This is a genomic window from Stenotrophomonas maltophilia group sp. LNF247, from assembly GCF_054083135.1.
Window position 1 is genome coordinate 168384 of record NZ_JBSRQL010000005.1, and the last position, 57001, is coordinate 225384.

The following is a 57001-nucleotide window of genomic DNA, read 5'->3' on the forward strand; positions in this document are numbered from 1 at the left end:
CGTGGCTACGACCGCTCGCCGGAGGCCACCGCGTCGCCGCACCTGTGGCGTGGCGCGCTGCCGACCGACCTGGCCGTGGGCAGCCACAAGGTCGAGGTACGCTCCACCCAGCCCGATGGCGCGGTGTTCACCGCCACCACCCGCTACAGCCTGCAGACGGCCCAGCCCTGACACGCCGCAAGGCCTCTCCAGCGAAAGGACCCCGCATGGATATCCGCTTCATGGCCGGCACCACGCCGGTGACCCTGAGCCGCCACTGGTTCACCGGCGCGATGCTGCTGCAGAGCGCCACCGAGAAGGTCTGGGTGCAGCATCCGCTGCATCCGGGCACGCACTTCTCCTTCTCGCTGGTACAGTCGTGGCTGCGCCACATCGCCGGCCACGAAGTGCTGGTCGAGCGCACCCGGCCGCTGCTGTTTGCCGGCTTCCGCCCGCAGCGGCTGCGCGTGCTGGTGGATGGCGTGCAGGTGGCCGAACAGGAAGGCATGTAGGCCAACCTGAACCGCCGGCGCGCTAGGCAAAGCCGCCCCGATGCCTGAGAATCGGGGCGATTCAATCGATCCAAGCAGGCCAGCGTGACCATCGCAGCAGCGTCCCCGGTTTCCTCCGACTCCGCCCGCGGCGGTCCTCCGCGCAGTCTGGTGGTCGCCGATGTCGGTGGCACCTTCGCCCGCCTTGCGCTGGCTGAAACCCAACCCGGCCAGGCGCCGCTGCTGGGCAGCCATCGCACCTACGCCTGCGCCGAGCACCCCAGCCTAGCGGCGATCCTTGCTGATTTCACCGCTGGCCTCGGCCAGCCGGTGCAGACCGCGGTGGTCGCCATCGCCGGCCTGCTCGATGGCGATGTGCTGATCAATTCCAATCTGCCGTGGACGGTCTCGCTGTCGGCCACCCGCGCGCAGTCCGGGCTGCATGAGCTGCAGTTGATCAATGATTTCGAAGCGGTGGCGCTGGCCATCCCGTACCTGCAGCCTGCCACTCTGGTGCCACTGAACGGCGATGCTGACCCGGCGCAGGCGTTCCCGGCGCTGGTGCTGGGCGCCGGTACCGGCCTGGGCGCGGCACTGCGTTTCGCCGATGGCGAGCGCCCGGTGCTGGCCAGCGAGATCGGCCATGCCGCGCTCGGCGCCGGCAACGCGCTGGAACTGCAGGTGCTGGGCAAACTGCTGCAGCGCTGGGCGCACGTGGACAACGAGCGCGTGCTGTCCGGCAGTGGCCTGATGAACCTGTACCCGTGCCTGTGCGAGCTGCGCGGCGTCACCCCGGTGTGGACCAGTACCGAAGCACTGATCGGTGCCGCCCGCAGCGGTGAAGACGCGCTGGCGGTGGAGACGCTGCAGGTGTTCTGCGCCTGGCTGGGCAGCCTGGCCGGCGACGCAGCGATCGCCGTCGGTGCGCGCTCGGTGTACCTCGCCGGAGGTATTTCCGCGCATGTGCAGGATTTCCTGGCCGATGGCCGCTTCCGTGAGCGCTTCCTCAACAAGGGCGTGCTGACCGAGGTGCTGCGCCAGGTGCCGGTATGGCGCGTGGAGCACGGCCAGTTGGGCGTGCTCGGCGCAGCGGTCTGGCACGCCGCACGGCAGCCCACGCACGACTGATCGGCATGACCGGCATCGTGCCGGCCGTGCATTGCAGACTGGGAGGGGAAGATGGTGGATCGCAGGCAGTTCCTGCAGGCCGGTGCACTGGCTGCAGGCATGGCGGCTTTGCCGGGCGTGCAGGCGCGCACGCAGGGTGGGGCCAGGGTGGTTTCGACCTGGGACTTCGGCGTACCGGCCAACCAGGCCGCGTGGAAGGTGCTGGCGCAGGGCGGCAGCGCGCTGGATGCGGTGGAAGCAGGCGCACGCTGGGCCGAGAGCGAGCTGTGCAACCCCACCGTCGGCCATTGTGGCAACCCCGATCGCGACGGCGTGCTGAGCCTGGACGCGAGCATCATGGATGGCGATGGCCGTTGTGGCGCAGTGGCCGCGCTGGTCGACATCCTGCATCCGGTGTCGGTGGCCCGCAAAGTGATGGAGAACAGCCCGCACGTGCTGCTGGTGGGCGAGGGCGCGCAGCAGTTCGCGATGCAGCAGGGTTTCGAGCGCAAGCACCTGCTGACGCCGCAGGCCGAAGCGGCCTGGCGCGAGTGGCTGAAGACGGAGAAGTATCAGCCGCAGATCAACGCCGAGCGCCGTGGTATTCCCGGCAACAGCGACAACCACGACACCATCGGCATGCTGGCGCTGGATGCCAAGGGCCACCTTGCCGGTGCCTGCACCACCAGCGGCATGGCCTGGAAGCTGCACGGCCGGGTCGGCGACAGCCCGATTATCGGTGCCGGCCTGTATGTCGACAACGACGTGGGCGCGGCCACTGCTTCGGGCGTGGGTGAAGAGATGATCCGCAACGCCGCTTCGTTCCTGGTGGTCGAACTGATGCGCCAGGGGCGCTCGCCGGCACAGGCCTGCCGCGAAGCGATCGACCGTGTGGTGCGCAAGCGGCCGGAGGCGAGCAAGACCCTGCAGGTGTGCTTCCTGGCCATGAACAAGCAGGGCGAGGTGGGCGCCTGCGCGTTGCATCGCGGCTTCGTCTACGCGGTGTGCGATGCGCAGCGCCAGGATGACCTGCGCGACTCGCCGTCGATCTACACGAGCAGCCAGGCGTGAGCACGCGGCTGACCCTGGAGGTCGCCAGCAATTCGCTGGCTTCGGCACTGGCCGCGCAGGCCGGCGGCGCCGACCGCATCGAGCTGTTCGACAACCTGGCCGAGGGTGGCACCACGCCGTCGTTTGCCAGCATCGCGATTGCCCGCGAACGCCTGTCGATTCCGCTGTTCGTACTGGTGCGCCCACGCCCGGGCGACTTCCACTACGACGCGCTGGAAACCGAACTGATGCTGCGTGACATCGCGCAGTGCCGCGCGCTGGGCTGCGATGGCGTGGTGATTGGTGCATTGGACGTGCAGGGCGGCGTTGACGTGGCGCTGTGCCGTGAACTGATGCAGGCGGCCGGGCCGTTGCAGGTGACCTTCCACCGCGCCTTTGATGCTGCCCGCGACCTGCCGGCGGCGCTGGAGCAGGTGATCGGGCTGGGCTGCCAGCGCGTGCTGACCTCCGGCGGCCAGGTCAGCGCCGAGGCCGGTGTCGATGTGCTGGCGGCGCTGGTCACCCAGGCGGCCGGGCGTATCACGGTGATGGCAGGTGCCGGATTGGCCCCGGGCAACATCGCAACCGTCGCGCGGCAGACGAGCTGTACCGAACTGCACGCGTCCGCAAAAGGCCTGCGCCGCTCGGCCATGCAGTTCCAGAACCCGGCCCTGCGCGGCTTGGACCCGGACTGGAGCCAGACCGCCACCGCGACCGTGGCCGCGCTGCGGCAGGCGCTGGACGGCGCAAGGTAGCCCGCCTCTTCTGTAGAGCCGAGCCCACGCTCGGCTGCTTTTCTCGGCGAACAACAGCAGCCGAGCGCGGGCTCGGATCTACAACGACCCGCTGTCGGCCGTACACGGCATCACGGACAAAACCGTTCCGCGCGCGGTTGTCGTGATCGTGTCACTACTTCGTGCGCCGTTCTTTCAGTGATGTGTCGCAACTATTTGATTGTTATGGATGTCGGTGGCCGCTAGCGGCATTCCGCCGGCTGTTGCTGCGCCGCCGCATGCCGGGCGTGGTTCAGCTGTGCTTTAGTTTGGATCGATCCACAGGGGAGGTGCCCTATCGGTCGTGAACCGACCCAAGCGCCTGGATCCGTCGTAGTGCCGCGCCACCGTCCGCCCGTGCGTCCACATCTTCGAAGAGCAACCACCATGGCTCAGATCGTCCACAAGCGTCGCCACCTGCTGTCCCAGGCCCTGATCCTGGCCCTGCTTCCCCTGGCTGCCAATGCGCAGCAAGCCTCAAGCTCGTCTACCAAGGATCTCGACGCGGTCACCGTCACCGGCTCGCGCATCAAGCGCGCCAGTGTCGAAGGCCCGGCCCCGGTCAACGTGATCACCGCGCAGCAGATCCAGAAAGAGGGCTTCGTCAGCGTGTATGACGCGCTGAAGACGCTCACCGAAGCGACCGGCACCGTTGAAGCCGCCTCGCAATGGGGCTCGCACACGCCCAACGCCAGTGGCCTGAACCTGCGCGGGATGGGCCCGAACCGTTCTCTGCTGCTGGTCAACGGCCGCCGTGTGGCCGACTACCCGCTGCCCTACGGCGGCGAAACCAATTTCTCCAACTACGGCAACATTCCGGCCGCAGCAGTGGAGCGCATCGAAGTGCTGACCGGTGGCGCCTCGGCCATCTACGGTTCGGATGCGATCGCCGGCGTGGTCAACGTCATCCTCAAGACCAACTACGACGGCGACGAAGTGCGCGTGCGTGGCGGTACCTCCACAGAAGGTGGACGAGATACCTGGGACCTGTCCTGGGCCGGCGGCAAGACCGGCGACAACTGGAGCGTGACCTACGCGCTGCAGTACACCAAGCGCGATCCGCTGTTCGGACGCGACCGACCGCAGATGGACGACGCCGACGACGCACCGTATCCCTCCTGGAACATGGAGCAGCGCAGGGTCGGCTTCCGCCCCACCTCGGGCCTGGCATTGATCGACCCGACCAACGGCCAGCGCCTGGCACCGCCTGCAGGCACCTGCGAGAAGTTCGACGGCGAGTACTACACTGCCGATCGGCTGGTCTACAACTACGCTACCAACACCATCACCAACACCGGCCGCCTGTGCGGCATGAGCGCCGACTACGCCAACTGGCTGCTCACCGGCGGCGCCGAGAATGTTTCCGGCAACCTCTACGCCACCTTCGATTTCAGCAGCGACCTGCAGGCCTGGACCAACCTGGCGGTGTACCACTCCGAAGCGATCTGGGGCACCAATCCGCCCAGCGTCTCGCTGATCGACGACGACAACGGCTATTACTGGGATGCCAACCGCAACCGCCCGATCCTGGGCGTGCGCCAGTTCACTCCGAACGAAGTCGGTGGCCTGGATACCCTGCGCAACACCAACCGCGAGCTGTCCTGGGACTGGAGCGCAGGCCTGCGTGGCCGCCTTGCCGATCGCTTCGACTGGAGCGCCTCGGTGGGCCGTTCCTACTACCGCGTGGAAGAACGGCAGAACGTGGTGGACGAGCAGAAGTCGTACGACTACTTCCTCGGCCCGCGCCTGGGCACAACCCCCGATGGCGAGGCGATCTACGCGTTGAACGAATCGCGCTGGTGGAATCCGCTCACGCCGGACCAATACTGGCAGATGGGCACGGTGGCCAGGAACCGCGCGTCATCGTGGGTCAACCAGGCCTCGGCGGATATCACCGGCGAGCTGTTCCAGGGCTGGGCAGGCCCGATCTCGTTCGCAGCGGTAGCTGAAGTCGCGCAGCAGGGCTACCACCTCAGCCCGGACCCACGCGCCGGCATCGATTTCGACCTGCAGAACGTCGACCGCGGTGGTGGCGAGCGCACCCGGTATTCAGCGGGCGTCGAGTTCAAGATTCCGCTGCTGGAGAGCGTGACGGCCACCGCGGCCGCACGCTACGACCGCTATGGCAACTACAAGGCCGATGACAGCAGTGAAGCGTTGGATATCGGCAGCCAGAAGGAAACCACCTGGAACGTCGGCCTGGAATGGCGCCCGGTCGAATCGCTGCTGGTGCGTGGCTCGTATGCCACCAGCTTCCACGCGCCGGACATGCACTACCTGCTGGGCCAGCCGAGCAGTTCCGAAGTGCAGACCTATGATCGCCTGCGCTGCATCCAGAGCGGTGCCTACCTGGTCAACAACTGTGGCGTGGGCAACACCGATGTCTGGTACACCTTCGACGTGAACCGCCGTGGCACGCCGCTGCTGCGCTCGGAAACCGGTGATTCGTGGACGGTCGGCTTCGTCTGGGACGTGATGCCCAACCTGTCGGTCAGCGCCGACTACTGGGCGATCAAGCTGGAAGACATGATCGTCGACGTCGGCGCCGATGAGGTGCTGGCCAGCGAGGCGGGCTGCCTGACCGGCAAGAACATCGATGGCACGCCATGGGCCAATCCGGCCGGTGGCGACTACTGCGCCGGCATCCTGGCGCGCGTGAACCGTGACAGCAACGGGCGCCTGGTGTCGATCGAGCGCGGCCCGTTCAACCTGGCCAGCCGCGAAGTGCGTGGCGTCGACCTGACCGCGCGCTACCGTCTGGAGACCGCGCAGTGGGGCAGCTTCCAGCTGGGTGTGAATTACACCAACCAGATCTCCACCAAGGAACAGCGCTACGCCAACGACCCGAACCCGGAACGCCGCGACCGCGACCTGCGCAGCAAGCTGCGCGCGAGCCTGGCCTGGCAGCGCGGCAACTGGAATGCCAATGTCTATGCCGACCGCGTGGGCTCGGTGCCGGGCGTGCGCTACCACTGGGGCACCGACCGCCTGGACAACCCCGGCGGCTGCCTGCCGTTCGCCGATGGCTACGTGCCCAGCGACAGCCCGTCGCTGAACTGCTTGGAGCCGGCAACGCGTCCGGATGGCTCGCCGAACCCGAACCCCAATGCCGGGCAGCAGACGGCGCGCTACTACGGTCGAGTGGGGCCGTTCATCACCTGGAACTTCAACGTGGGCTACCAGGTGACCGAACACGCGAAGGTAAACGTGTACGTCAACAACGCCTTCAACTCCGCCAGCTGGAACCACAAGGATCCGTACAAGCTGGACTATGACTTCGCCCCGACCCGGTTGCTGAGCGCGGTCGGCCGTGAGCTCGCATTGGAGTATGTGTTCACGTTCTGAAGAGACCGACCTCGCCGGTAGATCCACGCCATGCGTGGATGCGGAAACGGAACGCCGGGGGCGGCGCCCCCTTCAGGCATGCGGACAGGCTGGATTTGACCTTCCCACGATGGCAAGGTTTAGCCTGTCCGCATCCAGAAGGAACCCCGGGAATCCGATCATGAGCACGCCCCGCGCCGCTGCCGCCTCCGCAAGTCCTGCCACCATCAGCCTGCCCATCGAGGGCATGACCTGCGCCAGCTGTGTCGGCCGGGTCGAGGCGGCGCTGTCCAGGGTCGAAGGTGTGGGCAGTGTTTCGGTCAATCTGGCCACCGAGCGCGCGGATATCCGCCCGTCCGGCCCGGTCGATCGGGCCGCGCTGATCCAGGCGGTGGAGCGGGTGGGCTACGACGTACCTGCCGCCACCGTTGAACTGGCCGTGGAAGGCATGACGTGCGCCTCCTGCGTGGGCCGCGTGGAGCGCGCGCTGCTGGCGGCGCCAGGCGTGAGCCAGGCCAGCGTCAACCTGGCCACCGAGCGCGCCACGGTGCGTGGCGTGGCGGATGCTGCGACGCTGGTCGCCGCCATCGACAAGGCCGGCTATGACGCACGCGTAATCGAGGCGGGTGTGCAGTCCGATGACGAGGCCGTAGAAAAGAAGGATGCCGAGCGTGCCGAACTGAAGCGCGACCTGATCGTGGCCACTGCGCTGGCATTGCCGGTGTTCGTGCTGGAGATGGGCTCGCACCTGATTCCCGGCATCCACGAATGGGTGATGGCCACGATTGGCATGCAGGCCAGCTGGTACCTGCAGTTCGCACTGACGCTCCTGGTGCTGGCCATCCCCGGTCGCCGTTTCTACCAGAAGGGCTTCCCGGCGCTGCTGCGCCTTGCACCGGACATGAATTCGCTTGTGGCGGTGGGCACCGCTGCGGCGTTCGGCTATTCGGTGGTCGCGACCTTTGCACCGCGGCTGCTGCCGCCGGGCACGGTGAACGTCTACTACGAAGCGGCGGCGGTAATTGTCGCACTGATCCTGCTCGGCCGCTTCCTCGAAGCGCGCGCCAAGGGCCGCACCTCGGAGGCGATCAAGCGTCTGGTCAACCTGCAGGCCAAGGTCGCCCACGTGATCCGTGACGGCCGCACCGTCGATATCCCGGTCAATGAAGTGCAGAGCGGCGACGTGGTGGAAGTGCGGCCAGGCGAGCGTGTGCCGGTCGATGGCGAGGTGGTTGAAGGCCGCAGCTACATCGACGAATCGATGATCAGCGGCGAGCCGATTCCGGTTGAGAAGCAGCCGGGCAGCAGCGTGGTGGGCGGTACGGTCAACCAGAAGGGCGCACTGACGGTACGTGCGACGGCGGTGGGCGCGCAGACCCTGCTGGCGCAGATCATCCGCATGGTCGAACAGGCGCAGGGCTCGAAGCTGCCGATCCAGGCGGTGGTTGACAAGGTCACGTTGTGGTTCGTGCCGGCGGTGATGCTGGCCGCGCTGGCGACCTTCGCAGTCTGGCTGATCTTCGGCCCGTCGCCGGCGCTGAGCTTCGCGCTGGTCAATGCGGTGGCGGTGCTGATCATTGCCTGCCCATGCGCGATGGGCCTGGCCACGCCGACCTCGATCATGGTGGGGACCGGTCGTGGCGCCGAAATGGGCGTGCTGTTCCGCAAGGGCGAAGCGCTGCAGCTGCTGAAGGATGCGCAGGTGGTGGCGGTGGACAAGACCGGCACGCTGACCGAGGGTCGCCCGCGCCTGACCGACTTCGAGATCACGGACGGCTTCGATCGCAGCACAGTGTTGGCGGCAGTGGCTGCAGTGGAATCGCGCTCTGAACATCCGATCGCCCGCGCCATCGTCGATGCAGCCACTGAACAGGGCATTGCACTGCCGTCGATGGTCGATTTCGAATCGGTCACCGGCATGGGCGTGCGTGCCAGCGTTGATGGTGCGCGGGTGGAGGTCGGTGCCGATCGCTTCATGCGCGATCTGGGCGTGGACATCACTTTGTTTGCGGCGCTGGCGGCAGAGCTGGGCACCCAGGGCAAGTCGCCGCTGTATGCCGCCATTGACGGTCGCCTGGCCGCAATCATCGCGGTATCCGATCCGATCAAGCCGAGCACGCCGGCCGCAATCGCGGCACTGCATCAGCTTGGCCTGAAGGTGGCGATGATCACCGGTGACAACGCTGGTACCGCGCACGCGATCGCGCGCCAGCTCGGCATCGACGAAGTGGTGGCCGAGGTGCTGCCGGAAGGCAAGGTCGAGGCGGTGCGCCGCTTGAAGACCACACATGGCCATGTCGCCTTCGTCGGCGACGGCATCAACGATGCGCCGGCACTGGCCGAGGCCGATGTCGGCCTGGCGATCGGAACCGGTACCGATATCGCGGTGGAATCGGCCGACGTGGTGCTGATGTCGGGTAACCTGCAGGGTGTGCCGAATGCCATTGCGTTGTCGAAGGCGACGCTGGGCAACATCCGGCAGAACCTGTTCTGGGCCTTCGCCTACAACACCGCGTTGATTCCGGTGGCCGCCGGCGTGCTGTATCCGGTCTGGGGCGTGCTGCTGTCACCGGTGTTCGCGGCCGGTGCGATGGCCCTGTCCAGCGTGTTCGTGCTGGGCAATGCGCTGCGCCTGCGCCGCTTCCAGCCACCGATGGCGGATGCCGCCGCCGTCACTCATTGAAGGGAATACCCATGAACATCGGTGAAGCCGCCAAAGCCTCCAGCGTGTCGGCGAAAATGATCCGCTACTACGAACAGATCGGCCTGATTCCCGCCGCTGATAGAACCGAGTCGGGCTACCGGGCGTATTCGCAGGCGGACATCCACCGCCTGCGTTTCATCCGCCGCGCACGCGATCTGGGCTTCCAGGTGGCCGAGATCACCGATCTGCTCGGCCTCTGGAACGATACCTCGCGGCACAGCGCCGACGTCAAGCACCTGGCCGAGCAGCACATCGCCGATCTGGAGCAACGCATCGAGCACATGCGGCAGATGGCCGACACGCTGAAGTCGCTGATCAGCTGCTGCGCGGGCGATGAGCGCCCGGAGTGCCCGATCCTGGAGCGGTTGGGTGAGGACGATGGGACGCTGGTACCGGTCGATACCGCGAAGACTGGTGCGGTGCGGCGGCGTACGCACAAGCATTGACTCGATATCGCATGCATGAAAAAGCCCGCCGGGTGCTGTAGTACCCGGCGGGCTTTTCAGTATGGGACAGGACAGGGGATCAGGCAGTACGCGGCGGGAAGCCGGCATCGGTCAGTGCCGCCACGATCTGCGCTTCGCTGGCCGAGGTCTGCACCTGCACTCGGCGGCTGGCCGGATCTGCCTGCACGCTGGCCTGCGGATCGACCAGTTCGATCGCCTTGGTCACGCTGCGCGCGCAACCGCCGCAGGTCATGCCTTCAACATGGAATTCCATCCGTAGCTCCTTGGGTGCTCTTGGGGTCGAGTCAGTGTGCACCTTCCAACGATGGCAGGGTCAAGTGCCGGGCTGAACGACAGGCAAGGCGGCAAAAAAAACGGCAGCCGCCTGTACCAGCGCGGCTGCCGTGGAGGAACGTCCCCGCCAGGGCGGGGCGTGGGTTGCACCGGGGCGCGCCCGGGCAACCCGGTGTTGCCTTAGAACTTCCAGGTAGCGCCGAAGTACAGCTGGCGGCCTGCATAGGTATTGGAGATCAGGCGTGCCTTGGTGTCGCTTCCCAGGTGCACGCGCTGCTCGGACTTGGTGGCGTTGATCACCGAGGCGGTCAGGGTCCAGTCCGGGGTCAGGTTGTAGGCAACATTCAGATCCAGCTGGTCATACGGTTCGGTGTAGACGGTGAGGCCATTGTTGAGCCCGCCGACCACTTGGCCGCGACGGTTGAACGAAGCGCGCGCGAGGAACTTCTCGTTCTCGTAGAAGACCGTCACGTTGGCCTGGTTCTTGGCGCTGCCGACCAGCGGCGAGGAGCCGATTTCCTGCCCGTCCAGAACAATGGAAGCCAGGTTGGTGTCGTTGTAGGTGTAGTTGGCCTGCACGCCGAAGCCGAAATCGAAGGTGTACTGGCCATACAGCTCGACGCCCTGCGACACACCATCGCGGCCATTGGCCTGGGTCTCGTAGCGCTGCACGTTCACCGCTTCACCGTTGATGACCATCGGCGTGTCGCGCACCACCGGCAGGGTGAAGTTGTCCACGTTCTTGCGGAACAGGCTGACGCCGGCGACCGCGCCCGGCTGGAAGTACCACTCCAGGCCCAGGTCGAACTGGGTGGCCTTGAACGGCTCCAGCTGCTTGTTGCTGCCCTGGCCGACCCAGCCTGCGGTCGATGCGCCACCGGCAACGCGGCGATCATTGACGTACTCCTCGCTGTAGTAGCTCAGTGCGCCCGGTGCTGCGATGTCGGTGTAGCCAGGGCGGGCGATCACCTTCGATGCGGCACCACGCAGCACCAGCGTGTCGGTGATGTCCCATGCGATGTTGAAACTCGGCAGCACGTCGGTGTAGGTGCGGTCCACGCCGATCAGGCTGTAGGTCTTGCTCTGCGCCAGGTCATGCGGCAGGCGCACGAAGCCGCTCTCGCAGCTGTAGGTCGGGTAGGCCGCAGCGGCGGGGTCGGTGCACGCCATCGGCGCGCCGGACGCGTTGTCCAGGAAGTAGTCGTTGAACTTCTCGATCGAGTCGGAAGACTGCGCGAACTGCTTGGTGCGCACCACGCGCACGCCGACATTGCCGCGCACGCGCTCGGTGCGGAAGTTGGCCTGGAAGTAGCCGGAGTAGATCTTCTCGTTGACGTTGTAGACGAAGTCTTCCTCGGTACGGTTGTGCGAACCACCGTAGGTCTTGTTCAGATAGTCGATGTACGCCGGGTAGTTGATGCCCGGGAACACGTTGGCATTGAAGCCACCGGCAATGTTGCTGATCGGATTGGACAGGAAGAAGCCGGGCTGCGCATCGCCGGCAGTCGGATCGCAGCCACTCTGGTAGCGGCTGTTGTCATAGTCGGCCGGGTCACGGCCGGGGCACACCCAGTAGGTGTTGCCGGTGTTGCGGTGCACCTTGCCGTCGCGGTATTTGGCACCGAACTGGATTGAATCCAGCCAACCGGACTCGAACAGCTTGGTCACGTCGGCCTGGAAGTAGTTCTGCTTGACCTCGGTGCGCTTCCACGACGAATCGGTCGAGCCGGTGTCGACTTCGGCGATGCCGTTCATCAACTGCTGCTGCAGGTCGGGCGAGAAGGTGGCGGACGGCGTGCCGGTCAGGTCCCATGCGCTGTACTGGTTACCGGACAGGTAGTCGTTGCCGACCTTGCGGCGCGGCTTGGCCGACATGCGGAAGTTCATCGACGGACCACCTTCGGACCAGGTGCGGCCACCGGTGAACGAGGCCTTCCACAGCGGGCTGATGTCCCAGTCGATGGTCAGGTCGGCGGTCTGCGACAGCGCCTTTTCCTTGCTGTAGCCACCGGTCAGCTGCGGTGTCGGAATCGTGCAGTCGTCCGGGCCCCAGCCGCCGGGCTTGAGGCCGGCGGCCTTGGCCTGGTCTTCGCTGCAGTAGTAGGTCTTTCCAGCCAGCTTTTCGAATTGGGCACCCGTGACGGTGTTGCCGCTGGCATCGATGTCCAGGCCATTGAGAAGGCGGCCTCCGGCCCAGTTGCCGTCCTGGTTGTAGCGCGCCATGCTCCATTCCGGAATCTTCAGCATGTTCTGGGTGTAGTCACCCTGCAGCTCGAAGCGGAAGTAGTTGGCGGTCATCGTGACGTTGTCGACCGGCTTGAACTGGAAGGTCAGCTGGCCGCCCTTGCGCTCGCGCTTTTCTTCCTTCACCGCGAAGTTGACCGAGGTCGGCATGAAGAAGTCGCTGTAGTTGCCGCCGGTCTGGTTGTTGAAGCCGGACTTGCCCCACCAGTAGTGGATGCCATCCTGCTGCTGCACGTTGCCATAGGCGTCGCGTGCCCTGCCGGCGCCGTACCACTGGTAGTCCTCGGTGCTGGCTTCCATGGTACGGGTCGTGCGCTTCTGCTGCGTCACGCCGACCAGCACGCCGAAACGCTCATCCTTGCTGTGCCACGAATACAGGGCCGAGGCCTGCGGGTCGATATCGTGGTGGGTATCGGAGGAGGTGCCCTCGAGCGTGACGAAGCCCGAGTTGGACTCCATGTCCAGCGGACGGCGGGTGTGCAGGATGACCGTGCCGCCGATGCCGCCTTCGTCGATGCGTGCTTCCGGCGACTTGAACAGCTCGGCGCTGGACAGCATGTTCGACGGCAGCAGGGTGTAGTTGAACGAACGGGTGGCTTCGTCGTTGGTTTCCGACGTGGCCACGTAGTTGCCGTTCAACTGGGTCAGGGTCAGGTCCGGCGCAAGGCCGCGCACGCTGACACTCTTGCCTTCACCACCGCTGCGGGTGATGACCACGCCGGGCACGCGCTGCAGTGCGTCGGCCACGTTCTTGTCGGGGAACTTGCCGACGTCCTCGGCGGTGATCACTTCGACCACGGCGTTGGCATCGCGCTTCTGCTCAAGGCTCTTTTCGATGGCATAGCGGTAGCCGGTGACCTGGACGCTGTCCAGAGTGGTGGCATCCGGCGCGCCGGTAGACGTGGCCTGTTGCGCGGCGGCGCCAGCCGGAATGACGGCGGCGGCCAATGCCAGCGCGATGGCCAACGACAGTGCGTCCTGGCCATGCGTACGTATTGAATGCTTCATTCCCATCTCTCCCTCTCTCCTGGATTGATCCGGTGACGTGGCACGGACAACTTGAATCGATCTAATTTGAAGTGACTTTGCGGCTGTCGCCATGTGGGTGGCAGAGCACCGCGCGTGTGGCCTGGTACGTCCTGTTGCTGCTCCCCCAACTCCCGGCCATCGCAATGTCGTTCTTGGATCGATCTAAGCGATGGGCGGGCGATTTTTAGCACGGGTCGCCCGTGGGCGCATGCTGCTGCGCAATATGGTACTGGCGTGGCGAAGGGATGACGGTTTGCTGAAATCAGTGAAATCGTTTTCGTGCGCAGGGGAAGGGTGGGTCGGCAGGGCTGCGCCCTGCACCTGCGGTAGTGCCGGCCGCTGGCCGGCAACAGCCAAAGCCAACGCCAAAGCCAAAGCCAAAGCCAAAGCCAAAGCCAAAGCCAAAGCCAAAGCCAAAGCCAAAGCGGCTCTGGGTTGTCTGTGGCTTGGCGGGGCGGTGTGGGCTGGCAGGACACGCCGTAAACCCCGCTCCGCGGTCCGGCCCAGCCGCTGGCGGCTGGGCGTTCGGGCGCTTGCGAAGCAGTGCTTCGCAAGCAAAGCGCCCTCACCCCTGGGGGCTCGATGGCGCCATCCATGGCGCCAACGGTCCTGCCAGCCCACACCGCCCCACCTTTGACAGTTTCCCGGTGACGGTTGGATTGATCTTGGTGCGGCATGGGGTCATGGGGTCAGATCCGTTTTCCGTTGGAAAACGGATCTGACCCCGATTGATTTCGATATCCGACAGAGATTCATCCACGCATGGCGTGGATCTACAGATCGCGGACATCTGTCGAAGGCGGGGTGGGTCCGGTTGCGGGGGCGTGAGCCGCATGGATGCGGCGACCGAGCTTACATGGACGTACTTGCAGCGTCCCCCGCAACCGGACCCAGCCCGACTCCCCACAGGAAACCAGCTTCTGCTGTTGCTGTTGCTGTTGCTCCAGCTCGTAGCAGGTGCAGGGCGCAGCCTACCGAACACCCCCTCTCATGCTGCGCCGCAGAATGCATTCGGCTGAAGCCGCATGCTCTACTTGAATCGATCTAAATCCACGGTCTGGTGGGTCGGGCGTCATTCCAGGGGGAGCTCTCTGCCAGTCACGGCGGGACTCAGCGGAACGGTGCCGAACGACCCCGGCCGTCTGCCTCCGCGTCATCGACTACAGGAACCCGACATGCGCCCAGTGCCGTCCGCTCCCGCCGTCCCATCGACCTCGCGCCCGCTGGCGCGCCTGGCCTGCCTGTTGGCACTTTCGGCCATGCCGATGCTGTTGCAGGCCGCGCCGGCAGCGCTGGAGCGGGAGGTCAATACATTCATCGGCAGCAAGGACGACGGCAATACGTTCCCGGGCGCGTCGGCGCCGTTCGGCCTGATCCAGGTCAGCCCGATCGGCAGCCACTATTCGGGTTGGCGCTATGACGACGAGAAGATCCGTGGCTTTGGCCACTCCTTCATCTCCGGTGCCGGCTGCTGGGAACAGGGCGGCCAGGTGTCGGTGCTGCCGGTGACCGGCTCGATCGGCCCGGGCGGCGATTTCGATACCGGAAACCCCAAGAAATTCGACCACAAGACGTATGCCTCGAACTACACCCATGACGGCGAGATCGGCCAGGCTGGCTACTACAAGGTGCGCCTGACCAGCTACGGCGGCATCGATGCCGAGGCGACCGCGCGTACCCGTGCCGCGGCCGAGCGCTACACCTTCAGCCAGCGCAGCGGCGATGGCCACGTCCTCGTCAATGTCGGCCAGGCCAACGAACGCCATTCAGTGATCGGCAGCGTGGTCGATGTGGTCGGCGACCGTGTAGTCGAGGGCAAGCTGGTGACCAAGAGCTTCTGTGGCGGTCATCAGTACACCACCTGGTTCCGCATCGAGTTCGACCGTCCGTTCAAGGCGCATGGCACCTGGGGCGAGGGCGGTGGCCTGCCGGGTGCGCGGCACAGCATGGAAGGCGAGCAGAAGCCGAACGGTGCCTGGCTGACCTTCGACCTGGCCAAGGGCCAGTCGGTGACGGCGGTCAGCGCAATCTCGCACGTGGATGCCGAAGGCGCGCGTATCAATCTGCGCGCAGATGGCATGCAGGGTGGAGCGCTGCTCGGTTTCGACCGCATGCGTGCGTTGTCCCAGCAGTCGTGGCGTGAGCAGCTGGGCCGGGTGCGTGTGCAGGGCGGCAACGCCGACGACCGCGCGGTGTTCTACAGCGCGGTCTACCACGCGCTGCTCCAGCCGATGACCGGCAACGACGCCGACGGCCGCTACCGTGGCTATGACGATGGCATCCACCGTGCCGACGGCTGGACCTACTACGAGTACTTCTCGCTGTGGGATACCTACCGCGCGCAGAACCAGTGGCTGGCACTGACCCGCCCGGACGTGGCGCGTGACATCGGCCGTACCCTGCTGGCGATCGACGAGCAGGGCGGTTGGCTGCCGCGCTGGGGCTATGCCAATTTCGAGACCAACATCATGACCGGCGATCCGGTTACGCCGTTCATGGTCGATCTGTGGCGCTTCGGCGCGCTCAAGGGCCGTGAGTCGCAGGCCTGGGATGCGCTGCGCCGCAACGCGTTCGGCACGCCGCCGCTGGACTCGCGCATGGCTGGCCGCTCCGGCAACCCTACCTATCTGGACAAGGGCTACGTGGTCTACGACCGCGCGTTCCCGTCCAAGGGCATGGACGTCGATCCGCATCACGGCGGTTCGGCGACGCTGGAATACGCGCTGGCCGACTGTGCGCTTTCGCAGATGGCCGATGGCCTCGGCCATGCGCAGGACGCGGCGACGCTGCGTGAGCGCGGCCGCAACTGGCGGAAGGTGTGGGACCCGCAGGTGCGTGACGCCGAGACCGGCTTCACCGGTTTCCCCCGCCCGCGCACCGAGGATGGCCAGTGGTACACCCCGGCCGATGGCCACTACAGCCCGCGCTCGCATCACGGTTTCCATGAAGGCACGGCGTGGCAGTACCAGTGGCTGGCGCAGCAGGACGTGCCGGGCCTGGTCGAAGCCATGGACGGCCGCGAACAGGCCGGCCGCCGCCTCGATGCGTTCTTCGCGATGGACGCGCTGCAGGCCGACCCGCTCAATGCCGCCCGCAAGGCGTGGGTGGTCGGGCCGTACAGCTACTACAACCAGTTCCGCTACAACCCGAACAACGAGCCGGACCTGCACGCGCCGTGGCTGTACACACTGATCGGCCAGCCGTGGAAGACCGCCGCCGTGGTGCGTGCGGCGCAGCAGCTGTTCACCAATGCCCCCAACGGCGTGACCGGCAACGATGACCTCGGCACGATGTCGGCCTGGTACCTGTTCAGCGCCATCGGCGTGTACCCGGCGGTGCCGGGCAGTGGCCAGTTCCTGCTGCACACCCCGCGCTTCAGCAAGGTGGAAGTGGACATGGGCAATGGCCGCACGCTGCGCATCGACGCGCCGGGTGCCGATGGCCGCCGTCTGCAGTATGTGCAGGGCGTGCAGGTCGATGGCCAGCCGCATGCGCCGGTTTGGCTGGACTGGAACCAGCTGCAGCAGGGCCCGCGCCTGCAGTTCGCGCTCGACGCGAAGGCGCCGGAGCAGGGCTGGGGCACTGCGGTGAAGGACCTGCCGGTATCCTGGTGCGCGGCACCGGGTAGCCAGCTGCGCTGAGACGGACTGTGCCGTTCGCGGTGCCCAGCGAACGGCACGGCACGACAGGTCCCTGATCCATTAGGCTTGAGCATCCAGCGGAGTCCGGGAAGACGATGAACGACAACGGCAGCAGTCCCAGCAAACGCGCCGGCAAGGCGGTGACGGTGACCGACATCGCGCGTGCCATCGGCGTGTCACGGGCAACGGTGTCGCTGGTGCTGCGCGGCAGCCCACTGGTCAACGTCGATACCCGCGCCAAGGTCGAGGCCGAACTGCGCCGCCAGCGTTACGTCTATAACCGCGCGGCGGCCAACCTGCGCCGGCGCACGTCATCAAGCATCGCGCTGGTGATCAACGATCTGTCCAACCCGTTCTTCGCCGAATTCGCATCCGGTGTGGATGAGGCGCTGGGCGGGCGTGGTTATGTGACCCTGCTGGGCAGCACCGGCGAATCGCCGGAGCGCCAGCAGGCGGTGCTGTCCACGCTGATGGAGCACACCCCGGCCGGCCTGATCCTGTCGCCGGCCGAGGGCAGTGATACCACGCTGCTGCGGCAGGCGCTGGGTGCCAATGCCAACGTGCTGCTGTTCAACCGCGAGCTTGAAGGGGCTGACTGGGATTTCCTCACCCTCGACAACCAGCACGGCGCCTATCTCGCCACGCGCCACCTGATCGAGCGCGGCCATCGCCAGATCGCTTTCTTCGGCGGCCACGCCGCATCCAGTTCGTGCCACCAGCGCCGTGCCGGTTTCCAGCAGGCGCTGGCCGAGGCCGGTCTGTCGCTGCCGCCGGGCTGGATGATCGAATCTGCACCGAACCGCCTGGAAGCCGCCGCGCGCACCGATGAGTTGTTTGCCGACGGCCATCGCCCGAGTGCGGCGGTCTGCTACAACGACACCGTCGCGTTGGGCCTGATGCTGGGCCTGAATTCGCGTGGCATCCGTCCGGGCGGCGATTTTGCCGTTACCGGTTTCGATGATATTTCCGAGGCTGCGGTGGCGGTGCCGCCACTGACCACGTTGACCGCCGACCCGCGCGAGCGTGGCCGGCAAGCTGCGGCGCTGCTTCTGCAACGACTGGACGAACCGGATGCGCCGCCGCGGCGCACGGTCGCGCCGGTGCAGCTGCGCATCCGCGAAAGCAGTGCCGCGCGACCGAACTGATTCCTTTCATACATCCCTTCCACGCAACAACGACCTTCCGCGCATCGAGGCGCGTACCGCATGCCGATCTCCGCAACGCCCCGTCCATCGGGTTCTTCGGGCAACGCACCCGCCGTCACCAACGGCAAGGCGCTGGCCGTGGTCACCACGATCTTCTTCATGTGGGGCTTCCTGACCTGCCTCAATGACATCCTGATCCCGCACCTGAAGGCGGTGTTCGAGCTGAACTACGCCAAGGCGATGCTGGTGCAGTTCACCTTCTTCGGCACCTATTTCCTGATGTCGCTGCCGGCCGGACGCCTGGTGGCGGCGCTGGGCTACAAGAAGGGCATCGTGGCCGGCCTGCTGATCGCCGGTATCGGCGCACTGGGTTTCTGGCCCGCGGCCGAGCTGCGCGTCTACGGCGCCTTCCTCGGTGCACTGTTCGTGCTGGCGACCGGCATCACGGTGCTGCAGGTCGCCGCCAACCCGTACGTCGCACTGCTGGGACCGGAGCAGACCAGCTCAAGCCGCCTGACCCTGGCGCAGGCGTTGAACTCGCTGGGCACGGCCATCGCCCCGATCTTTGGCGGCATGTTGATCCTGTCCAACACGGTGAAGAGTGCCGATGACATCGCGGCGCTGCCGGCCGCCGAGCAGCTGGCCTACCGTGCCGCCGAGGCGCAGGCCGTGCAGGGTCCATACGTGGGCCTGGCGGTGGCGCTGGTACTGCTGGCGCTGTTCGTGTTCCTGTTCCGCCTGCCGGCGTTGAGCGACGCCACCGAGCAGGCTGATCAGGGTCACCACCACAGCTACCTGGATGCACTGCGCAAGCGCCACCTGCTGCTGGGCGTGCTGGGCATCTTCTTCTACGTCGGTGCCGAAGTGTCGATCGGCAGCTTCCTGGTCAATTACCTGTCGATGCCCAACATCGGCGGCTTCAGCGAACAGGAGGCCACCCATTACGTGTCGGCCTACTGGACGATGGCGATGGTTGGCCGCTTCGCCGGCTCGGCGCTGCTGGCGCGCTTCTCGCCCAGCCGCCTGCTGGCGATCTTCGCGCTGGTCAACGTGGCCCTGCTGGTTACGACCATGCTGACCTCCGGCAGCATCGCGCTGTACTCGGTGGTGGCGATCGGCCTGTTCAACTCGATCATGTTCCCGACCATCTTCGCGCTGAGCATCGAGCGCCTGGGGCCGCTGACCAACAAGGGCTCCAGCCTGCTGATCATGGCCATCGTCGGCGGTGCCGTGGTGCCGTACCTGCAGGGCGTGCTGGCCGACCACATCGGTGTGCAGGCCAGCTTCATCCTGCCGCTGTTGTGCTACGGCTACATCATTTTCTACGGACTGGTCGGCGCGCGTACGCCGGCCTCCGCAACGCAGGGAGGCTGAGTCCGGAATGGGTGCCATCGTTTGCTTCGGCGAAATTTTGATCGATCTACTAGCGCAGCCTCCGGCCTCGGCCGACACGCCGCGCGCTTTCCTGCAGTACGCCGGTGGTGCACCGGCCAACGTTGCCGTTGCGGCCGCACGGTTGGGTGCGAAGACGCAGTTCGTCGGCACGCTGGGCCGCGACATGTTCGGCGACTTCCTGGCCGACAGCCTGGTCGAGCACGGCGTGGGCACGGATTACATCGTGCGTACCGATGCGGCCAAGACCGCACTGGCCTTCGTCGCACTGGATGCCAGCGGCGAGCGCAGCTTCAGCTTCTATCGCCCGCCGGCAGCCGACCTGCTGTTCCGTGACAGCGACTTCCAGGCGGCGTGCTTCGACAGCGCACAGTGCTTCCATGTCTGTTCCAACAGCCTGACCGAAGCGGCCATCGCCGAGGCGACCTTCGCCGGCATGGATCGCGCGCGTGCGGCTGGTGCGGTGGTCAGCCTCGACCTCAATCTGCGTCCGGCGCTGTGGCCGGCGAACGAGGACCCGACACCGCGCCTGTGGCAGGCGCTGGAACGCGCCGACCTGGTCAAGCTGTCGCGCGAGGAACTGGACTACCTGGCCGCGCCGCTGGGTGCCGATGGCGAGGCAGCGGTACTGCGGCGCCTGCTCGCTGCGCGCGCGCGCTGGGTGATCGTCACCGACGGTGCGGCCACGCTGCACTGGTACACGCGCGACAACCACGGCACGGTCACCAGCTTCCGCGTGGCTACCGTCGACACCACGGCGGCTGGCGATGCTTTCGTCGGTGGCGTGCTGGTCGGCTTGCTGGAGCGCGGCGGCGCCGGTGCCGGTTTTGCCGCCTTCTGCCAGGACCCGGAGGCGATCACCGCCACGCTGCGCTTCGGTGCCGCGGTCGGCGCTCTGGCTGTTACCCGCAAGGGCGCGTTCGCCGCGATGCCCTCGCTCGATGAAGTGCAGCAGCTGCTGCAGGCCCAGGACATTACCGCATGAGCACCTCGCCCGATTTCCGTTCACCCGCGTTCCTGCGTGCGCACATCGCCGACACGATGGCGTTCTACCACCCGCGCTGCATCGATCCGAACGGCGGCTTCTTCCACTACTTCCGTGATGACGGCAGCATCTACGATGCCAGCCACCGCCACCTGGTGAGCAGCACCCGTTTCGTCTTCAACTACGCGATGGCATACCGCGAGTTCGGCAACGCCGAATACCGCGACGCAGTCGAGCATGGCGTGCGCTATCTGCGCGAGGTGCATCGCAATCCGGCCACCGGTGGCTACGCCTGGACCCTGCGCGATGGCAAGGTCGAGGACGACATGAACCACTGCTATGGCGTGGCGTTCGTGCTGTTGGCCTACAGCTGCGCACTGAAGGCCGGTCTCGAACAGGCCCGCGCATGGATGGACGAGACCTGGCAGCTGCTGGAAGCGCGTTTCTGGGAGCCGCAGCACGGCCTCTACAAGGACGAAGCCGATGGGCAGTGGAATTTCACCGGCTACCGTGGCCAGAACGCCAACATGCACATGTGCGAGGCGATGCTGGCCGCCTTCGAGGCCAGCGGCGAACAGCGCTATGTGGAGCGCGCGCTGCAGCTGGCCGACAACATGACCCGCCGCCAGGCCGCCAAGGCCGGTGGCCTGGTGTGGGAGCACTACGATTCCAACTGGGAGATCGACTGGGATTACAACCTGGATGACCCCAAGCACCTGTTCCGCCCGTGGGGCTTCCAGCCGGGCCACCAGACCGAATGGGCCAAGCTGCTGTTGATCCTGGACCGCCATGTGCAGGCCGATTGGCTGGTGCCGACCGCGCAGCACCTGTTCGACGTGGCCGTGGCGCGCAGCTGGGACGAGGCGCGGGGTGGCCTGTACTACGGTTTCGCGCCGGAATCGCGCCGGCAGCCGGGCATGGATGGCGCCCCGATCGGTGGCGACAGTTTCGTCTGCGACGACGACAAGTATTTCTGGGTGCAGGCGGAGACGCTGGCGACCGCCGCGCTGATGGCCAAGCGTACCGGCGATGACCGCTATTGGCAGTGGTACCAGCGTATCTGGGCGTATTCGTGGGAACACTTCGTCGATCAACGGTACGGCGCCTGGTTCCGCATCCTCGATGCCGACAACCGCAAGTACAGCGACGAGAAGAGCCCGGCCGGCAAGGTGGATTACCACACCATGGGTGCATGCTACGAAGTGTTGAACGTCGTGCGTTGAGGTCTGCCGCGCTGCGCGCTCGCCGGACGTGGTCCGGCGCTACAGTGGCGTGTTGAATTGGTAGCGCCGGGCCATGCCCGGCGGAAAAACAGGAGCATCCCGTGCATCGCCTTCCCCTCGTTGTCCGTCTGCTCCTGCTGCTGGTTGCAGCCTCCTCCTTCCCGGTAGCTGCAGCGCCGCTGCAGGCACAGTGGGAGTTCCGCATGCTGCCCGGCGACGCGCAGGGTGCAGCCCATCCGGGCCTGCAGCAATGGCGGGCGGCGACGGTGCCGGGCAGCGTGCACACCGACCTGCTGGCTCACGAATTGATCCGTGATCCGTATGTCGGTGCGCCCGAGGCCGAACTGCAGTGGATCGGCCTGGCGGCTTGGGAGTACCGCGCGCGCTTCGACATGGACGCGGCGATGCTGGCCAAGCCCAATGCCGAACTGCGCTTCGACGGGCTGGACACTTATGCCGAAGTCAGCCTCAACGGAAAGCCGCTGCTGCGCGCGGACAACGCACACCGCACGTGGCGCGCCCGGGTCGAAGGCCGCCTCCGTGCGAGCAACAATGAACTGCAGATCGTGTTCCGTTCGCCGATCCGCACCCTGCTGCCGGGCGTGCAGGCAATGCCGCACAAGATCGCTGGCAACTACCCGTCGCCGTATGGCGATGAGCCGAAGGACGCGATGGTCGGCAACTTCGCGCGCAAGCCGGCCTACCACTTCGGCTGGGACTGGGGTCCGCGCTATGTCACCGCCGGCGTCTGGCGCGGAATCGATCTGCAGGCTTGGGACGCGCACCGCCTGACCGATCTTGCGGTGCGCACGGATGCATTGAGCGCGGAGCAGGCGAAGCTGGCCGTGCTGCTGCGAGTGGAGCAGGGTGCGGCGGCGGGCTCGGCCGTGGTGAATGTGGATGTGCAGGATCCGCAGGGCCGCAACGTGGCCCAGGTGCAGCGCACGGTGCTGCTGAAGCCCGGCCAGAACAGCATCGAGGTTCCGGTTGAACTGGCCGATCCGCGGCGCTGGTGGCCAGTCGGCCACGGCGCGCAGGACCGCTACACGGTGCGGGCCCGCCTGGACCAAGGTGGCGCGCCGGAGCTGGTGCGCGAGCAGCGCATCGGCCTGCGCACGGTTGAACTGCGCCGCGAGGAAGACGGCAAGGGCGGGCAGGGCTTCGCTTTCGTCATCAACGGCGTGGAGATCTTCGCCAAGGGCGCCAACGTCATTCCGTTCGATGCCTTCCCCGCACGGGTCGACGCCGCGCGCCTGCGCCAGGTGCTGACCGCCGCACGCGACGCCAACATGAACATGCTGCGCAACTGGGGTGGCGGCTACTACGAGGACGATGCGTTCTTCGACATCGCCGACGAACTGGGCCTGCTGGTCTGGCAGGACTTCATGTTCGGTGGTGGCATGCAGCCGGGCTACGATCCGGCCTTCCGTGCCAGCGTGGTGGCCGAGGCACGCGACAATGTGCGCCGGCTGCGCCATCACCCCAGCATCGTGCTGTGGTGTGGCAACAACGAGGAAGAAACCGCCTGGAAGGACTGGGGCCACGGTCGCGACCTGAAGGCAGCCGACCCTGCGTTTGCAGCGAAGGTCTGGCAGGGCTATGTCGACCTGTTCGGCAATGATCTGCGTCAGGTAGTGGGGGAGGAGGGGCTGGGCGTGCCGTACTGGTCCAGCTCGCCCAGCAACGACCTGGACGAAAAGGCGAACGACTCGACCCGTGGCGACAAGCACTACTGGCAGGTCTGGGGCAATCCGGCGCTGCCGGTGCAGGCTTACCTGCGCGAGACGCCGCGCTTCATGTCCGAGTACGGCCTGCAGGCATGGCCGTCGGTGGCCACCGTGGACCAGATCGCCACCCGCGCCGAGCAGCGCATCGACAGCCCGGTGATCCGCGCGCACCAGAAATTCATGGCCGGCGAGGGCAACAGCCGCCTGCTGCACTACATCGAACTGGGTTACGGCACGCCGAAGGACTTCGAGGACTTTGTCTACCTCAGCCAGGTGATGCAGGCCGATGGCATCGCGCTGGCCGCGTTGCACCATCGCGCTTCGCGGCCGTACACGATGGGCTCGCTGTACTGGCAGCTCAACGATGTCTGGCCGGGTGCTTCATGGTCCAGCGTGGACTACTTCGGTCGCTGGAAGGCGCTGCACTTCGCCGCGCGGCGCTTCTTCGCGCCGGTCACGGTAGCGGCGCTGCGCGATGAGGGCAGTACGCGGGTACGCCTGATCAATGACGGTGCGGCGCTGGATGCACGTTGGCGGCTGCGGGTGATGGACGTGGAAGGGAAGGTGCTGCGCCGTCGCGAGGACGCGGTGACGCTGGCGGCGTCGGGTGTGACCTCGATCGGTGATTTCCGCGATGCCGAGCTGCTGGCCGGTGCCGACCCGAAGCGCACGGTGGCCGTGTTCGAGCTGCTGCAGAACGGGGCGGTGAGCGCGCGGCAGGTGGTCGGATTCGTCGAAGCCAAGGACCAGGTGTTGCCGCGGCAGAAGCTGAAGGCCACGTTGTCCATCGAAGGCGATCACTACCGTCTGCGCCTGGAAAGCGCGGCTTACGTGCGCGCGGCGTGGATCGATTTCGGCGCGCTGGATGTGCAGGTCGAAGACAACCTGCTGGACTTGCTGCCGGGCGAAACCCGCGATATCGCCGTACGCGGCCCGGTGGATCTGGTTACCCTGCGCGAAGCGCTGAAGGTGAAAACCCTCAACGATCGATGAGGGCAGGTGAACCATGTTCTGGTAGGTGTGAACCTTGGTTGACACATCGGCCGTATGCCAACCAAGGTTGGCAACTACCAGAAGCAGAGCCGGGTAGGTGCGGACCGTTGGTCCGCACACCTTTCTTTTTTACAGTTGGATCTGCTGGAAGTTCTCGACCCGCTCGTGGCCATTGGCGGCCTGGCCGGTGCGCGGCATCGGGTAGTCGTCGCGGCGGTCGATCAAGCGCGTCTGCAGGCCGGCTTCACGGGCGGCATCCAGCTCTTCCACCACATCGGACAGGAACAGGATCTCGCCGGCGGGCACGCCGATCGACTGCACGATGCGGCGGTAGCTGTCGGCCTCGCGCTTGCCGCCGATCTCGGTATCGAACCAGCCCGACACCAGCGGGCTGAGGTCACCGGCATCGCTGAAACCGAAGAACAGCTTCTGCGCCGGCACCGAACCGGAGGAGTACACGTACAGCGGCAGGCCGGAAGCGTGCCAGCCCTTCAGCACCGGCGCTACTTCCGGGTAGAAGTGCGCGGTGTAGTCGCCGCGGCGGTAGCCTTCATCCCAGATCAGGCCCTGCAGCGCCTTCAGTGCGGTGTGCTTGCGGTCCTGGTCGATCCAGCCCTGCAGCGTTTCGGCCACCAGGCTGTCCTGGCAGGCACCGCCGATCTCGGTAGCCACCGCATCCAGCCAGCGGCGGACGTCCGGCTGCTGGCCATGCTCGGCGACAAACGCGGGCAACGCCTTGCGCGCATAGGGGAACAGCACGTTCTTGACGAACGAGATGCTGCTGGTGGTGCCTTCGATGTCGGTCAGGATGACGCGGGCTTGCATGGATCAGGACGCCTGGGTGGGTACGTAACGAGGGAACTTCTGCGCGATGTCGGTGCCGGTGAAATGACCCACCCAGCCGTCCGGCTCGGTGAAGAAGCGGATCGCCACGAAACTCGGTTCCTCGCCCATGTCGAACCAGTGGGTGGTGCCATCGGGCACGGCGATCAGGTCGTCCTTCACGCACTCGATCTCATAGACCTTGTCACCCACGTGCAGGGTGAACAGGCCGGAGCCGGCGACGAAGAAGCGCACCTCGTCTTCCTTGTGGAAGTGCTCGTCGAGGAACTTCTTGCGCAGCTCGGCGCGGTTCGGGTTGTCCGGGGCGATCGAGGCCACGTCCACGCTCTTGAAGCCGCGCTCGGCGACCAGGCGGTCGATGTCCGCGCGGTAGGCGGCGAACACTTCCTCCTGGCTGGCGCCCGGCGCGACTGGCGCGGTGGCCTGCCAGCGCTCGAAGGTGACGCCGATCTTCTGCAGTTCGGCAGCGATGACCGCGCCGTCCTGGGTGTCCAGCAGCGGCGATTCGGGGCGGGTGTCGTCGTAGATGCGCAGTCGGCTCATGGCGGCAGCTTGAACGTCTCGGGGGAAGACAGGGTAGCAGGGTGGGGGCGGGGCGCAGATTCCGGATCGGCATCTGCACCTGCGCGCCGGTTCAGCTGCGCAGCTTGCGCAGTTCCAGTTCGCAGTGGAACAGGAATTCGAACGCTTCCAGGTGGCGGCGTGCTTCGGCCATATCGCGGCCCCAGGCGTACAGCCCATGGCCGTCGATCAGGTAGCCCCACAGGTTCTGCCGGTCGAGCAGGTCATCGACCTGCTGCGAAAGCACGTTCATGTCCTGGGTATTGGCGAACACCGGCACGTCGATGGCCATCTCGTGGGTGCTGTTGCCGGCGAAGGCCTTCAGCAGCTCGTAACCCTCCAGGCGGATGTGGCCCTGCGGCGCATACAGGCGCGAGGCGATGGTCTGCACCGGCGAATGCGTATGCAGCACGCAGCCGACCTCCGGGAAGCGGCGGTACAGCTGGGTGTGCAGCAGGGTCTCGGCGGACGGGCGCAACGGACGGCCCACGGCCTGGCCGTCGAAGTCCACCACCATGATGTCATCCTCGATCAGGCGGCCCTTGTCCTTGCCCGAGACGGTGATAGCCGCGTGGCGGTCGTCCAGGCGGTGGGAGAAGTTGCTGCTGGTGGCCGGGGTCCAGCCGGCGTGGGCCAGTTCGCGGATGTTGTCGATCAGCAGCTGGGCCAGTTCGCTCAGGCGCGCGGTGTCGTACGGGAAGGTGGGGGCGTTCATGTCGGCGATTTTACTGGATTCGGCCAACGGCTGAGCCCCTCGTGGCTGAGAGGTGGTTGGTTGGTCACGGAAAGCGGTTCATGGAGGTGGCGGGGCGGGTGGGCCGTGCAGGGGACGCTGCAAGTACGTCCCTGTAAGCTCGATGGCGCCATCCATGGCGCCAACGCCCCTGCACGGCCCACCCGCCCCGCCTCTGACAGGTTCCGGCGTGCGGCCAGCCACGGAGTGAAGAAGGAAAAGCGAAAAGCGGGTCGCTTCGCTGCGCTTGCTCGGAGCGGAGCATGGCTCCGCTCTACAGAGGATTCATCGAACGGAGAAAATTCATTTCCCGGATGAATTCATCCACGCATGGCGTGGATCTACTGGACGTGCCAGCAGACTGTCGGAGGTGGGGCGGGTTGGGTTCGCGCGGGTGTCCGCGGCATGGATGCCGCGGCCAAGCCCCCAGGGACGGGTTAACGGCGTCCCCCGCGAACCCAACCCGCCCCGCCAAACCCTCAACCCAGCTGTTGCCGTTGCCGTTGCTCCGGCTTCAAAAGCGGGTGCAGGGCCGCAGGCCCTGCAATGCAAAACCTTACTTCCCCCGCAGGCGGCTGTGCCTGAAGCCGTAGCAGAAATAGATCACGAAACCGACGAAGGTCCAGACGCCCATCAGCATCCAGTTGTGCATCGTCATCGCCGACAGCAGCGCCAGGCAGCTCAGCACGCCCAGGCTGCAGATCAGCCAGGCCATCGGCATGCGGAAAGGGCGCGGCAGGTCCGGTTGGGTGCGGCGCAGGATCAGCACGCCGGCGCAGACCGCCGCGAACGCAATCAGCGTGCCCATCGAGGTCAGCTCGCCGAGAATGTCCAGCGGGAACAGCGCCGCCAGCAGCGCGATGCCGATGCCGGTGATCACCGTGTTGATGTGCGGGGTGCGGTACTTCGGGTGGATCCTGGTGAACACCGGCGGCAGCAGACCGTCGCGGCCCATGATCATGAAGATGCGCGGCTGGCCGATGATCATCACCAGCACTACCGATGACAGGCCGACCAGCGCGCCGACCTCGACCACCCAGCGCAGCCAGCCCAGCTGCGGGTGTGCGGCCACGGCAGTCACCACCGGCTCGTCGGTGCCCAGCAGCTGGAACGGCACCAGGCCAGTCATCACTGCGGCCATCGCGATGTACAGCACGGTGCAGACCACCAGCGACAGCATCATGCCGATCGGCATGTCGCGCTGCGGGTTCTTGGATTCCTGCGCCGCCACCGATACCGCCTCGAAACCGATGTAGGCGAAGAACACCATCGCCGCGCCACGCAGCACGCCTTCCATGCCGTACTTGCCCGGGCCTTCATTGGCCGGAATGAACGGGGTCCAGTTGCTGGTGTCCACGTACTTCCAGCCGACCACGATGACCAGCACGATCAGGCCGGTCTTGAGCACGACCATTGCCATGTTCATCGCCGAGGACTTGCTGATGCCGACGTAGCACAGCCAGGTCAGCAACAGTACCAGTGCCGCGGCGGGCAGGTTGGCGATCGCGCCGGTGGGCCGCAGCTGTGCGTCCAGTGGCGCACTGACCAGCGCCGCCGGTAGATGGATGTCGAACTGGCTGAGCAGGCTGAGGAAGTAGCCGGTCCAGCTGACCGCCACCGCCGATGCAGAGACGCCGTATTCGAGCACCAGCATCCAGCCGATGAACCAGGCCGACAGTTCGCCGAAGGTGGCATAGGTATAGGTGTATGCGCTGCCGGAGACCGGCACCATCGAGGCGAACTCGGCGTAGGCCAGCGCGCAGAAGGCGCAGCAGATGGCGGCCAGCACGAACGACAGCATGATCGCGGGGCCGGCGTGGTTGGCGGCCGCCTGGCCGGTGATGACGAAGATGCCGCCGCCGATCACCGCGCCGATGCCGAGGGCGGTCAGCCCCCAGGGGCCTAGGTGGCGGCGCAGGCTCAGGCCGTTGGCGTCTTCATGGGCGGCATGCGGGTGCTTGGTGGCCCACAGTTGCTTGAACATGTGTGGTGGTCTTGTCGAAGCGCGCCAGGAGCGGCGCGCGGGGAAAACGGACGGGCCGGCGCGAGGCCGGCCCGTAGGCGGATCAGGGCGACTTGGCCAGCTTGCTGTTGCGCATGCCGTAGCCGAGGTAAATCAGCATGCCCAGCACGGTCCAGCCGACGAACAGGTGCCAGTGCACCACGAACGCCTGCCAGAACAGGAACAGGCAGGCCGCGGCGCCAAGCGGGCAGATGATCCACACCGCCGGTACGCGGAACGGGCGATGGATCTCCGGCTTGGTATAGCGCAGCACCAGCACGCCGATGCAGACGGTGGCGAAGGCCAGCAGGGTGCCCATCGACACCAGTTCGCCGAGCACGTTCAGCGGCACCAGGCCGGCCAGCGCGGCGGCGATCACGCCGACCACGATCGTGGCCCAGTAAGGCGTGCGGAACCGGGCGTGGACCTTGCCGAAGAACTTCGGCAGCAGGCCGTCGCGGGAAATGGTGTAGGCGATGCGGGTCTGGCCCATCATCATCACCAGCACCACCGAGGACAGGCCGGCGATGGCGCCGATCTCGACCAGGGTCTTCAGCCACGACAAGGTCGGGTAGGGCTCCAGTGCGGTGGCCACCGGCTTGTCGGTGCCCAGCAGGTGGTACGGCATCATGCCGGTCAGTACCGCGCAGACGATGATGTAGACGATGGTGCACACCGCCAGCGAGCCGAGCAGGCCGATCGGCATGTTGCGCTGTGGGTCTTTGGTTTCGCCGGCGGCGGTGGAGACCGCATCGAAGCCGATATAGGCGAAGAACACGATGGTGGCCGCGCGGAAGATGCCGCTCCAGCCGAACTCACCCGGCACGCCGGTGTTTTCCGGGATGAACGGCTGCCAGTTGGCCGGGTCGATATGGGCCGCGCCGATGCCGATGAACAGGCAGATGACGGTGACCTTGATCGCCACGATGATGGCGTTGACGAAGGCCGACTGGGTCACGCCCACGTACAGCAGGCCGGACACCGCCGCCACGATCAGCACCGCAGGCAGGTTGAACAGCTTGCCGGAGGAGACGAACTCGCTGCCGGTCCAGGCGATGGGCGCGGCGCTGAGCAGGTCCGGGAACGGCATGTGCAGCGTGGTGGTGATGAAACTGATCAGGTAGGCCGACCAGCCCACCGCGACCGATGCCGAGGCGAACAGGTACTCCAGCACCAGGCACCAGCCGATGAACCAGGCCATGCCTTCGCCGAGGGTGGCATAGGAATAGGAATAGGCACTGCCGGAGACCGGCATCATCGCCGCGAACTCGGCATAGCACAGGCCCGCCAGCGCACAGGCGAAACCGGCCAGCACGAACGACAGCATGACCGCCGGGCCCGCGTGGTTGGCTGCGGCCTGGCCGGTCAGCACGAAGATACCTGCGCCGATCACCGCACCCACGCCCAGCAGGATGAGGTGTTTAGCCGTGAGGGTCCGTTTCAACGTGGCTTCGCCGTCCAGGCTGCCTTCGATGGGTTCGCCGGCATCGACGTGCCCGGCCGGCTGGACCGGCTTGACCCTCAACAGAGCTTTCAGCATGCAGTACTTCCTAGTGATCGGATGGGGTGGGCGGCCGATACGTTGCCGGCTGCCTTGAATGGTGAAGGCCGTGCGAACAGCCCGCTGTACCTTAGCCAAAGCTGAAGCCAACGCACAAGCGCAATCGCAACAATGAACGGCGATAATGAGCAGTATTTTTCCGAACCGCCCCCATTCATGCGCCAGACCGCCGAAACCCTTGCCGTGCTTGACGATCGCCTGCGCGGTCTGTTGCGGGACTATGCCCGCCGCGAGCCCGCCCACGACGCACTGGCTGCCGAATTCGGCACATTGCTGGATGATCCGGAAGATCCGTTCCGGCGTGAGCGGCTTGCAGGCCACTTCACCGCGAGCTGCTGGCTGGTCAGCGCCGACGGCCAGCGCCTGCTGCTGACCCACCATCGCAAGCTGCAGCGCTGGCTGCAGCTGGGTGGCCACGCCGACGGCGACCGCGACCTGGCCCAGGTGGCGCTGAAGGAGGCCGAGGAGGAGTCCGGCCTGAGCGGGCTGGTGCTGGAAGACCCGGCCATCTTCGATCTGGACAAGCACTGGATTCCGGAGCGCAAGGATGTGCCGGGGCACTGGCACTACGACGTGCGTTTCGTGATCCGCGCGCTCGGTGGCGAGGCATTCGTGCTCAGCGAGGAGTCGCTTGACCTGGCATGGCGGCCGGTGACCGAGGTCGCGGCCGACCCCGAATCGGATGAATCCATGCAGCGCATGGCGCGCCGCTGGCTGGCACGTTGATGCTCTCGGACGGCTGTGCCGCGTTTGTTGCGGCTCATGCCTGTGGCGAGGCGAAGCAGGATGCTGCCCTTGCGATGATCAAGGCTGCATTGCCAGTCATCACATGCATCGACTGGGAGCGCGTGCCATCGCGCCTGGAGGTCCCCGGGGTGGGGCGGGAGCGGCTGGCGCAGGAGTTGAGCGCCATTGCAGATGCTGTTGGCTTGCCAAGCGAGGCTGCGTTGACGGTTGTCCAAGTGGATGGGGCGGTACCTTCACTGGGCAGCCGCCTGCAGGACTGGCTGGCTCATGCCGAGGAGCTGGATTTCGTCGATACGCTGTTCCTGTCGATGGAAGACAGGGTTCTGATCCATTGGGACTTTTACAAGAACCTCCACGCCGTAAGGTTCTGAGGTGTTCCATCCACGCCATGCGTGGATGGCGCGATGCCGGAAGCAATCCGCCGGGGCATGCCCGGCGACGCCTTGCTCAATACAGGATGCGCGTCCGCAGCGTGCCCGGAATCGCGGCCAGCTCGTCGCGCACGGCGGCGGCCTGCGCCTCGCTGGCGGTGATGTCGATCACCACGTAACCCACCTTCGGGTCGGTGCGCAGGAACTGGCCGTCGATGTTGACGTTGTGGCGCGAGAAGATCTCGTTGACCTTGGACAGCACGCCCGGCACGTTCTGGTGGATGTGCAGCAGGCGCAGGCTGTCTTCGTGTTCGGGCAGGGTCACTTCCGGGAAGTTGACCGCCGACAGGGTGCTGCCGTTGTCGCTGTAGCGCACCAGCTTGGCCGCCACTTCCACGCCGATGTTGTCCTGCGCTTCCAGCGTGCTGCCGCCGACGTGCGGGGTGAGGATGACGTTGTCGTGGCGGGTCAGCGGCGATTCGAAGATATCGCCGTTGCCCTTCGGCTCGACCGGGAACACGTCCAGCGCGGCGCCACCGACGTGGCCGCTGGCCAGGGCCGCGTCCAGCGCATCGATGTCGACCACGGTGCCGCGCGCGGCGTTGATCAGGTGCGCGCCCTTGCGCATCTTCGCCAGCTCGGTGCTGCCGATCATCCACTGCGTGGACGGGGTCTCCGGCACGTGCAGGGTGACGATGTCGGCGCGCGCCAGCAGGTCGTCCAGGCTGGCCGCTGCACGGGCATTGCCCAGCGCCAGCTTGGTTTCCACGTCGTGGAAGATCACCTGCATGCCCAGCGATTCGGCCAGCACGCCGACCTGGGTGCCGATGTGGCCGTAACCAATGATGCCCAGCGTCTTGCCGCGCACTTCATGGCTGCCGCTGGCTGACTTCGACCAGCCGCCGCGATGGCATTCGGCGTTCTTCTGCGGAATGCCACGGGTCAGCATGATCGCCTCGGCGATCACCAGTTCGGCCACGCTGCGGGTGTTGGAGTAGGGCGCGTTGAACACCGGGATGCCGGCCAGTTCGGCCGCGTCCAGGTCGACCTGGTTGGTGCCGATGCAGAAGCAGCCCACCGCGATCAGGCGCTTGGCCTCGGCCAGCACCTCGGCGCTGAGCTGGGTGCGCGAGCGGATGCCGACGATGTGCGCCTCGGCGATGCGCGCCTTCAATTCGTCCTCGGGCAGTGCCTTGGTGTGCGCCTCGATCTGGCTGTAGCCGGCCGCGCTGAACACCTCCACGGCGGTCTGGCTGACCCCCTCCAGCAACAGCACGCGGATATCCTGCTTCGGGAACGAGGTCTTCTTCGGCGACATGGGGCAACACGGCCAGTGGGACAGGGGCCAACCACTATGCCAGATCGCAGCGCTCATGGTGCGGTGCGCAATTGGTTGCATCCGTAGCTATCTGCCTGCTCGCAGGGCTGGACGCTGGCGCGTGTCGCTGGCACGCTTGCCCGTTCTTCACGCCCCGCGCTGGACCGTCATGACCGATTCCCGCATTGCCTCGCTGCAGCAGGCCTGTCCCGGCCTGAAGCTGAAGACCGACCCGGCCGACCTGGAGCATTACGGGCGCGACTGGACCCGGCGCTGGACGCCGGCGCCGTTGGCGGTCGCACTGCCGGCCACGGTCGAGGAGGTACAGGCGGTGATGCGCTGGAGTGCGGGTGAGGGCGTGCCCGTGGTGCCGTCCGGCGGCCGTACCGGCCTTTCCGGTGGCGCGGTGGCGGCCAATGGCGAGCTGGTGCTCAGCCTGGAGCGGATGAACAAGGCGCTGGCCTACGACGCGGTCGATCGCACCCTGGTGGTGCAGGCTGGCATGCCGCTGGAGGCCGTGCACAACGCCGCGCTGGACCACGGCCTGATCTATCCGGTGGATTTCGCTGCACGCGGGTCGTGCACGATCGGCGGCAACATCGCCACCAATGCTGGCGGCATCCGTGTGATCCGCTACGGCAACACCCGCGAGTGGATCGCCGGGCTGAAGGTGGTTACCGCCAGCGGCGAACTGCTGGAGCTCAACAAGGGCCTGATCAAGAACTCCAGCGGCTATGACTTCCGCCAGCTGCTGATCGGTTCGGAAGGCACGCTGGGCGTGATCGTCGAGGCGACAGTGAAACTCACCGATCCGCCGCCAGCCAGCAACGTGATGCTGCTGGCCGTGCCCAGCTTCGAGGTGCTGATGCAGGTGTTCGCCGCGTTCCGCGCGCGCCTGCAGCTGCAGGCCTTCGAGTTCTTCACCGACCGGGCGCTGGAGCACGTGCTGGCGCATGGCGCGCAGGCACCGTTCGACGAGGTGCACCCGTATTACGTGGTCACCGAGTTCGGCGCCAACGACGAAGCGCAGGAAGCGGCGGCGATGGCCGCCTTCGAGGACTGCATGGGCAACGGCTGGGTGAGCGACGGGGTGATCAGCGCCAGCGACGCCCAGGCCGCCCAGCTGTGGCGCCTGCGCGAAGGCATCACCGAATCGCTGGCGCGCTACAAACCTTACAAGAATGATGTCTCGGTGCGGATCTCGGCGATGCCTGCGTTCCTGGCCGAGACCCAGGCACTGATCGGGCAGGCCTACCCACACTTCGACGTGGTCTGGTTCGGCCATATCGGTGACGGCAACCTGCACATCAACGTGCTCAAGCCTGACGACACCAGCGACGCCGATTTCGTGGCGCAGTGTGAACACGTGACCAAGCTGTTGGCGCAGGTGCTGGCCCGGTTCGATGGCAGCATCTCGGCTGAACACGGCATCGGCCTGGTCAAGAAGGGCTACCTGGACAGCACCCGCGGCCCGGCCGAGATCGCCCTGATGAAGGCGGTCAAACGTGCGTTCGATCCCCAAGCGCGGCTGAATCCCGGCAAGCTGTTCGACGTTTGAGCCGGGCAAATCCTTCACGCACCCGTTACGCTCCACGCATCCTCACAACCGGCTTCGAACCGATGACCCGTCCGCTTCTGCTGCTCGCCCTGCTGTCCCTTCCGCTGGCCGGCTTCGCTTCCAGCTTCGCCGGCACCTCGGCCGGTTCCGCCACCGGTGCCTCCTCCGGCTCCTCGGGTAGCAGCTCGGGTGACGACAAGGTGGTACTGGCTGCGCGCGACGACGCTGCGGCGTTCGTCGCCAGCGACGGCCAGATCCGTGGCGCCCGCCTGCAGGCCGCGCTGGCCCACCTGCGTGAGCAGAGTGCTGCCGCACAGCAGCAGAGCGACCTGGAACTGGCCCGCGCGTTGCTGGCGCGTTGATCCGGACTGCATGACCCCGGCGACATCGCGTTCTGTAGAGCCGAGCCATGCTCGGCTGAATGCCTGGCGCATGCGGATCGCAACACTAGCCGAGCATGGCTCGGCTCTACAGAGGCTTGGCCGGTGGAACGCAGCCACGCATGGCGTGGCTCTACTGCTGGTCGCCCACGTCGCGCACGCAGCTGATCGCCTGCAGCTGGACCCGGCAGGGTTGAGCCCTGCACAGCAGCAGGTGGCGACGCAGACCCTGGCCGACGTGCAGGCACTGCTGCCGGATGGCCTGCTCCGTGCATTGCCGGCACAGGTCCAGGTGCGCTGGCGCGATGACCTGCCGGCCGATGTGCACGGCCGCGCTTTCGCCGGGCGCATCGCCCTGCGTCGCGAGCTGTTGGATGATGCCGTGCCCGGCGCGCGCCGCGCACGCCGCAGCGCGCTGGTACACGAACTGACCCATGTCGCCGACCGTACGGGGGCGAACTGGTCACGCAGTGTGCGCTGGCGTGATCTGGCTGGATGGCAGCGCAAGCCCTGGCATCTCGGCCGTGGCGACAACGATTTCCGTGACCGCAGTCCCGATGCGTATGAACTGAAGGACCCGGCCGAGTACCTGGCAGTGAACGCCGAGCATTTCGTGCTCGACAGCGAGTTCGCCTGCCGGCGCCCGGCACTGGCGCAGTGGTTCCAGGTCCATTTCGGAACCCCGCCATCGCTGCCACAGTCGCACTGCGCGAACGCGTTGCCATTGCTGCAGGCCGAATCGGAAGAGGGGGCGGCATCGCTGCTGCAGCTCGACCCGGCGCGTGTCTACGCCGTGGACTACCTGTTCGCCGAGGGCAGTGCGCAGCCGATGAGCCGCTGGGGGCACAGCATGCTGCGGCTGGTGATCTGCCGGCCGGGCCGCGCACCGGGTCCGGACTGCCGCCTGGACCTGGAGTACCACCGCGTGCTGTCGTTCCGCGCGTTCGTCGGCGATGTGCAGATTTCCAACTGGCGCGGCTTGACCGGCGGCTACCCGTCGCGGCTGTTCGTGCTGCCGCTGCAGCAGGTGGTGGACGAGTACACCAAGGTGGAACTGCGGGGCCTGCAGTCGTTGCCCTTGCAGCTGCAACGCGACGAGATCGCCAGCCTGCTCGAGCGCACCGCGCAGGTGCACTGGAGCTATGACGGGCGCTATTACTTCGTCAGCAACAACTGTGCGGTGGAGACCGCCAGGCTGCTGCAGGCCGGAGTGCCCCGGCTGGGCGAGGACGGGCTGGCCCAGCTGAGTCCGCGCGGTCTCAAGCGGCGGCTGGCGCGGCTGGGCATGCTCGACGAGCGGGTACTCACGGACCGCAACGCAGCGCAGGCACAGGGCTATTACTTCGCTTCCGCGCGCGACCACTACCAGCAGTTGTTCACAGTGGCGGCGACCCAGCTGGCCTTGCCCGCGCGCGATGCGCGCGGCTGGTTGAAGCTGCCGGCAGAACAACGGGCACCGTGGCTGCTGAAGGGCAACCTGCGCGCCAGTGCCGGCCTGCTGCTGCTGGAACAGGCGGCACAGCGGCGTGCCGAACTGCGCGCACGCGATGTGCTCAAGCGGCAGCTACTGGCTGCTGCGGACAGCGCGGAAACCCGCAGCCTGCGCAGCCTGCTGGCGCAGAGCGGGCAGTGGTTGCGCCCGGGGACGCTGCTGCAGGGCGGCTACGGGTTGCCGCTGGCCGATGAGCAGGCGGTGCTGGCCGAAGCGGTTGCCACTGCCAGCGCAGAGGCGGTGCCGGCCTGGCAGGCGCTGCGCGTGCAACTGCGCCAGCAGTTGCCGGTGGGCCAGCGCAACGAGATGGATGCGATCGACGCCAACCTCGCCACACTTGGCGCGCGCCTGCGGGAACAGGCAGCCACGCCCGCTACTGGCGCGGCAGTTCGATGACGAAACGGCTGCCGCCGGCGTTGCCTGCCGTGCAGTAGACGCGGCCGCCGTGCGCGTCGGCGATGGCCTTGACCACCGCCAGGCCGAGGCCACTGCCGCCGCCCTGGCGTGAACGTGAGCCGTCGGCACGCATGAACGGGCTGAAGATGTCGGCGTGCAGCTCCGGATCGATGCCCGGGCCCTCATCCTCGATTGCCACTTGCACATGTCCCGGTGTGTCATGCACGGCAATCCGCACCTTGCCCGGGCTGGCATAGCGGCGTGCGTTCTCCAGCAGCGCCAGCAGCGCCTGGCGGAGGCGGGTCGGGTCGCAGTGCGCGTTGTGTTCCTCGCGGCTGGTTTCCAGCTCCAGCACGAAGCCGGCGGCGCGGAACTGCGGATCGACCAGGGTCATCACCGAATGCACTTCGGCCACCACATCGGTGCGCGCGCGACGTACGTCCAGCCGCGCGTTGTCGGACAGGCTCAGCACGCGCAGATCCTCGATCAGGCGCGAGAGGCCCTCGACCTGCGCCAGCAGGCTGCGGAACTGTGACTCGTCCGGCTGGAACACGCCCTCGGCGAGCCCTTGCAGGCGACCGCGCAGGATCGTCACCGGCGTGCGCAGCTCATGGGCGATGGCCGCGTGCCACATCGCGCGCTCGCTCTCCATGTGCTGCAGGCGGCGGGCCATTGCATTGAAGTCCTCGACCAGGGTCGCCACTTCACCCGGCGAATTCTCCTCGACGCTCGCGCGCGCCCCGAGGTCGCCGCCGGCAAGCGCACGCACACTGTCCACCAGTGAATTCAGTGGCGACAGGATACGGTGCGCAAGACGGAACGAAGCGGCGATGGCCAGCGCCAGTCCGGTCAGGATCACGCCCACCATCCATGCCAGTTCCGGCCCGGTCGGCAGCCAGCTTTCCGGCTCCTCGGTGCTGCCGGGGAAGAACTCGACCAGCACCGCGTACAGCAGCCACGACGACAGGATCATCATCACGATGACGCCGATCACCATCAGCGACATCGAGATGATGATGTGGCGGCTGAGCCCGGAACGGCGCAGGCGCGCCATCAGCGGTCGGCCATCAACCGGTAGCCGACACCGCGCACGCTGGCCGGGACGTTGACCATGCCCACGTCATCGAGTTTGCGGCGCAGCTTGCTGACATGGCTGTCGACGGTGCGTTCCAGCGCTTCGCTTTCCGGCAGGCATTCGTGCATCAGCTCGCTGCGGCTGAAGATGCGGGTCGGCGCCAGCGCCATGCAGTGCAGCAGCTTGAACTCGGTGAGCGTGAGCAGCACTTCGTGGCTGTAGCCTTCGCCCTCCACATGCACGGCATGGGTAGCCGAGTCGATCAGCAGCGGGCCCGCCCGCAGCGCGGTCGGTGCGTCCATGCGCGAGGCGCGCAACGTACGCCGCAGCACGGCGCGCACGCGTGCTGCCACTTCGGCCGGATTGAACGGCTTGACCACGTAGTCGTCGGCGCCCATGCGCAGCGCGGTGAGCTTGTCCAGGTCCTGGTCCAGTGCGGTCAGCATGATCACCGGCGTTTCACCGCGCTGGCGCAGCTGGGTCAGCACGCTCCAGCCATCCAGGCGCGGCAGCTGCACATCAAGCAGGACCAGGTCGGGGCGGGCGCTGCGGTGCAGGTCCAGCGCGCTGTGGCCGTCGGCGGCGCGCAGCGTACGCAGTCCTTCGCGTTCCAGATAGGCGGTGAGAATATCGGCGATCTCGGCCTCATCCTCGACGATCAGGACGAGGGCGGCGAGGGCAGGGGCGGCATGCATGCAGGGGCGGGGCCTTAAGGTGCTTGCCTCCATCGTATCTCCACAGTTCCTCCATCGAAACCCCATCATCGCCACGCACACTTCACGCTTCAGAACCTATCAGCCGCCTGCGCGGCATTGTGCACAGCAATGAGAACCTTCAGGACTCCGGTCGCGTTGATCGCGGCCCTCGCCCTGGCCGTGACGGCCTGCTCCGCCCCCGAAGCCACGCCCGAAGCGGCACCGCGCGTCAGCGTGGTCACTGTCGGCCCGCAGGTCGTGCAGCGCGACGATGAACTGCCCGGCCGTGTCGCCGCCGTTCGCACCGCACAGATCCGTGCGCAGGTCGGCGGCATCGTGCAGCGCCGCCTGTTCGAACAGGGCGCCGAAGTGCGCGCCGGCCAGGCCCTGTTCCAGATTGATCCGGCGGCGTTCCGTGCCGATGTCGACTCGGCACTGGCAGCGCTGCAGCGCAGTGAGGCAGCCCTGGGCCGCAGCCGCGTGCAGTCGCAGCGCCTGCATGCGCTGGCGGCCGCGCAGGCGGTCAGCCAGCAGCACCGCGACGATGCCAGTGCCGAGTACGAACAGGCCCGTGCCGCGGTGAACGAGGCGCGCGCGATCCTGGCCCGCCGCCAGCTCGACCTGCGCTATGCCACGGTCAGTGCACCGATTGCCGGCCGCATCGACCAGGCGCTGGTGACCGAAGGTGCACTGGTCGGCGTGGCCGATGCCGAGCCGATGGCGGTGGTGCAGCAGATCGACCAGGTCTACGTCGATGTGCGCCAGCCAGCGGCGCAGCTCGAGTCGCTGCAACGCAGTGCCGGTGGCGGCGAGCTGCCGGTGACGATCATCGGTGCGGCCGGCAGGCCGCTGCCCGAACGTGGCCAGATGCTGTTCTCCGGCATCAATGTCGATGCGCGCACCGGTGATGTGATCCTGCGCATCCTGGTCGACAACCCGCGGCGCCAGCTGCTGCCCGGCATGTACGTGCGCGCGAAGGTGCCGCGGGGTGCGCCGGCCAGCGCACTGACCGTGCCGCAGCAGGCCGTACTGCGCAGTGCCGGTGGCCAGGCCTATGCCTGGGTGATCGGTGGCGATGGCAAGGCGGTGATCCGCACGCTGGAAGTGGACGGTAGTGTCGATCGCCAATGGCTGGTGCGCACGGGCCTGAAGGCGGGCGAAAAGGTGGTGGTCGAAGGCCAGGAACGCCTGCAGGAAGGCGTGGTGGTCGATGCGCGCGACTGGCAGATGCCGGTCGCCAGCGCTGGCGCGGTGCAGGCCGGCAGCAAGGGCTGAGCCTCCACCGGGCCGGTCCCTCCAGGAAAATCCAACATGGCACGTTTCTTCATCGATCGCCCGGTGTTCGCCTGGGTGCTGGCGATCTTCATCATCCTGGCCGGTGTGCTGGCGATCCCGCGGCTGGCGGTGGAGCGCTATCCGGCAGTAGCGCCGCCCAGCGTCAGCATCTACGCCAGCTACCCGGGTGCCAGCCCGCAGACGCTGAATGACGCGGTGGTCGGCCTGATCGAGCGCGAGCTGTCCAGCGTCAAGCACCTGCTGTATTTCGAGTCGTCGGTGGACACCTCCGGCGAAGCCTCCATCACTGCGACCTTCAAGCCGGGTACCAACCCGGAGCTGGCGCAGGTGGACGTGCAGAACCGGATCAAGGCGATCGAGCCGCGCCTGCCGCGCAGCGTGCGCCAGAGCGGCCTGTTCGTGGAAGCAGCCGATTCCGGCTTCCTGATGCTGGTCGGCCTGCGTTCGCCCGATGCCAGCGTCAGCGAGGCCGCACTGGGCGACTTCATGGCGCGCAACATCATCGAGGAGCTGCGCCGCATCGATGGCGTCGGCCGCGTGCAGCTGTTCGGTGCGGAGCAGGCGATGCGCGTGTGGCTGGACCCGACCCGGCTGACCGGCTATGGGCTGACCATGGGTGACGTGGCCGCTGCCATCGAGCAGCAGAACCTGGAGATCTCGCCGGGGCGCATCGGTGATTCGCCGGGTGTTCCAGGCCAGCGCATCACCGTGCCGCTCAGCGCCGACGGCCAGTTGTCCACGCCGGAACAGTTCGCGGCGATCGTACTGCGCGCCGGGGCCGACGGTTCACGGGTGGTGCTGGGTGATGTCGCCCGCGTCGAACTGGGCGCGCAGAGCTATGCCTGGGGCACCCGCGAGGACGGCCATCCGGCCACCGCTGCCGGGGTGCAGCTGCGGCCGGGCGCGAATGCGGTGCGCACGGCGTCGGCGGTCCGTGAGCGCATGGCCGAACTGGCGCCGCTGTTGCCGCGCGGCGTGGAGGCGAGCATCCCGTTCGACACCGCGCCGTTCGTGAAGATCTCGATCCAGAAGGTGGTGCAGACGCTGCTGGAGGCGATGCTGCTGGTGTTCGCAGTGATGTACCTGTTTTTGCAGAACTGGCGCTACACGTTGATCCCGGCGTTGGTCGCGCCCATCGCGCTGTTGGGTACGTTCGCGGTGATGCTGGCGCTGGGCTTCTCGATCAACGTGCTGACCATGTTCGGCATGGTGCTGGCCATCGGCATCATCGTCGATGACGCCATCGTGGTGGTCGAGGGCGTGGAGCGGATCATGGCCGAGGAGGGCCTGCCGCCGCGCGAGGCCACCATCAAGGCGATGCGCGAGCTGACCGGCGCAGTGATCGGCATCACCCTGGTGCTGACCGCGGTGTTCATCCCGATGGCGCTGGCCAGCGGCTCGGTGGGCGCCATCTACCGCCAGTTCACCGTGGCGATGGCGGTGTCGATCCTGTTTTCGGCGCTGCTGGCCCTGAGCCTGACGCCGGCGTTGTGCGCGACGCTGCTGCGCCCGAACACCCATGGCCATCATGGCCGTGGCGGGCTGTTCGGTGCCTTCAATCGTGGCTTCGAGCGGATGACCGGGCGTTACCAGCGTGGCGTGGCGTCGGTGCTGCAGCGGAGCGGGCGGGTGATGGGCGTGTTCGCCGCACTGGTAGTGGCGCTGTTGCTGGGCCTGCACTGGCTGCCGGGTGCATTCCTGCCGGAAGAAGACCAGGGCTATTTCATGACCTCGATCCAGCTGCCGGCCGAAGCCACCGCCGAGCGCACGCTGGCCGTGGTCGAAGCCTACGAACGGCATGTGGCGTCACGCCCGGGCATCGGGTCCAACCAGTCGATCCTCGGCTACAGCTTCTCCGGGTCCGGCCCGAGCGCGGCGCTGACCTACACCATGCTGAAGGACTGGGGAGAGCGTGCAGGAGCCACCGCGGCCGGCGAAGTGGAGGCCGCGCAGAAGGCGATGGCGACGATTGCCGAGGGCGAGGTGATGAGCGTGATGCCGCCGGCGATCGACAGCCTGGGGCGTTCGTCCGGCTTCTCGCTCGCCCTGCAGGCGCGTACCGGGCAGAGCCAGGCAGAGCTGCGCGCGGCCTTGCAGCAGCTGCTGAAGCTGGCCGAGGCCAGCCCGCTGCTGTCGGAGGTGCATGCCGATGGCCTGCCAGCAGGTACCAGCGTGCGGCTGGACATCGACCGCGCCAAGGCCGAGGCGATGGGCGTGGGGTTCGAGCAGATCAGCAGCACGCTGTCGGCGGCGATGGGCTCGCAGTACGTCAACGACTTCCCCAACAAGGGCCGGCTGCAGCAGGTGATCCTGCAGGCCGATGCACCCCACCGGATGGAGCTGGAGGATGTGCTGAGGCTGTACGTGCGCAATAGCGAAGGTGGCATGGTGGCGTTGTCGGAACTGGTGACGCCGCACTGGACCGAGGCGCCGCTGCAGCTGCAGCGCTATCTCGGCTTCCCGGCGCTGAATCTGTCCGGCGCACCGGCCTCCGGCGTGTCGACCGGCCAGGCCATGGCGGAGATGGAGCGGTTGGCGGAGGAGCTGCCGTCCGGTTTTGCCCTGCAGTGGACCAGCCAGTCGCTGCAGGAGCGGGAGTCCGGTGCGCAGGCGCCGTGGTTGCTGCTGTTGTCGATGCTGGTGGTGTTCCTGGTGCTGGCGGCACTGTACGAGAGCTGGTCGATCCCGCTGGCGGTGATGCTGGTGGTGCCGCTGGGCCTGCTTGGTGCGGTTGCTGCGGTGCTGTTGCGGGGCATGCCCAACGACGTGTTCTTCAAGGTCGGCATGATCACCGTGATCGGGCTGTCGGCGAAGAACGCGATCCTCATCGTCGAGTTCGCGCGCCAGCTGCAGCAGCAGGGTCGCGGCCTGGTTGAAGCAGCGCTGGAGGCAGCGCGGCTGCGACTGCGGCCGATCGTGATGACCTCGCTGGCATTCGCGCTGGGCGTGGTGCCGCTGATGCTGGCGCAGGGCGCGTCGAAGGAAACCCAGCAGGCGATTGGAACCGGTGTGTTCGGCGGCATGGTCAGTGCGACCGTGCTGGCCGTGTTCTTCGTGCCGGTCTTCTATTTAGTGGTGCAGGGCGCGCGGCAGTGGATCGCGCAGCGCCTGCGCAGGCGCCGGCCGATGCCGGGAGGAACCGTGGATGGAACGGGACATCGTTGAAGATCTGCATGAGCGGCAGTTGGCAGCGCTGGAACAGCGCCTGCGGCAGGCATTGCTGGATGACGACCACGATGCGCTGACCGCGCTGGTATCGCCGGCCTTGTTCATGATGGATGGCCACGGCGGCCGCATGCTCGACCTGCCGTGGCTGGGCGACTGGCTGACCGGAAACCTGCAGGTGCGCAGCCTGCAGTCGTACGCGGTGGAAACGTTGCTGTGCGGACGCCTGGCATTGTTGTCCAGCGACGTGCGCTTGTCGGTGCGCGGGCAGGGCCAGGAGCGCGAGCTGAAACTGCGCCTGCTGCGGGTGTGGACCTGCAGTTCCGGCGAAAGCGGCGCGCAGCTGCTGTCGATGGCGGTACTGGCCGCATGAGCGCGGTCAGGGCGCTTTCAGGCCCCGCTCACCGCGAGGTGGTAGGGTCGAGCATTCCTGTAGTGTCGACAAGGAGTCGAGCCATGCGTGTAGTTCCCAGTCTGTTGGCAGCCTCCCTGGGGTTGGTGCTGGTCGCGTGCCAGCCGGCCCAGGCACCCGCGGCGGGCAGCAATGACGCCCCGCCTGCCACGCCGCAGCCGAGCGCCAACACGGAAGGTGGCAGCGAGACCGCCTACCAGTGTGGTGATCTGAGTGTGGGCGCGACATTCAATGGCGAGGATGCTGCCACGCTGGTGATCGGCGAGCGTAGCTTCGCCATGACCTCCGAGCGCGCGGCATCCGGCGCCAAGTACAGCGATGGTCTCGGCAACAGCTTCTGGACCAAGGGCAGCGATGATGGCCTGCTGAGCCTGAAGGGCGAACCGGATCGCGAGTGCCATGCGGTGGAAGCTACCGAAGGCGATGGCAGCGCCGGCAATGCGGCATTCCGTGCCACCGGCAATGAACCCGGCTGGCTTGCAGTCGTCGACGGCGATGCGCCGGGCCTGCAGGTGGAGGTCGATTATGGCGAGCGCCGCTTCGACGTGGCCAAACCCACCCAGGGCGCTGATGGATGGAGCGGAAAGGCGTCCGACGGCACCGACGTCAAGCTCAGCTTCCAGCGCACCACCTGCCAGGATGACATGAGCGGCGAGGCGTTCGAGGCCAAGGCGATGCTGACTGTCGGTACCCGCCAGTACCATGGCTGCGGCAACTTCGGTGCGAAACAGCCGTAACCGCTGCCACCGATGATCCGTCCGCTGCCTGCGGCGAACACGCCGCAGGCAGGAACAGGCAGCCGATCAGCGCGAGGCGCTTAGTCGGCACGGCCGGCGAATTCGCCGGTGGCGGTGTTCACCAGCACGCGTTCGCCATTGACGATGTACTCGGGCACCATGATTTCGATGCCGGTGTTGAGCTTGGCCGGCTTCGGGCGCTTGGTGGCGGTGCCACCCTTCAGTTCCGGCGGCGTCTCGATCACCTCCAGCACCACGGAGGCCGGCAGCTGGATCGCCACTGGCTGCTCGTCGATCACCTGCACGTAGATGCCGGTCAGGCCGTCGGTGATGTAACCGGCGTCGTCGCCGATCACGTCCGCATCCAGGGTGTACGGGGTGTAGTCCTCATCATCGAGGAAGACGAAGGCATCGCCGTCCTTGTACGAATAGGTGGACTGGCGGCGCAGCAGTTCGACCTCGACCAGGTTGTCGTCGGCATCGAAGCTGGCGTCGAGCTTGTTGCCGCCCGGCACGCTGTACATGATGAAGCGGAAGCGGACGTTGCCGCCGCGACCCTGCGGCGAGCTGCGCTCGATGTCGCGGATCTGGTACACGCCGTTGTTGTACTCGACGACGTTGCCCTTCTTGATGTCGTTGGCTTTCATGGTGATCTAGGTCGTTGGGGGAGGGCGCCTTCCCGGCGCCCGGGGGGAATCACTTCGGAGCGAGGCGGGTAGCGCCGTCCAGGCGGATGGTCTCGCCGTTGAGGTAGGTGTTGCCGAGAATGAAGCCGACCAGACTGGCGAAGTCTTCCGGCTTGCCCAGGCGCGACGGGAATGGGATCGAGGCGGCCAGCGACTGCTGCACGGCTTCGGGCATGCCATCGACCATCGGCGTCCAGAACACGCCAGGAGCAATCGTATTGACGCGGATGCCGAAGCGCGACAGTTCGCGTGCCATCGGCAGCGTCATCGAGACCACGCCGCCCTTGCTGGCCGCATACGCGGCCTGGCCGATCTGGCCTTCATAGGCGGCGATGCTGGCGGTGTTGATGATCACGCCGCGCTCGCCGTCTTCGCCGGCGTCGTTGTGCTGCATGCGATTGGCCGCGGCCTTGGCCACGTTGAAGCTGCCGACCAGGTTGACCATCACCGTGCCCTGGAAGCCGGCCAGCGGCATCGGGCCTTCCTTGCCCAGCACGCGACCGGCGCCGAGGATGCCGGCGCAGTTCATCGCCACGTTCAGGCCGCCGAGGAAATCGTGGGCCTGGTCGATGGCTGCAGCCACGGCCGCCTCATCGCTGACGTTGACATTGAAATAGCGGGCCTTGTCGGCACCCAGCCCGGCAACGGCAGCTGCACCCTTGTCATCGTTGAGGTCGAACAGAGCCACCTTGCCGCACTGGGCGACGAGGTGCTGGGCCACGGCCAGGCCGAGGCCGGAGACGCCGCCAGTGATCACGGCACGTACGGAAGACAGCTGCATTGCACGGTCCTGCAGGTTCGAGAACCGCCGATTCTAACGGAAGCGGCGACCGTCGCCGTTGTGCGCTGCGCCGCCCGAGCGGGAGCAGCGCCGCGGGGTGCTCAGCCGGTCGCTGCGAGCGCCTGGCCGGTGCGGCTGGCGGTGGCGCGGCCGAGCAGGCCGGCCAGCCAGCGGCCGGTCTCGGCCAGTGCCGGCAGGTCCACGCCGCTCTCCAGGCCCAGGCCCCGCAGCAGGTAGACCACGTCTTCGCTGGCGACGTTGCCGCTGGCACCCTTGGCATACGGGCAGCCACCGGCCCCGGAGACGGCACTGTCGACCACGCGCACGCCTTCTTCCAGGCAGGTGGCGATGTTGGCGACGGCCTGGCCATACGTGTCGTGGAAGTGCACGGCCAATGCCTCCATCGGAATCTCGGCAGCGACCGCCTGCAGCATCGCCCGTGCCTTGCGTGGGGTGCCGACGCCGATGGTGTCGCCCAGCGAGATTTCGTAACAGCCCATCTGGTGCAGGGCGCGCGCCACCCGTACCACGTCGGCCAGTGGAACCTCGCCCTGGTAGGGGCAGCCGAGCACAGTGGAGACGTAGCCGCGCACGCGCACGCCATCGGCGGCGGCGCGGCGGAGGATCGGCTCGAACCTGGCCAGCGACTCGTCGATGCCGGCATTGGTGTTGGTTCGGTTGAAGGCCTCGGACGCAGCGGTGAACACCGCCACTTCCTCCACGCCCACCGCGCGGGCGCGGTCGTAGCCCTGTTCGTTCGGCACCAGTACAGGGTAGTGGATGCCGGGGCGGCGCTGGATGCCGGCGTAGACCTCGGCGGCATCGGCCAGCTGCGGAATCCACTTCGGGCTGACGAAACTGGTCGCCTCGATGCTGCGCAGGCCGGTGGCCGACAGGCGGTTGATCAGTTCGATCTTGTCGGCGGTGGACACCGACTGCTTTTCGTTCTGCAGGCCGTCACGCGGGCCGACCTCGACGATGCGGACGTAGTCGCTCATGCAGCCACCTCGCCGACTGGGCGATGGCAGACCGCTTCGATGTTGTTGCCGTCCGGGTCGAGCACGAAGGCGGCGTAGTAATCCGGGTGGTACCACGGGCGCAGGCCCGGCGCGCCGTTGTCGCGGCCACCGGCGGTGAGGGCGGCGGCGTGGAAGGCGTCCACCTGCGCGCGGCTGGCGCAGGCGAAGGCCACGTGCACGCCGTGGCTGGCGGTGCCGCCATTGCCGAGCCAGAAGAACGGCTTGCCGTCGCTGCCGAAGCCGACGTGGTCGTGGTCGCCGGTCAGTTCGGCGCTCACTTCCATCACCACGCCGATCTGCAGTGGCGCCAGTGCCTGCAGGAAGAAAGCCTTGCTGCGCGCCAGGTCGGCGCTGGTCAAACCAAGATGATCGAGCATGTTCAGGCTTCCGTGACCCAATGGGGGGCGCGCTTGTCGAGGAAGGCGCCCAGGCCCTCCTGGCCCTCGGCGGACACCCGCAGGCGCGCGATCAGGGCGGCATTATCGCGATCCAGGGTGTCGCGGTCATGGCTGTCCCGGACCTGGCGCACCAGCTGCTTGGCGGTGGACGAGGCGATCGGGCCTGCCTTGTCGAGCAGGGCCAGCTGGCGTTCCAGCGCCTCGTCCAGGCGCTCGGGTTCGACCAGCTGGTGGACCAGGCCGATCCGCAGTGCGGTCTCGGCATCGAAGTGCTCGCCGGTGGCGAACCATCGACGGGCCTGGCGTGGGCCGATGGCCTCGATCACATAGGGGGAGATCACCGCCGGCAGCAGGCCCAGGCGGCTTTCGGTCAGGCCGAAGCGGGCCGCGGTGCTGGCGATGGCGATGTCGCAGCAGGCGACCAGGCCGACACCGCCGCCGAAGGCCGCGCCGTGGACCCGTGCCAGGGTCGGCTTGGGCAGCTCGTCCAGGGTGCGCATCAGCCGGGCCAGGGCCAGCGAGTCCTCGCGGTTATCGGCTTCGCTGGCCGCAGCCATGCCGCGCATCCACTGCATGTCGGCGCCGGCCGAGAAGGAGGCGCCATGGCCGGCCACCACCACGGCCCGGATCGAATCGTCCCGTCCGGCGGCCTCCAGCGCGGCGGTCAGCCGGGCGATCAGGCTGGCGTCGAAGGCATTGTGCAGTTCCGGCCGGTTCAGCCAGAGGGTGATGACGGCGCCGCGGCGCTCGATCTGCAAAGCATCGTTCATGGGATTCCAGGGTCACTCCATACCTGTATGGATCATAGCGGGCCATCGGTCATGGGCCATGACGCGACGCGGGAATGTTAGAATCGAGAACCATTTACATCCAGCAGAGAACACGCTAGATGACGCTGTCCGAACTGCCGCTGCACACCTCGGCCGTGGTCGAGTCCGTGCAGGACCTGCACGCCAACGATGCCATCGCCCGTCGCCTGCGCGAGCTGGGTTTCGTCAATGGCGAGGAAGTGCGCCTGGTGGCCAAAGGTCCGGTGGGGGGCGAGCCGCTGCTGGTGCAGGTCGGGTTCACCCGGTTCGCGCTGCGGATCAGTGAGGCCAAGCGCGTCGTGGTAGACGCCAACCGCCAGGAGCGACGCGCATGAGCGCTTCCGCTGCCACCGCCCCGCTGCGCATTGCGCTGGTCGGCAACCCCAACAGCGGCAAGACCGCGCTGTTCAACCAGCTGACCGGCAGTCGGCAGAAGGTCGCCAACTACACCGGCGTCACCGTAGAGCGCAAGGAGGGCCGCCTGCGTGCGCCGTCCGGCCGTGAATTCGCGGTGCTTGATCTGCCGGGCGCCTACAGCCTGCATCCGGCCAGCCTGGACGAGGCGATCACCCGCGACCTGTGCCGGGGCTTCTACCCGGGCGAAGCCGCGCCGGACGTGCTGCTGTGCGTGATCGACGCCACCAACCTGCGCCTGCACCTGCGCTTCGCGCTGGAACTGCGCGAGCTGGGCAAGCCGATGGTGGTCGCGCTGAACATGGTCGACGCCGCCCAACGCCGCGGCATCCAGGTGGATGTGGCCGCGCTGGAACGCGAGCTGGGCGTGCCGGTGGTGGAGACCGTGGCGGTGCGCAAGCAGGGCGCCAAGGCCTTGGTCGAGCGCCTCGATGCGATGGTGCCGCACCTGGATGCGCCGGTGCCGGGCCCGGAAGGTGGCATCGACTACCACGCCAAGGTGCGCGAGATCCTTTCGGTCGCCGTGCGCATGCCGGCGCGAACCGCGAAGATCGACGACGCGCTGGACCGCTGGCTGCTGCACCCGGTGTTCGGGCTGATCAGCCTTGCGGTGGTGATGTTCCTGATCTTCCAGGCGGTGTATGCCTGGGCGACGCCGTTGATGGATGGCATCGAGGCTGGCTTCGCCTGGCTCGGTACTCTCGTTGGCAGCGTGTTGCCGGAGGGTCCGCTGGCCAGCCTGCTGACCGACGGCATCATCGCCGGTGTCGGTGGCGTGGTCGTGTTCCTGCCGCAGATCCTGATCCTGTTCTTCTTCATCCTGGTGCTGGAGGAATCCGGCTACCTGCCGCGCGCGGCGTTCCTGCTCGACCGCATGATGGCCGCTGCCGGCCTGTCTGGCCGCTCGTTCATCCCGCTGCTGTCCAGCTTCGCCTGCGCGGTGCCGGGCATCATGTCCACGCGCAGCATCCAGGACCCGCGTGACCGCCTGGCCACCATCCTGGTCGCACCGCTGATGACCTGTTCGGCGCGCCTGCCGGTGTACGCGCTGCTGATCGGTGCGTTCATTCCGCAGAAGACCGTGTGGGGCGTGTTCAACCAGCAGGGCCTGGTGCTGTTCGGCCTGTACGCCGCCGGCATCCTCAGTGCGCTGGCGATGTCGTGGATCATGAAGAAGTGGCGCCGCGACAAGAGCGAGCATCCGCTGATGCTGGAGCTTCCGTCGTACCGGCTGCCGCATGCGCGCGACCTGGCGGTGGGGCTGTACGAGCGCGGCATGATCTTCCTCAAGCGCGTCGGCGGCATCATCCTGGCGCTGACCATCCTGCTGTGGGTGCTGCTGTCGTTCCCAGCGGCGCCGGCGGGCGCCACGATGCCGGCCATCGACTATAGCTACGCCGGCCAGATCGGCCATGCGATGGCGGTGTTCTTCGCACCGCTGGGCTTCAACTGGCAGATCTGCATCGCGCTGATCCCGGGCCTGGCCGCGCGTGAGGTGGCGGTGTCGTCGCTGGCGACGGTGTATGCGCTGTCGGCGGCGGATGACGATGCGGCCAGCCAGGCACTGACCCCGTTGATCAGCGATGGCTGGTCGCTGGCCACGGCCCTGTCGCTGCTGGTCTGGTACATCTACGCACCGATGTGCATCTCGACGCTGGCCACCATCAAGCGCGAGACCAACTCGTGGAAGCAGATGGGCTTTGCCGCGTTCTACCTGTTCGCCGCAGCTTACGTGGCGGCGCTGATCACCTACCAGGTGACCAGGGCGCTGGGAGGTGGCTGATGGATACCGGGCTGCTGATCCAGTACCTGATCATCGCGGTGGCCGTGCTGGTCAGTGCCTGGGTGGTGCTGAAGAAGCAGTTCCCCGGCACGGTGCGCAAGCTGCGCGGTGCCTTGGCGCTGGCCCTGCTGAAGCCGGGCCGCGCGGCCTGGGCGCAGGCGCTGGGGCGGAAGATCGCGCCGCCTGCCAGCGGAGGTGGCGGTGCCTGTGGCGGTTGCGACAGTTGCGGGCCGACCAACAAGAAGTAGCGTCGAGCCATGCTCGACGGCGGCTGTGCGGCGGGTGCGAACTTTCGGCCTGTGGGTGCGAACCTTGGTTCGCACGCTTTCCGGGGTTCAGACCTCTTTGCGGATGATCGCGCGAAAGCGTCCCTCCTGGTGCATCCGCCGTACCGAGGCGCGATTTCCATGGGTCGCTGCGAAGCCCGCCACGTCGGCAAGGGCATTGAGCAGCAGGCGCTTCATCGCGTTGCGATCGCCAGCATCGAGCAGGTCATGAAGATCCTGCTGGGTGAAAGCCCGGCGCAGGCCTGGCGTCTCTTCGATACGCCAGTCGACATGCGGCGTGGGGATGCTGGAGCGGTACCTGAAAGCCGTTTCAAGATCGTCGGGCGTGAGGGGGTGCACGAGCAACTCTGGAAAGTAGAGTCCAGCATTCACATAGAAACCGCGGCTTTCGCTGGCGCGTTGGTGATTCACGACAAGCAGGGCGTCATCCAGCAAGCGGTAGCGGGTGGTCGTGGTCCCGGCATAGCCGGTCTTCCTGGCGCACTTGCTGAAGACGGTCGCGGATTTCATGGGCGTTGCCTGGACCGGAAGAGGGGACCACAGCCTTGAGTGGCCGCGTTTCTGCGTCCAGTGGTAAACGCGACATCTACGGTGTCGCATGCGCTCCGCCTGGTGCGGTCAAGCGAGGCGTACCCAGGGAGGAACGAGCATCCATTGCGCGGAAGGTCACCCAGCGTCGCAGTGACGGCGCTTGCCGGAGCAGGCGTGCTGCCGCTAGCCTGCAGGCATGAACCAGACTCCCCTGCGATTGCTCATTCACGGCGCCTCCGGGCGCATGGGCCAGGCCCTGCTGCGGCTGGCCGCCGAACATCCCGAAACCCTGCAGATCGTGGCCGCCGTGACCGGCCGTGCGCCGGCGCAGCGCGTGGTCGACGGCGTGCCGTTCTTTGGTGCCAGCGAACTGTCCGGTGCGCCGGTGTTCGACGTGGCCATTGACTTCAGCCTGCCGGAGGGCTTCGACCCGATGCTGGCGCTGTGCCTGGAACGCGGCGCGGGGCTGGTGTCGGGTACCACCGGCATCTCCGGCACGCAGCGGCAGGCGCTGGATGCAGCAGCGGCGAAGATCCCGTTGGTCTGGGCGTCGAACTTCAGCCTGGGCGTGGCGGTGCTGGACGAGCTGGTGGAGCGCGCCGCGCAGGCGCTGGCCGGCTGGGACTGCGATATCGTCGAATCGCACCACACGCAGAAGAAGGACGCACCATCAGGCACCGCGCTAACCCTGGGCGCGGCCGCGCAGCGCGGCGGAGCGGAGCCGCATTACGCGAGCCTGCGTGCTGGCGACATCGTAGGTGAGCATCTGGTGCAGTTCACCGGGCTGGGCGAGCGCATCGAGCTGGTGCATAGGGCCACCAACCGCGACATCTTCGCCCGCGGTGCGCTGTTCGCCGCCCGCCAGCTGCAGGGCCGGGCCCCGGGCAGCTACCGGGTGCGCGATCTGCTGGACGGGCCGCGTTAACCGGTAGCGCCGGGCCGTGCCCGGCGTCGGTGTCGGTTTCGCCGGGCATGGCCCGGCGCTACCAGCGGGCGCCGCATACGCCGCCGGATTGAAATGAATACGCAATCGCCTGTTCATGAAGCGCGATAACCGCTGGCGCGAGCGCCCCGGCAGCGTTACAATTCGCACTCGCCGAATCACGAAAGCCGGACCGGTCCCAGACCGCACGTCCGCGCTTTTTTGCAACCGGATTTCCGTGAAGCGCAGGCGTGACTTCGGCAGCCCCCTCGGTAGCCAAAGTGAGATTCCCGTGACCCAAGCCGCAATCCTCGTCCTCGAAGACGGCACCGTATTCGAGGGCGAATCCGTAGGCGCGCCCGGCCTGTCCGTCGGTGAAGTGGTGTTCAACACCGCCATGACCGGCTATCAGGAAGTATTGACCGACCCGTCCTACGCCCGGCAGATGGTCACGTTGACCTATCCGCATATCGGCAACACCGGCATGACCGACCAGGACGATGAAGCGTCCAAGGTATGGTCGGCCGGTCTGATCGTGCGCGACGTCCCGCGCCGTCCCAGCAACTGGCGCAGCCAGCTGTCGCTGCAGGACTGGCTGATCCAGCGGGGCGTGGTCGCCATCGCCGGCATCGACACCCGCAAGCTGACCCGCATCCTGCGCGAGAAGGGCGCGCAGAACGGTGCGCTGATGGCCGGCGACATCGACGTGGAAAAGGCACTGGAAGCCGCCCGCAAGTTCCCGGGCCTGAAGGGCATGGATCTGGCCAAGGTCGTCACTACCGAGAAGACCTACACCTGGACCGAGGGCCAGCTGGACCTGGATGCCAATGCTTTCGTCAGCGTGCCGGCCCGGTTCAAGGTCGTGGCCTACGACTTCGGCGTGAAGACCAACATCCTGCGCATGCTGGCCGAGCGCGGCTGCGAAGTGACCGTGGTGCCGGCGCAGACCCCGGCCGCCGAAGTGCTGGCACTGAAGCCGGACGGCGTGTTCCTGTCCAATGGCCCGGGTGACCCGGAACCGTGCGACTACGCCATCGACGCGATCAAGGCCTTCATCGACGTGAAGATCCCGACCTTCGGCATCTGCCTGGGCCACCAGCTGCTCGGCCTGGCCTCTGGCGCGAAGACCATGAAGATGGGCCATGGCCACCACGGTGCCAACCACCCGGTGCAGGACCTGGACAGTGGCCGGGTGATGATCACCTCGCAGAACCACGGTTTTGCGATCGATGAAGCAACCCTGCCGCCGACCCTGCGCGTGACCCACCGTTCGCTGTTCGACGGCACCAACCAGGGTGTCGCCCGCACCGACGTGCCGGCGTTCTCGTTCCAGGGCCATCCGGAAGCATCCCCGGGCCCGCACGATGTCGGTCCGCTGTTTGACCGCTTCGTGGCGCTGATGGAGCAGGCCAAGGCGTGATCAGTACGCCGCCGGCCTGCCGGTGGCGTCGCGATGGACCGTAAACCCCGCATCGCTGCTGCCCCTGGCGCGGCGCTGCGGATCAAGATTCCTGATCGACAGCGTGCGATCACCCCCCTTGTCACGCTGTACTGACTTAGAGAAGAAAATGCCCAAGCGCACTGACCTCAAGACCATCCTCATCATCGGTGCTGGCCCGATCGTCATCGGCCAGGCCTGCGAGTTCGACTACTCCGGCGCCCAGGCCTGCAAGGCCCTGCGTGACGAGGGTTACCGCGTGGTGCTGGTCAACAGCAACCCGGCCACGATCATGACCGACCCGGAGATGGCCGACGCCGTCTACATCGAGCCGATCAACTGGCAGACGGTCGAGAAGATCATCGCCAAGGAAAAGCCCGATGCGCTGCTGCCGACCATGGGTGGCCAGACCGCGCTGAACTGCGCGCTGGACCTGGCCGACAACGGCGTGCTGGAGAAGTACAACGTCGAACTGATCGGCGCCAAGCGCGAAGCGATCCGCATGGCCGAAGACCGCGAGCTGTTCCGCGTGGCCATGGGTGAGATCGGCCTGGAATGCCCGACCGCCGCCGTCGCCCACACCCTGGACGAAGCGCTGGAGATCCAGACCCGCGTCGGCTACCCGACCATCATCCGCCCCAGCTTCACCCTGGGCGGCAGCGGTGGCGGCATTGCCTACAACCGCGAAGAGCTGGTCGAGATCGTCAGCCGCGGCCTGGAACTGTCGCCGACCACCGAGGTGCTGGTGGAAGAGTCGGTGCTGGGCTGGAAGGAGTTCGAGATGGAAGTGGTCCGCGACACTGCGGACAACTGCATCATCGTCTGCTCGATCGAAAACCTGGACCCGATGGGCGTGCACACCGGTGACTCGATCACCGTGGCCCCGGCGCAGACCCTGACCGACAAGGAATACCAGCGCCTGCGCGATGCCTCCATCGCCGTGCTGCGCAAGATCGGCGTCGACACCGGTGGCTCGAACGTGCAGTTCGGCATCAACCCGAAGACCGGCCGCGTGGTCGTCATCGAGATGAACCCGCGTGTGTCGCGTTCCTCGGCGCTGGCCTCCAAGGCCACCGGCTTCCCGATCGCCAAGGTCGCCGCCAAGCTGGCCGTGGGTTACACCCTGGACGAACTGAAGAACGAGATCACCGGTGGCCTGACCCCGGCCTCGTTCGAGCCGTCGATCGACTACGTCGTCACCAAGATCCCGCGTTTCGCCTTCGAGAAGTTCCCGGCCGCCGACGCTCGCCTGACCACCCAGATGAAGTCGGTGGGCGAGGTGATGGCGATGGGCCGTACCTTCCAGGAGTCGGTGCAGAAGGCCCTGCGTGGCCTGGAAACCGGCAAGGTCGGCTTCGACCCGACCGGCTTGGACCTGGCCAACGAAGACGACCTGCAGACCCTGCGCCGCGAGTTGAAGGCGCCGGGCCCGGAGCGCCTGTTCTTCGTCGCCGACGCGTTCCGCGCCGGCATGAGCGTGGAAGAGATCTACGCACTGTCGTTCATCGACCACTGGTTCCTGGACCAGATCGAGGAAATCATCGCTGCAGAAGGCGAAGTCGCTGCCGGTGGCATCGACGCGCTGGACGCCGCACGCCTGCGCAAGCTGAAGCGCGCTGGCTTCTCCGACGCGCGCCTGGCGCAGCTGACCGGCACCAATGAAGCCGCCATCCGCGCGCTGCGTCGTGCGCACAAGGTACGCCCGGTCTACAAGCGCGTGGACTCCTGTGCCGGTGAGTTCTCCACCGGTACCGCCTACCTGTACTCGACCTACGAGGACGAGTGCGAGGCCGCGCCGAGCAACCGCGACAAGATCATGATCCTGGGCGGTGGCCCGAACCGCATCGGCCAGGGCATCGAGTTCGACTACTGCTGCGTGCACGCGGCACTGGCGCTGCGCGAGGATGGCTATGAAACCATCATGGTCAACTGCAACCCGGAAACCGTGTCGACCGACTACGACACCTCCGACCGCCTGTACTTCGAACCGCTGACCCTGGAAGACGTGCTGGAAATCGTCGATCTGGAACAGCCGAAGGGCGTGATCGTGCAGTACGGCGGCCAGACCCCGCTCAAGCTGGCGCGCGCGCTGGAAGCCAACGGCGTGCCGGTGATCGGCACCAGCCCGGACTCGATCGACCTGGCCGAAGACCGTGAGCGCTTCCAGCAGCTGGTCGACAAGCTGGGCCTGAAGCAGCCGCCGAACCGCATCGCCCGCAACGACCAGGAAGCCCTGCTGCTGGCCCGCGAGATCGGCTACCCGCTGGTGGTGCGCCCGAGCTACGTGCTGGGCGGCCGTGCGATGGAGATCGTCTACGGCGAAGCCGACCTGGCCCGCTACGTGCGCGACGCGGTGAAGGTGTCCAACGATTCGCCGGTGCTGCTGGACCGCTTCCTCGACAACGCCGTGGAGTGCGACGTCGACATCATTGCCGATGCCCAGGGCAACGTCCTGATCGGCGGCGTGATGGAGCACATCGAAGAAGCCGGCGTGCACTCGGGCGATTCCTCGTGCTCGCTGCCGCCGTACTCGCTGTCGGCTGAAACCCAGGCCGAGCTGCGCCGCCAGGTGGTGGAGCTGGCCAAGGCCCTGAACGTGGTCGGCCTGATGAACACCCAGTTCGCGATCCAGACCAGCGACGAGGGTGCCGACACCATCTACCTGCTGGAAGTGAACCCACGTGCCTCGCGCACCGTGCCGTTCGTGTCCAAGGCCACCGGCATGCCGCTGGCCAAGATCGCCGCGCGCTGCATGGCCGGCAAGAGCCTGGCCGAGCAGGGCGCGACCAAGGAAATCGTGCCGGACTACTACTCGGTGAAGGAAGCGATCTTCCCGTTTGCCAAGTTCCAGGGCGTCGACCCGATCCTCGGGCCGGAGATGCGCTCCACCGGTGAGGTGATGGGCGTGGGCCGCAGCTTCAACGCCGCCTTCGCGCGTGCGCAGGAAGCCGGTGGCATCAAGGCACCGCCGGTCGGCAAGGCCTTCGTTTCGGTCCGCGATCCGGACAAGAAGCGCGTGCTGCCGGTGGCCAAGGCGCTGCTGGCGCGTGGCTACAGCCTGGTTGCTACCCGTGGCACTGCCGCGTGGCTGCAGCAGCACGGCATGGACTGCGAGATCATCAACAAGGTGGTCGAAGGCCGTCCGCACATCGTCGACTCGATCAAGAACGGCGAGATCGTCTACATCGTCAACACGACCGAAGGTCGTTCGGCGATCAACGACTCGTTCTCGATCCGTCGCGAGGCGCTGCAGCATCGCGTCACCTACTCGACCACCATTGCCGGCGCCAAGGCGCTGGTGGATTCACTGGAATTCCGCGGCACCGGCCCCGTCTGGTCGCTGCAGGAGCTGCACAAGGAGTTGAATGCATGAGAGCCCCCATCACGATGAAGGGCGCGCAGAAGCTGCGCGACGAACTTGATCACCTGAAGTCGGTCAAGCGCCCGAAGGTGATCGCCGCCATCGCCGAAGCGCGTGAGCATGGTGACCTGAAGGAGAACGCCGAGTACCACGCCGCGCGCGAGGAACAGGGCTTCATCGAAGGCCGCATCAAGCAGCTGGAAGGCGAGCTGTCGCACGCCGAGATCATCGACGTGAGCAAGCTCAACGCCGGCTCCAAGGTGGTGTTCGGCGCCAGCGTGACGCTGGCCGACGTGGAAACCGACGAAGAGAAGAAGTACCAGATCGTCGGTGACCTGGAAGCGGACATCAAGCTGGGCCTGATCGCGATTTCCTCGCCGGTGGCGCGCGCGATGATCGGCAAGCTGGAAGGCGATTCGATCGTGATCGACGCCCCGGCCGGCCAGCGCGAGTACGAGATCGTCAGCGTCAGCTACGTGGACTGACCACGTGGCGACGGCGACCCTGCTGTTGCCTGCACGCAGCCGCTTTGCCGCGGCTGCGTTGCCGGACGATGTGGCGCGTGCGCTCGGCCGTGCCACGACCGTGCAGGTCGCGCCGGGCGAACGCGCGCAGCTGACGCGCCATTTTGCGGTTGCCGCGCCGCACTGGCCGGTGGCCGCGTTGACCCGCCAGCGCGACGT

General features: G+C 66.8%; 47 protein-coding genes (2 of these 47 only partly in view). 31 read left to right on the plus strand and 16 right to left on the minus strand.

The genetic code is table 11. The features are described from left to right. The 8 genes from ACTXG9_RS07465 to cueR all read left to right on the plus strand — a co-directional run. Window positions 1-171 carry the 3' portion of a calcineurin-like phosphoesterase C-terminal domain-containing protein gene (locus ACTXG9_RS07465; RefSeq protein WP_021202826.1) on the plus strand. It extends 1419 nt beyond the left edge of the window, so 171 of the gene's 1590 nt are visible here — the last part of the coding sequence; its start codon lies beyond the left edge, outside the window; it ends in the stop codon at window positions 169-171. Between the two features lie 35 nt (window positions 172-206). Continuing rightward, window positions 207-491, plus strand: coding sequence for a hypothetical protein (locus tag ACTXG9_RS07470; RefSeq protein ID WP_005409434.1), 285 nt, complete (start codon window positions 207-209; stop codon window positions 489-491). 84 nt (window positions 492-575) lie between these two features. After that, on the plus strand, window positions 576-1598 hold the full coding sequence (locus ACTXG9_RS07475; protein WP_021202824.1) for a glucokinase: 1023 nt from the start codon (window positions 576-578) through the stop codon (window positions 1596-1598). Window positions 1599-1649: 51 nt separating this feature from the next. Beyond that, window positions 1650-2648, plus strand: a complete 999-nt coding sequence (locus ACTXG9_RS07480; RefSeq protein WP_180832222.1) for a N(4)-(beta-N-acetylglucosaminyl)-L-asparaginase — start codon at window positions 1650-1652, stop codon at window positions 2646-2648. Further along, a complete protein-coding gene (locus tag ACTXG9_RS07485) occupies window positions 2645-3382 on the plus strand; it encodes a copper homeostasis protein CutC (protein WP_206621938.1) in 738 nt (245 codons plus the stop codon). Before ACTXG9_RS07480 ends, ACTXG9_RS07485 begins: the two co-directional genes overlap by 4 nt. 405 nt (window positions 3383-3787) lie before the next feature. Further along, a complete protein-coding gene (locus ACTXG9_RS07490) occupies window positions 3788-6745 on the plus strand; it encodes a TonB-dependent receptor plug domain-containing protein (protein ID WP_206621939.1) in 2958 nt (985 codons plus the stop codon). A 160-nt stretch (window positions 6746-6905) separates the two neighbouring features. Further along, window positions 6906-9407: a heavy metal translocating P-type ATPase gene (locus ACTXG9_RS07495; RefSeq protein ID WP_111103025.1), complete on the plus strand. Its 2502-nt coding sequence runs from the start codon at window positions 6906-6908 to the stop codon at window positions 9405-9407. Between the two features lie 11 nt (window positions 9408-9418). After that, a complete protein-coding gene (gene cueR / locus ACTXG9_RS07500; protein WP_019661429.1) occupies window positions 9419-9874 on the plus strand; it encodes a Cu(I)-responsive transcriptional regulator in 456 nt (151 codons plus the stop codon). A gap of 79 nt (window positions 9875-9953) precedes the next feature. Here cueR and ACTXG9_RS07505 read toward each other — a convergent pair whose 3' ends face one another. Both ACTXG9_RS07505 and ACTXG9_RS07510 read right to left on the minus strand, forming a co-directional pair. Further along, complete coding sequence (locus ACTXG9_RS07505; protein WP_021204511.1) at window positions 9954-10148, minus strand: heavy-metal-associated domain-containing protein; 195 nt, start codon at window positions 10146-10148, stop codon at window positions 9954-9956. A 200-nt stretch (window positions 10149-10348) separates the two neighbouring features. Next, window positions 10349-13426 carry a TonB-dependent receptor gene (locus ACTXG9_RS07510; RefSeq protein WP_456115610.1) on the minus strand — a complete coding sequence of 1026 codons (3078 nt, stop codon included), beginning with the start codon at window positions 13424-13426 and terminating at the stop codon, window positions 10349-10351. Between the two features lie 1190 nt (window positions 13427-14616). On the opposite strand from ACTXG9_RS07510, the gene ACTXG9_RS07515 reads away from it, so the two are divergent. The 6 genes from ACTXG9_RS07515 to ACTXG9_RS07540 all read left to right on the plus strand — a co-directional run bounded on the left by ACTXG9_RS07515 (window position 14617) and on the right by ACTXG9_RS07540 (window position 24547). Beyond that, window positions 14617-17082: a GH92 family glycosyl hydrolase gene (locus tag ACTXG9_RS07515; protein WP_180832915.1), complete on the plus strand. Its 2466-nt coding sequence runs from the start codon at window positions 14617-14619 to the stop codon at window positions 17080-17082. 95 nt (window positions 17083-17177) lie between these two features. After that, complete coding sequence (locus ACTXG9_RS07520) at window positions 17178-18227, plus strand: LacI family DNA-binding transcriptional regulator (protein WP_057499695.1); 1050 nt, start codon at window positions 17178-17180, stop codon at window positions 18225-18227. A gap of 60 nt (window positions 18228-18287) precedes the next feature. Then, the gene (fucP, locus tag ACTXG9_RS07525) at window positions 18288-19601 is read left to right on the plus strand and encodes an L-fucose:H+ symporter permease (RefSeq protein ID WP_021204385.1); all 1314 of its coding nucleotides are present in this window, start codon (window positions 18288-18290) and stop codon (window positions 19599-19601) included. A gap of 7 nt (window positions 19602-19608) precedes the next feature. Then, window positions 19609-20604 (plus strand): carbohydrate kinase family protein, encoded by a 996-nt coding sequence (locus ACTXG9_RS07530; RefSeq protein ID WP_005416347.1) that lies wholly within the window; start codon window positions 19609-19611, stop codon window positions 20602-20604. Continuing rightward, the gene (locus tag ACTXG9_RS07535) at window positions 20601-21827 is read left to right on the plus strand and encodes an AGE family epimerase/isomerase (protein WP_206621940.1); all 1227 of its coding nucleotides are present in this window, start codon (window positions 20601-20603) and stop codon (window positions 21825-21827) included. The genes ACTXG9_RS07530 and ACTXG9_RS07535 overlap by 4 nt, the downstream gene beginning before the upstream one ends. A gap of 101 nt (window positions 21828-21928) precedes the next feature. Continuing rightward, window positions 21929-24547 carry a beta-mannosidase gene (locus ACTXG9_RS07540; RefSeq protein WP_329867419.1) on the plus strand — a complete coding sequence of 873 codons (2619 nt, stop codon included), beginning with the start codon at window positions 21929-21931 and terminating at the stop codon, window positions 24545-24547. A gap of 129 nt (window positions 24548-24676) precedes the next feature. Here the strand turns inward: ACTXG9_RS07540 and mtnC are convergent, their stop codons facing one another. From mtnC to ACTXG9_RS07565, 5 genes are all read right to left on the minus strand, one after another. After that, window positions 24677-25372, minus strand: a complete 696-nt coding sequence (gene mtnC / locus ACTXG9_RS07545) for an acireductone synthase (RefSeq protein WP_021204388.1) — start codon at window positions 25370-25372, stop codon at window positions 24677-24679. Window positions 25373-25375: 3 nt separating this feature from the next. Continuing rightward, window positions 25376-25933, minus strand: coding sequence for a 1,2-dihydroxy-3-keto-5-methylthiopentene dioxygenase (locus ACTXG9_RS07550; RefSeq protein ID WP_021204389.1), 558 nt, complete (start codon window positions 25931-25933; stop codon window positions 25376-25378). A 91-nt stretch (window positions 25934-26024) separates the two neighbouring features. Next, the gene (locus ACTXG9_RS07555) at window positions 26025-26666 is read right to left on the minus strand and encodes a methylthioribulose 1-phosphate dehydratase (RefSeq protein WP_026347187.1); all 642 of its coding nucleotides are present in this window, start codon (window positions 26664-26666) and stop codon (window positions 26025-26027) included. Window positions 26667-27240: 574 nt separating this feature from the next. Further along, window positions 27241-28668 (minus strand): amino acid permease, encoded by a 1428-nt coding sequence (locus ACTXG9_RS07560; RefSeq protein ID WP_100478017.1) that lies wholly within the window; start codon window positions 28666-28668, stop codon window positions 27241-27243. Window positions 28669-28750: 82 nt separating this feature from the next. Beyond that, complete coding sequence (locus tag ACTXG9_RS07565; protein ID WP_005416354.1) at window positions 28751-30226, minus strand: amino acid permease; 1476 nt, start codon at window positions 30224-30226, stop codon at window positions 28751-28753. Between the two features lie 132 nt (window positions 30227-30358). On the opposite strand from ACTXG9_RS07565, the gene ACTXG9_RS07570 reads away from it, so the two are divergent. Together ACTXG9_RS07570 and ACTXG9_RS07575 are read left to right on the plus strand one after the other, a co-directional pair. After that, window positions 30359-30973, plus strand: coding sequence for an NUDIX hydrolase (locus ACTXG9_RS07570; protein ID WP_005416355.1), 615 nt, complete (start codon window positions 30359-30361; stop codon window positions 30971-30973). Then, complete coding sequence (locus ACTXG9_RS07575; protein ID WP_021204533.1) at window positions 30973-31365, plus strand: hypothetical protein; 393 nt, start codon at window positions 30973-30975, stop codon at window positions 31363-31365. Before ACTXG9_RS07570 ends, ACTXG9_RS07575 begins: the two co-directional genes overlap by 1 nt. A gap of 76 nt (window positions 31366-31441) precedes the next feature. Here ACTXG9_RS07575 and serA read toward each other — a convergent pair whose 3' ends face one another. After that, window positions 31442-32683 carry a phosphoglycerate dehydrogenase gene (gene serA, locus ACTXG9_RS07580; RefSeq protein WP_019661444.1) on the minus strand — a complete coding sequence of 414 codons (1242 nt, stop codon included), beginning with the start codon at window positions 32681-32683 and terminating at the stop codon, window positions 31442-31444. A 169-nt stretch (window positions 32684-32852) separates the two neighbouring features. Here serA and ACTXG9_RS07585 point away from each other — a divergent pair, with 169 nt between their 5' ends. From ACTXG9_RS07585 to ACTXG9_RS07595, 3 genes are all read left to right on the plus strand, one after another. Next, the gene (locus tag ACTXG9_RS07585; RefSeq protein ID WP_021204534.1) at window positions 32853-34241 is read left to right on the plus strand and encodes an FAD-binding oxidoreductase; all 1389 of its coding nucleotides are present in this window, start codon (window positions 32853-32855) and stop codon (window positions 34239-34241) included. A 62-nt stretch (window positions 34242-34303) separates the two neighbouring features. After that, a complete protein-coding gene (locus tag ACTXG9_RS07590; protein ID WP_021204535.1) occupies window positions 34304-34603 on the plus strand; it encodes a DUF2388 domain-containing protein in 300 nt (99 codons plus the stop codon). A 70-nt stretch (window positions 34604-34673) separates the two neighbouring features. Beyond that, complete coding sequence (locus tag ACTXG9_RS07595) at window positions 34674-36509, plus strand: DUF7844 domain-containing protein (protein ID WP_241745024.1); 1836 nt, start codon at window positions 34674-34676, stop codon at window positions 36507-36509. Here ACTXG9_RS07595 and ACTXG9_RS07600 read toward each other — a convergent pair. Both ACTXG9_RS07600 and ACTXG9_RS07605 read right to left on the minus strand, forming a co-directional pair. Next, on the minus strand, window positions 36487-37563 hold the full coding sequence (locus ACTXG9_RS07600; RefSeq protein WP_021204537.1) for an ATP-binding protein: 1077 nt from the start codon (window positions 37561-37563) through the stop codon (window positions 36487-36489). The two genes, ACTXG9_RS07595 and ACTXG9_RS07600, sit on opposite strands and share 23 nt — an antisense overlap. Beyond that, a complete protein-coding gene (locus ACTXG9_RS07605; protein WP_010482545.1) occupies window positions 37563-38279 on the minus strand; it encodes a response regulator in 717 nt (238 codons plus the stop codon). The genes ACTXG9_RS07600 and ACTXG9_RS07605 overlap by 1 nt, the downstream gene beginning before the upstream one ends. 129 nt (window positions 38280-38408) lie before the next feature. Between ACTXG9_RS07605 and ACTXG9_RS07610 the strand changes: the two genes are divergently transcribed. From ACTXG9_RS07610 to ACTXG9_RS07625, 4 genes are all read left to right on the plus strand, one after another. Then, window positions 38409-39554 carry an efflux RND transporter periplasmic adaptor subunit gene (locus ACTXG9_RS07610; protein ID WP_111098926.1) on the plus strand — a complete coding sequence of 382 codons (1146 nt, stop codon included), beginning with the start codon at window positions 38409-38411 and terminating at the stop codon, window positions 39552-39554. Window positions 39555-39590: 36 nt separating this feature from the next. After that, on the plus strand, window positions 39591-42740 hold the full coding sequence (locus ACTXG9_RS07615; RefSeq protein ID WP_197576010.1) for a multidrug efflux RND transporter permease subunit: 3150 nt from the start codon (window positions 39591-39593) through the stop codon (window positions 42738-42740). Next, window positions 42721-43113 (plus strand): nuclear transport factor 2 family protein, encoded by a 393-nt coding sequence (locus ACTXG9_RS07620; RefSeq protein ID WP_180877891.1) that lies wholly within the window; start codon window positions 42721-42723, stop codon window positions 43111-43113. Before ACTXG9_RS07615 ends, ACTXG9_RS07620 begins: the two co-directional genes overlap by 20 nt. 83 nt (window positions 43114-43196) lie before the next feature. After that, on the plus strand, window positions 43197-43889 hold the full coding sequence (locus ACTXG9_RS07625) for a COG3650 family protein (RefSeq protein WP_021204541.1): 693 nt from the start codon (window positions 43197-43199) through the stop codon (window positions 43887-43889). Between the two features lie 80 nt (window positions 43890-43969). Here the strand turns inward: ACTXG9_RS07625 and yeiP are convergent, their stop codons facing one another. From yeiP to ACTXG9_RS07650, 5 genes are all read right to left on the minus strand, one after another. After that, on the minus strand, window positions 43970-44536 hold the full coding sequence (gene yeiP, locus ACTXG9_RS07630; RefSeq protein ID WP_005409468.1) for an elongation factor P-like protein YeiP: 567 nt from the start codon (window positions 44534-44536) through the stop codon (window positions 43970-43972). A 49-nt stretch (window positions 44537-44585) separates the two neighbouring features. Beyond that, window positions 44586-45356, minus strand: coding sequence for an SDR family oxidoreductase (locus tag ACTXG9_RS07635; protein WP_197576011.1), 771 nt, complete (start codon window positions 45354-45356; stop codon window positions 44586-44588). A 101-nt stretch (window positions 45357-45457) separates the two neighbouring features. Next, window positions 45458-46354: a hydroxymethylglutaryl-CoA lyase gene (locus ACTXG9_RS07640; RefSeq protein ID WP_021204542.1), complete on the minus strand. Its 897-nt coding sequence runs from the start codon at window positions 46352-46354 to the stop codon at window positions 45458-45460. Continuing rightward, window positions 46351-46752: a VOC family protein gene (locus tag ACTXG9_RS07645; protein WP_019661453.1), complete on the minus strand. Its 402-nt coding sequence runs from the start codon at window positions 46750-46752 to the stop codon at window positions 46351-46353. The genes ACTXG9_RS07640 and ACTXG9_RS07645 overlap by 4 nt, the downstream gene beginning before the upstream one ends. 2 nt (window positions 46753-46754) lie before the next feature. Further along, a complete protein-coding gene (locus ACTXG9_RS07650) occupies window positions 46755-47543 on the minus strand; it encodes an enoyl-CoA hydratase-related protein (protein WP_019661454.1) in 789 nt (262 codons plus the stop codon). Window positions 47544-47662: 119 nt separating this feature from the next. Between ACTXG9_RS07650 and ACTXG9_RS07655 the strand changes: the two genes are divergently transcribed. From ACTXG9_RS07655 to ACTXG9_RS07665, 3 genes are read left to right on the plus strand one after another with little or no spacing between them, the layout of a single operon-like run. After that, the gene (locus tag ACTXG9_RS07655) at window positions 47663-47917 is read left to right on the plus strand and encodes a FeoA family protein (protein WP_021204543.1); all 255 of its coding nucleotides are present in this window, start codon (window positions 47663-47665) and stop codon (window positions 47915-47917) included. Next, window positions 47914-49779, plus strand: a complete 1866-nt coding sequence (gene feoB, locus ACTXG9_RS07660; protein ID WP_021204544.1) for a ferrous iron transporter B — start codon at window positions 47914-47916, stop codon at window positions 49777-49779. Before ACTXG9_RS07655 ends, feoB begins: the two co-directional genes overlap by 4 nt. Then, window positions 49779-50027 (plus strand): DUF6587 family protein, encoded by a 249-nt coding sequence (locus ACTXG9_RS07665; protein ID WP_021204545.1) that lies wholly within the window; start codon window positions 49779-49781, stop codon window positions 50025-50027. The genes feoB and ACTXG9_RS07665 overlap by 1 nt, the downstream gene beginning before the upstream one ends. An 87-nt stretch (window positions 50028-50114) precedes the next feature. Here ACTXG9_RS07665 and ACTXG9_RS07670 read toward each other — a convergent pair whose 3' ends face one another. Next, complete coding sequence (locus ACTXG9_RS07670) at window positions 50115-50576, minus strand: DUF4304 domain-containing protein (RefSeq protein ID WP_206621746.1); 462 nt, start codon at window positions 50574-50576, stop codon at window positions 50115-50117. A 217-nt stretch (window positions 50577-50793) separates the two neighbouring features. Here ACTXG9_RS07670 and dapB point away from each other — a divergent pair, with 217 nt between their 5' ends. From dapB to ACTXG9_RS07695, 5 genes are all read left to right on the plus strand, one after another. Then, window positions 50794-51522, plus strand: a complete 729-nt coding sequence (dapB, locus tag ACTXG9_RS07675) for a 4-hydroxy-tetrahydrodipicolinate reductase (protein WP_111104154.1) — start codon at window positions 50794-50796, stop codon at window positions 51520-51522. Window positions 51523-51811: 289 nt separating this feature from the next. Beyond that, window positions 51812-52939, plus strand: coding sequence for a glutamine-hydrolyzing carbamoyl-phosphate synthase small subunit (gene carA, locus ACTXG9_RS07680; RefSeq protein WP_031270821.1), 1128 nt, complete (start codon window positions 51812-51814; stop codon window positions 52937-52939). A 148-nt stretch (window positions 52940-53087) separates the two neighbouring features. Further along, window positions 53088-56330 (plus strand): carbamoyl-phosphate synthase large subunit, encoded by a 3243-nt coding sequence (gene carB, locus ACTXG9_RS07685; protein WP_188250568.1) that lies wholly within the window; start codon window positions 53088-53090, stop codon window positions 56328-56330. Window positions 56331-56338: 8 nt separating this feature from the next. Continuing rightward, window positions 56339-56803, plus strand: coding sequence for a transcription elongation factor GreA (gene greA / locus ACTXG9_RS07690; RefSeq protein ID WP_026347191.1), 465 nt, complete (start codon window positions 56339-56341; stop codon window positions 56801-56803). Between the two features lie 4 nt (window positions 56804-56807). Continuing rightward, window positions 56808-57001: the 5' portion of a hypothetical protein gene (locus ACTXG9_RS07695; RefSeq protein WP_019661463.1), read on the plus strand. The gene runs 724 nt beyond the window's last position; the window shows 194 of its 918 coding nt (coding positions 1-194); its start codon is at window positions 56808-56810; its stop codon lies beyond the right edge, outside the window.

What these genes read in the sequence shown, in the direction of transcription:
- ACTXG9_RS07625 (WP_021204541.1), top strand. Translation starts at nt 43,197, where the DNA reads ATGCGTGTAGTTCCCAGTCTGTTGGCAGCCTCCCTGGGGTTGGTGCTG.
- ACTXG9_RS07565 (WP_005416354.1), bottom strand. Translation starts at nt 30,226, where the DNA reads ATGCTGAAAGCTCTGTTGAGGGTCAAGCCGGTCCAGCCGGCCGGGCAC.
- ACTXG9_RS07495 (WP_111103025.1), top strand. Translation starts at nt 6,906, where the DNA reads ATGAGCACGCCCCGCGCCGCTGCCGCCTCCGCAAGTCCTGCCACCATC.
- fucP (WP_021204385.1), top strand. Translation starts at nt 18,288, where the DNA reads ATGCCGATCTCCGCAACGCCCCGTCCATCGGGTTCTTCGGGCAACGCA.
- ACTXG9_RS07620 (WP_180877891.1), top strand. Translation starts at nt 42,721, where the DNA reads ATGGAACGGGACATCGTTGAAGATCTGCATGAGCGGCAGTTGGCAGCG.
- ACTXG9_RS07560 (WP_100478017.1), bottom strand. Translation starts at nt 28,668, where the DNA reads ATGTTCAAGCAACTGTGGGCCACCAAGCACCCGCATGCCGCCCATGAA.
- cueR (WP_019661429.1), top strand. Translation starts at nt 9,419, where the DNA reads ATGAACATCGGTGAAGCCGCCAAAGCCTCCAGCGTGTCGGCGAAAATG.
- yeiP (WP_005409468.1), bottom strand. Translation starts at nt 44,536, where the DNA reads ATGAAAGCCAACGACATCAAGAAGGGCAACGTCGTCGAGTACAACAAC.
- ACTXG9_RS07575 (WP_021204533.1), top strand. Translation starts at nt 30,973, where the DNA reads ATGCTCTCGGACGGCTGTGCCGCGTTTGTTGCGGCTCATGCCTGTGGC.
- ACTXG9_RS07570 (WP_005416355.1), top strand. Translation starts at nt 30,359, where the DNA reads ATGAACGGCGATAATGAGCAGTATTTTTCCGAACCGCCCCCATTCATG.
- mtnC (WP_021204388.1), bottom strand. Translation starts at nt 25,372, where the DNA reads ATGCAAGCCCGCGTCATCCTGACCGACATCGAAGGCACCACCAGCAGC.
- ACTXG9_RS07550 (WP_021204389.1), bottom strand. Translation starts at nt 25,933, where the DNA reads ATGAGCCGACTGCGCATCTACGACGACACCCGCCCCGAATCGCCGCTG.
- ACTXG9_RS07470 (WP_005409434.1), top strand. Translation starts at nt 207, where the DNA reads ATGGATATCCGCTTCATGGCCGGCACCACGCCGGTGACCCTGAGCCGC.
- ACTXG9_RS07480 (WP_180832222.1), top strand. Translation starts at nt 1,650, where the DNA reads ATGGTGGATCGCAGGCAGTTCCTGCAGGCCGGTGCACTGGCTGCAGGC.
- ACTXG9_RS07530 (WP_005416347.1), top strand. Translation starts at nt 19,609, where the DNA reads ATGGGTGCCATCGTTTGCTTCGGCGAAATTTTGATCGATCTACTAGCG.
- feoB (WP_021204544.1), top strand. Translation starts at nt 47,914, where the DNA reads ATGAGCGCTTCCGCTGCCACCGCCCCGCTGCGCATTGCGCTGGTCGGC.
- dapB (WP_111104154.1), top strand. Translation starts at nt 50,794, where the DNA reads ATGAACCAGACTCCCCTGCGATTGCTCATTCACGGCGCCTCCGGGCGC.
- ACTXG9_RS07595 (WP_241745024.1), top strand. Translation starts at nt 34,674, where the DNA reads ATGCGGATCGCAACACTAGCCGAGCATGGCTCGGCTCTACAGAGGCTT.
- ACTXG9_RS07600 (WP_021204537.1), bottom strand. Translation starts at nt 37,563, where the DNA reads ATGGCGCGCCTGCGCCGTTCCGGGCTCAGCCGCCACATCATCATCTCG.
- ACTXG9_RS07645 (WP_019661453.1), bottom strand. Translation starts at nt 46,752, where the DNA reads ATGCTCGATCATCTTGGTTTGACCAGCGCCGACCTGGCGCGCAGCAAG.
- ACTXG9_RS07505 (WP_021204511.1), bottom strand. Translation starts at nt 10,148, where the DNA reads ATGGAATTCCATGTTGAAGGCATGACCTGCGGCGGTTGCGCGCGCAGC.
- ACTXG9_RS07535 (WP_206621940.1), top strand. Translation starts at nt 20,601, where the DNA reads ATGAGCACCTCGCCCGATTTCCGTTCACCCGCGTTCCTGCGTGCGCAC.
- ACTXG9_RS07670 (WP_206621746.1), bottom strand. Translation starts at nt 50,576, where the DNA reads ATGAAATCCGCGACCGTCTTCAGCAAGTGCGCCAGGAAGACCGGCTAT.
- ACTXG9_RS07515 (WP_180832915.1), top strand. Translation starts at nt 14,617, where the DNA reads ATGCGCCCAGTGCCGTCCGCTCCCGCCGTCCCATCGACCTCGCGCCCG.
- ACTXG9_RS07610 (WP_111098926.1), top strand. Translation starts at nt 38,409, where the DNA reads ATGAGAACCTTCAGGACTCCGGTCGCGTTGATCGCGGCCCTCGCCCTG.
- ACTXG9_RS07490 (WP_206621939.1), top strand. Translation starts at nt 3,788, where the DNA reads ATGGCTCAGATCGTCCACAAGCGTCGCCACCTGCTGTCCCAGGCCCTG.
- ACTXG9_RS07635 (WP_197576011.1), bottom strand. Translation starts at nt 45,356, where the DNA reads ATGCAGCTGTCTTCCGTACGTGCCGTGATCACTGGCGGCGTCTCCGGC.
- ACTXG9_RS07640 (WP_021204542.1), bottom strand. Translation starts at nt 46,354, where the DNA reads ATGAGCGACTACGTCCGCATCGTCGAGGTCGGCCCGCGTGACGGCCTG.
- serA (WP_019661444.1), bottom strand. Translation starts at nt 32,683, where the DNA reads ATGTCGCCGAAGAAGACCTCGTTCCCGAAGCAGGATATCCGCGTGCTG.
- ACTXG9_RS07520 (WP_057499695.1), top strand. Translation starts at nt 17,178, where the DNA reads ATGAACGACAACGGCAGCAGTCCCAGCAAACGCGCCGGCAAGGCGGTG.
- ACTXG9_RS07555 (WP_026347187.1), bottom strand. Translation starts at nt 26,666, where the DNA reads ATGAACGCCCCCACCTTCCCGTACGACACCGCGCGCCTGAGCGAACTG.
- ACTXG9_RS07655 (WP_021204543.1), top strand. Translation starts at nt 47,663, where the DNA reads ATGACGCTGTCCGAACTGCCGCTGCACACCTCGGCCGTGGTCGAGTCC.
- carB (WP_188250568.1), top strand. Translation starts at nt 53,088, where the DNA reads ATGCCCAAGCGCACTGACCTCAAGACCATCCTCATCATCGGTGCTGGC.
- ACTXG9_RS07615 (WP_197576010.1), top strand. Translation starts at nt 39,591, where the DNA reads ATGGCACGTTTCTTCATCGATCGCCCGGTGTTCGCCTGGGTGCTGGCG.
- ACTXG9_RS07510 (WP_456115610.1), bottom strand. Translation starts at nt 13,426, where the DNA reads ATGGGAATGAAGCATTCAATACGTACGCATGGCCAGGACGCACTGTCG.
- ACTXG9_RS07650 (WP_019661454.1), bottom strand. Translation starts at nt 47,543, where the DNA reads ATGAACGATGCTTTGCAGATCGAGCGCCGCGGCGCCGTCATCACCCTC.
- ACTXG9_RS07590 (WP_021204535.1), top strand. Translation starts at nt 34,304, where the DNA reads ATGACCCGTCCGCTTCTGCTGCTCGCCCTGCTGTCCCTTCCGCTGGCC.
- ACTXG9_RS07585 (WP_021204534.1), top strand. Translation starts at nt 32,853, where the DNA reads ATGACCGATTCCCGCATTGCCTCGCTGCAGCAGGCCTGTCCCGGCCTG.
- ACTXG9_RS07605 (WP_010482545.1), bottom strand. Translation starts at nt 38,279, where the DNA reads ATGCATGCCGCCCCTGCCCTCGCCGCCCTCGTCCTGATCGTCGAGGAT.
- ACTXG9_RS07665 (WP_021204545.1), top strand. Translation starts at nt 49,779, where the DNA reads ATGGATACCGGGCTGCTGATCCAGTACCTGATCATCGCGGTGGCCGTG.